Below are 57118 nucleotides of genomic sequence, written 5' to 3'. Positions count from 1 at the left end.
AATCCTCTCTGGCGTCCCGATAGAAGGGGAGGCCGGAGTGGGCTATTTGATGGGGAAAGGCGCCACGCTACCGCCTTTGATGTTCACGCTGGATGAACTCGAAACCCTGATACTTGGCGCGCGCATGGTAAAAGCCTTTGGTGGCGAAACGCAGGAGCGTGCGGCCGAATCCGCGCTTGAAAAAGTGCACGCCGTTTTGCCGGATAAATACCAGTACCATCAAGAGTGGGAATCCCCGTGGTGGATTGTGCCGCCCTCGATCAGTCCTGTGCAAAAGTCCCCACACTCGGATGCGCTTCGAACCGCAATCAAGGGTTTTCAAAAGGTCGAAATCGGTTACACCACCCCCGATGCGAATAAAACCACACGGGTGATCTGGCCGCTGGGCTTAGTCTTTTTAGGTAATGTGTGGATGTTGGTGAGCTGGTGCGAACTGCGAAGGGAGTACCGCTGCTTCCGGTTGGATCGGATCAACCACCTTACTCCGACCACCGATACCTTTGCTGTGACTCCGACCATCAACCTACAGACGTATCTGGATACGGTTTGCTAAACTAAGTGCATAACTGTGAGGTGATGTATGCAAGACAAACCAACGCCACCGGGTGAATACGACTGCTGCGAAAGTGCCTGCGAGCCCTGCGTGTGGGATACCTACTACGAAGAGATGAACCAATGGCGCGAGGCGCAAAAAGCCGCCGAGGCCAAAGAGGCGGAATCTTCCGATAAGGCTTAGCCGCGACCACCGCGTTGCGGCTTAAAGCCGGTTACGGCAAAGCAAGAGAACACCAAGGTTGTTGCGGCGGTGATCAGCAATGATTCGGTATCCAGCTTTAGGTACAGCGCATGGCGCACCAGCTCAACAGCATGGGAAAAGGGGTTCACCGAGCAGATCCAATATAGCCACTCGCTTGCCTCTTGCATCTTCCATAGCGGATACAGAGCCGACGATAAGAAAAACATCGGGAAGATCACAAAGTTCATGACCCCGGCAAAATTCTCCAATTGTTTGATCTTAGAGGAGATAAATAAGCCAATAGCCCCCAGCATTAAGGCCACGAGCACCAAAGCAGGGAGTACCGCCAGATACCCCATTAAGGGCGGCTCTACCTCCACCAGCAGCGCGATCGCTAAAAAAGCGTATACCTGCAGTAAAGATACAATGGCGATCGAAAAGAGCTTACACAGCAACAGGTACCAGCGCGGTAATGGACTCATCAACAGCACGCGCATGCTGCCCATCTCCCGGTCGTAGACCATCGACAATGAGCTTTGCATCCCGTTAAAGAGCAAAATCATGCAACACAGCCCAGGGGCGATGTAGACCTCGTAAGTGATGTAGGTTTCGTAGGGCTCTATGATCGCAATGCCTAAGGCGGCCCGAAACCCTGCGGCAAACACCACCAGCCACAACAGCGGGCGGATCAGTGCACTGAAAAAGCGGGTACGCTGCTGGATAAAGCGCAAGTACTCTCGGCTTAACACTCCAAAGAAGCAGTGAGCGTAGGCACTAAGCCCTAAAGGTTTAAGAGGCTGAGTCATGCGGCCTCCGGTGGGCGAGTGCGGGTTAAGGCTTTAAATGCATCAGCCAGTGTTGTTTGTTGGCTTAGGGAGAGGAGATCCTCCCCTGTGCCTTTTGAGAGCAGCTTGCCTTGGTTCAGTAATAGCACACGGTCTTGGGGTTGGATCTCTTCGATCAGATGTGTGGCCCAAAGGACCGTAAGATTGTCGCTTTCGCACAATGAGCGCACATGTTCATTTAACGAGGCGCGCGAGTGCGGGTCTAAGCCGGTGGATGGCTCATCGAGCAGCAGTACATCGGGTGTGTGTAACAGGGCTCGGGCGATCTCCACTCGGCGGCGGTGTCCGCCATTAAGCGCACGGACTTTATCTTTTGCGCGCTCGGTCAGGCTCATTCGTTCTAATTCACGCTCGATGGCCGGCTGCGCTTCGCGGCGAGAATAACCGTGCAAGGCGGCGTGGTAATAAAGGTTTTGAGCGACGGTCAGATCCAAATCCAAAGTGCTTTGCTGAAACACAACCCCCAAGCGTTGCATGACGCTTGCTGGTGCCCGTTTAAGATCATCCCCTTGGATCGAAATCTCACCGCTCTGCAGCGAGTACAAACGGGTCAATAATGAGAAGAGCGTGGTTTTACCCGCGCCATTAGGGCCTAATAGCGCGCAAAACTGAGCATCGGGTAGATCAAACGAGATACCCTCCAGCGCTTTTTTCGGTACGCCTGGATAGTGAAAATCAACCTGATCAACCCGTATGCTCATAGCTCTCCTTTCGGTGTTTACGCCAACTTATTTGTACTTAACCGCGATGCCCCAAGGGTAGCGACCGACCTTAATGGTTTTAATCGCTTTCATCTTATCGACATCCACGACAGTCACATCACCACTGATGCCGTTGGTGGTCAGCAGGAGCGATTCGTCCGAGTTAAAGTCCATGTGCCACACACGACGGCCAACAAGGATGTAATCGATCACCTCGTAGGTTTTCGCATCAATCACCGCCAAGTGGTTGGATGGCCCCAATGCGACAAACGCGTATTTGCCATCATCGGTCAGCTTAACACCAACGGGTTGGACTTTATCCGGGTGCACGCCTTTGATCTCAAAGCTGATCTTTTGGATGATCTTGCGGGTGCTGACATCGATGACCGATACCGTACCACCGATCTCGGAGCTGGCCCAAAGAATCGAATCATCTTTGTTAAACTCAACGTGGCGCGGACGCTGATCCACCAAAGTGTTGTCGAACAACTCCATGGTTTCAGTATTGATCCAGTGCACCATGTTGGTGGTTTCACTGGTGTTCACCGCGATTTTACCGTTATGGCTCACGGCCATCCCTTCAGGCTCGACGCCTACCTCGATTTGAGCCAGTACCTCATCGGTTTCGGTATCAACAATGGTCGCGATCGCATCGTCTTCGTTGGCGATGTACAGGTGGCGATCGTTCGGGTGCAGGGCAAACTGCTCCGGGTCTTCACCCGATGGCAGGTTTTTGATGATCTTATGCGTGGCTGCATCCATCACCTGCACGGTGTCGGAGTCGGAGGCGCAGATGTAGATCTTGGATTGATCGTGCGAGAGGATCAGTCCGCGTGGTCGCTCGCCCACCTCGATGGTGTCGGTCACCTCAAAGGTGTCCAAGTCGATCACCGATAAGGTGTTGTCCTTTTCGTTGGAGACGTAAGCCACTTCGGCAAACGCCATGGATGAGCTCAGTAAGAGCGCCTGAGCGAGGGCATGTTTTACAAAACGGTGTTTCATCACAGCATCCTGTTTGTGTGTCAGAGCACTGACGTTTTTATTATTGATCAGTTTAGAAACTTTCTAGGATCTTGCATTGGCTTTCGGGTGCGTCAAAGCCGAGCGTATCGAGTTCCGATTTAGGGTGTAGGAAACCCTCTTGCGGCGATTGCGATACGAGAGAGCGTGGGTGCACCAACGGAACAGGCTGGCGCATCTGGCCGCTCCAAGCGCGGTAATCCAGCTTGCGCCCTTTGAATCCGGCCAACTCAAACTCATCGCTTGCGATAAAGTGTTTCAGGGTTTTAATGTCATCGCTGTTGGTACGAGAGACCGCTTCCGATACAGTGCGTACACCTGCCCACGCCGCGTAATCTTCATCGTTCATCCAGCGTCCTGAAAGCTTCTCGAAACGGCTTTGTAACTGCGCGGCGCCCCACTGCTCGACAACACGGTGCCAGGTCACAGGGGTTAAGCCTTGTGTGCCGACCACTGGGCGTGGGTACCAGGTGTTGTACAAAACGTATTCGCCAAAGTCGCCACGCTCATCAGCGACCACGACCACATCGTACTCATCGGTCTGGGTAAAGAGCGGCATCTCGCTTTGGGCTGTGCGGCGCAGGTCCGTATCAAACGACCAATCTTTTTCTGCAACGATTTTGTGGCCGTAGCGTTTGGCGGCGCGCTTAAGTGCGCTGGCGTAGGCTTTATCATCGTTTGTTGGGCCGGTGATCAAAAGCCAACGGGTTAAGCGGCGGTATTTCAGCCACTGACCTAAAGCATCGGTCAACATGGCGCGGCTAGGTAAGGTATGCAGTGTGTTGGCCGGGCACAGTTCGGTACGAAGCGCATCGTCCTTACTGCCTGCATTTAGGATCAACACATCCTCGGGCAGCGCTTGGCTGATCGACATCAGGGTGCTGGCCGGTGCGTTGACGACAAACGCGCGGATCGATTGATCAGCGTATAAGGCCTTGGCGTGCTCGATAAGTGCAGCGCCATCTTCGTCGATCACTTCGGTTAATTGGTACTTTTGCTTTAAGAAGCGCCCGGTTGTGTTGCTGTCCTTAATCCCAAGCTCTGCACCTCTAAGCCCCGCATCTTCAGGTGTCGGCAGTATGTTGGATAACACCGGGCCTTGATCAACCGGCTGCCCTAGGTAGGCAATGTTGATGTTTAATTCGGCCATGGCTTGGCTTGCGAAACCGCTAGCCGTGATGGCAAGGACGGTAGCGGCCGTGGTAAGCCAAGTGCGTGCATGGCGCAGGTTTATCTGATTCATAAGGCAGCGTACTCAGTTTTATTGTTATTGCGTGGTTTCAGCTTAATGGAGCAAGCCTAGCGCATGAAATATGAAGAAAGTAGAAAAGGATTAATACCGAAGTAGCATTTTTTAAAAACCACCGCGCTTTAGCATGGAGATAAGAATAATTCTAATTAACACAGGACAATCCCCATGCGTTTGACACGTCTTTTTGCACTTTCTGCTCTTACCGGTTCAATGTTGTTCGGCACGACTCAAGCGATTGCCGAAGGTGACCTGACCACCCGCCCAGAAAAACTACCGGATCTTGTGCTCGGTACTGAAGATAACTTCTTCTCGATGTCTCAAAAGCAATACGACCTTGAGACAGGTAAGGCTTACAAATTAAAGATCATCTCCAGCGGTATGACCGAGTACGCGTGGGTTGCGCCAGAGTTTTTCCAAACCATTTACCTGCGTAAAGTCGAAGCGGGTGATATGGAGATCAAAGCCATCTCGTTGACGGAGCTTGAGTTTGAACAAGAGGGCGAAGCGGAAATCTACTTTGTTCCGGTCAAACCAGGCGAGTACGAGTTTTACGCAGAAGGCCTAGAAGAGAAGGGCATGCTAGGTACGTTTAACGTTAAGTAAGTTAAACGCGAGCCTTCGCTGTGAATGCCATTTGGCGCTTAAACCTACTGGTGGCAGGCGTCTTTATTATGGCGCTGTGCATCACCGTGCTGTCGCTGGTGAAGCAGGCCGGTAAGGACATTGAGCGTGAAGTCACCGCCGGGGTGAGCTTTACGCTCAATATGTTACCTGTGATTGAGCACACGCCAAACTTGCTTGAGCCATTCCTAAATGGCCATACTCGGCACGTGTCCCTGACGGTGAACGAGTCGTGGGCACCCGAGCATTTAGAGGCACAACCGCAAAGCCACGAGGGCGATGAAGACGCCCCGCCGCGCTGGTTCTTAGATTGGATTCCAGAAGTGGCCGCACTGGAAGATCAATTCCAGATTCGCTTTCTGCCCGATGGGCGCGAGCTAAGAGTGCAAGCCGACCCCACCGATGAAGCCTCCGAAATTTGGGAAACAGTTCAACTGGTGGTTGCGCTGTTTGTGTTGGCCATGTTGCTGACCATGAGCGCGATTTGGTTAGGGGTACGACAAGGCTTAAAACCGGTCGCCGAGTGCTTACAGGCGATGAAAGCGGTTGGGCAAGGGCACTTGGATGCGCGATTAAAAGATTACTCATTGCCCGAATTAAACGCGGTTTCACATGAGTTTAATGCCATGGCGATGGCGCTTGAAAACGCTGAACACAGTAACCAAGCCCTAACCCGTAAGATCATGACGGTCCAAGAGGGCGAGCGGGCCCACTTGGCCCGGGAGCTGCACGACGATGTTGGGCAGTACGCGACCGGCATTCGTGCCCAAGCCTATTTAATGTCGCAGTTGGCAAGTGTACCAGGCCAAGGGGCAACACTGGCCTCGACGGCGCACACCATTGTTCAACATTGCGAGTCCATGCAGCAGAGCTTTCGCAGGCTGATCGAAAATCTACATCCTGTTATTTTGGATCAGCTACCGGTTGAAGCGGCCATCAAAACCCTGATCGAGCAGTGGCAAAAGAGCCACGGCATAGACGTGGCTTTTCACAGCAGTGATGCGTTGCCGCGCTTATCCGATGATGCTAATCGTCAGTTGTATCGCTGCGCGCAAGAGGCCCTAACCAATGTGGCTAAACACTCTGGTGCCACCCAAGTGGGAGTGTCTTTGTGTTTGGATTCGGCCAAGCGGCAATTGATTCTGACGGTGCAAGACAATGGTCTTGGATTGGAAGCCAAGCATCATTTGGGGCTGGGTATGTACTCCCTTAAAGAGCGTGCACGGTTGTTAGGCGGTGAGTGCGACATCGAATCGACACCTAAGGTGGGCGTCAACATCACTATCCGTGTGCCCATACAGCCCAATACAGAGCTCATAGAATTAACCCGTTAAGGAGCAAACGATGAACGTTGTCGTAGTGGATGATCATGCGGTGGTTCGTCAAGGCACCACCAGTTTAATCTCGGCGTTACTGAAACCGAAAAAAGTCGTCGAGGCCAGCAGCGGTGAGCAGGCGTTCAGCGTGTGCAGCGAGCATCAGCCTGACTTGGTGATTATGGACATCAACCTTCCCGGCATCAGCGGTATCGAAACACTGCGCCGGGTGCTGCAGCGCTTACCTCACACCCGCGTGCTGATGTTCAGCATGTACACCGAAACCGCCTTGGTTAAGCAGGCGCTCGATGCCGGCGCTTTGGGGTATATCAGTAAAAACGCCTCCCCCGATGTACTGCTGGATGCTGCCAAGCGGGTGGCCCAAGGTCAGATGTACGTTGAGCACGATTTAGCGATGCAGCTGGTGGCGAACCGTCCGGATCAAGCCTCGCACCGATTCCAAGAGATGACCCAGCGCGAGTTTGAAGTGTTCCTGATGCTGGCGCGTGGCCTAAGCACCGCGGCCATCGCCGACACCTTGTGCATCAGCAACAAAACCGTATCCAACTACACCGCCAATTTAAAAAGCAAGCTGGGCATCCAATCCACCGCCGAGCTTGTGCATCTGGCCATTGAGTCGGGTGTGGTGAAAGTGGGGGTGTAGCCCTTATCAAGCTGCTTCAGTATGCAAGCGTTGCTGCCACCAGCGAAGCACTTGATAAGCATCGCGGCGAATGCTCTCTTTAGGGGTTATACCAAACCATTCCAGCGCAAAATCTTTTTCCATTAAGCTTGGGTGACGATCGGCTAAGTAATTGAAAAAATGCTGATAATTAAAAGCGCCCTCAAACAGCGGTGTCATCGCATCCCTTTGACCGCTTGCGGAAAACACATTGGCTGGATCAAAGACGGAGAGCTCATCGTGCGAGCGCACATTCTTCAAATGAAAATGCTCAATGTGCTCATGTAACTGATCGACACTCTGCTCTGGCGCATCGAACGCTTCCCATACGTGCAGCACATCGAAGTTAATGCGAACACCGCCTTGGGTCGCTTCAAGGAGCCATTTGGTGTGTTTCGTTGAGTCAGCTAAGGTGTTGGGGTGGATCTCAACTAAGAGCTGAATCCCTTCGCGTGCCAGCCAATCACTGGCCAAGATCAGGTGTTTTACAATCCGCGTTTTTTGCACCGCATTGGCCCGAGCAAAGGCGATATTACCTGCAAAGGTGCGAATTTTTCGGGCGTTAAAGTGATGCGCACACTGGATTAAGCCTTTCACATGTTCGTACAAGGCGTGTTCATCGGCTTCAAGGGGTAAATAATCACTGATCATAGGCACCGATAAAGCCGAGCTGTTGGAGTCACCCGATGGGCTTTGCAGTAAGGCTTTGGCGTGTGGCCCCCACAATTCGATACCGCTTAAATGACAGCTTTGGGCCCAACGCATTAAATCGCTTAGGGAGTTAAGCTCATGACGAAACGACACCGAGCAGCTATAGAGTTTCATGGGGGCGTACCTCGGATTCGTTCGTGTTTGGGGATAAAATCGCTACGCTTTGCCACGTGTGATAAGCGTGATGCAGAGCCTGTTTGACTCGTTGCTCTTTGGCGATTAAGTCTGAAATCAGTAGGCGAATCTCATCGATTGCTTGATATTCACCGTGGGTGTCGGCTTGTTTCATCGCTAGGTAATGAATCCGTTTGTAGCCACTCACCAGCGCTTCTATTTCGGTGCACCAATGCTCGAAACTCGATTCCATCCAACATAAGTGATGCCAGAAAAACGCAAAGGCGTGTTCATAAGCGTATTTACGAATCGCAACCACCGGTAAATGGCGTAATGCATGGTAAAGCGCGCTGGCATCGCAGCTGTGTGTGTATCGATTCGTAACGTCTTGAACAGCATCGCTCATCGGCGTTATACCGTCTTTACACAGGTGCACAAAGTGATCTGCGATGGCGTTAGCGCTGGGGGCACGAAGCGCACGAGCATCAAACAAGTAACCCCCAGCGACAGCCTCGCTTTCGAGTGCGTTCACCACGTCATCGATTGGCTGAAGTCCTTCCCAGCGAAAATCCGGATCGTTCATAAATAGATGCCCTTCCGTGTTCGAGGGCTCTAACAACACATAGTGGGGGAAGGGGTTCTGACTAAACGCGTTTTCCCGCGTTGGTAACCGATACATGTCCAGCATCACCATCAATTGCGTCGTTGGGGCTTTTTGATGAAGATGATCGAACAGGGTCATGATGTTGCTGGTTTTGTCCGCCTTGGGATCAAACCATGACCGGGCTTTAACCCCGTAAAGACGCTCGTACCCATCAAAGAAAGCATCGTGATTCACCTCCTCTATGTGGTAGTTCAGATGCCCTTGTTCATCCACATAGACAGGCGCATCCCAAACGCCAAAATACATAGGCCGATGATCAAAATCGGTAAAGGTTTTCACGGCATGACACAAGCAACTAACGACACAGTGAACCTTAATGTCCAAAGGTTCACCGGCCTCTAGGTTGGGGCCGATGTCGTAGCTGAACACACGATCATATTCCTCAAGCGTATCCTCTTGTGCTCTCTGATTCAGCAAGTGGGCGGCCAGTTTTTCGACGGTGGACACATGCGCAACGGAGAGGGACTCATCTGGAACCTCAATTCCGCACTGAAGCTCCAATTGGATCAGCAGTTGAAGCAGAGCAATGGAGTCGATCATCAAATCTTCGTTCAGGCGTGCGCTGGCTGAAAATCGCTCCAGATGCGGGTGATTTAATGTGTCGTTTAATATGGCGTAAATCCGTTCAATCAAACGATCGTGCGTTAATGCAGGAGCGTTCATTAGGCACTCCTTGGCATGGTTAGGCTATCGGGAAAGCGATCTGGACTTTCCGCAATCTGCTTACGGTTGACTTTGCCGTTGGCTAACCGCGGAATATGACGTACTCGGATTACCTCATAAGGGCATTGGAAAGTGGCAAGGTGCTGCTGACACCAAGAGAGCAGTTCCGATTTTGGAATCTCCACTTGGCTTACGTACTGAAAGCAAACGCGTTGTCCGGAGAACGCATCCTCTTTTTTGTACACAACCGCATCGTCGATCAAACTGTGTTCGCGGATGATCTGTTCGATCTCGTCTGGGTATACGTTGAGCCCTGCCACAATGATGGTGTCATCCATGCGCGCAATGAAACGGACGCGCTGCTCATCGTCCAAGTAGCCAAAATCTTGGGTATGGATGGTTTCCAGCGCATCGTTATCACATCGATGCACCACGATTTCGCTGGGTGCGCTGTCTTGATCGGAGCATTGGATGGAGATATGTGGCAAGGCCGATCCCATATCATTGGGGGCTGTCATGGGATCGGCGATGCTCACACAACCGGCTTCGGAACACCCATACTGCTGATACAGATGAGTGACCTTGGTTTTTAGAAGATCGAAGGTTTGATCTGGCATGACGGAGCCTGAGGTCATAACCGCGTGAATAGGCTCGCTGGAGCGCCACAAGAGCCCAATCGCGTGCAGCATCGGAGGCGAGCTGTACAAAATGGAATGCGGGTAGCGGGTCAGCAACTTCATCAGGTATTTAGGGTTTACGTGGGTAACAATGACGGGTGTCACGCCGCGTGCCTGCGCAACCATCACACCACAAATCAAACCATAAGAGTGCGTGACGGGGCAGGCGATGATCGGGATCAGCCCCTCGGTCGCGGTAAAGTGGGTGACGTACTGATCCACCTCGTAGCGGATGCTTGCCCAGGTTCGGAAAATGCTTTTGGGCTCTCCGGTAGTGCCGGAACTCATCTGAATCAACCCGCCTTCGGAATAGTCGGTGTTCAAATGGCTTTGGGTCAAAAATACTTGAGTTACATGTCCGTGCAACAGTACTTGGCATCCGGCACGCTCTGCTTTGGCAAACGCGGTCTTTTCCGGCAGGTCTGCATGCAGCGGCATCAGAGTGAGGTTCGTTTTTTCTGCAATTTGGCAGAGGATCAACCAATCCAGCGCATCAGGAATGCAGACGGCGAGCGATTGAACGCGCAATGATTGAAGTAAGGTTTCGAGTTCGGCAAAGCGCGCTTGGAACAGCTCATGGCTGATGGCTTCATCGTTAATGATCATCATGAAATCACCTGAGGGATCGATAAAGGGGAGGATGTGGCCTCGGATAAGGCGTTTGGTACGGTGTGGCTGTGCGGGCCAGATTGAGGCAGCAGTTTTTGGGTTAACAGCGATTCCGCGCTGAAGTGATCGCTCAAAAGATCGATCTGTGCGAGTCTTTCTGACGGCGTAAAGCCGCGAGCTTGGTATTCTTTCAACGCATCATGAACACCTCCCCAAAATAAGGGTTCAGGGTATTGATAATGCTGTTCTAACAGGGATGAGATCTCTGTTAAGTTGAACACAAAGAGCGTATCCGTAAAGAGCTCACGTAACCCATCTACGCTGCTCATCCAGTAATACTCATCCAAAGGGCCATCCTTGAGCATGGGTTCTGAATGTGCCCAATCGGGGATCAGCGAAGGCTCATTGATGAAGGATTCGACGTACTCAAGGCTTTCGTGGAAGTCCCTTGCGATCAGCAGTTCAGGCCAACCATAACTTACACCCAAGATTGAATTCTGTCCGTGCGCTTCAATCCCGATGCCGTGATGGACCAATAAGTGCCACACGGGCCAGACGACCGTTTTAATCAATTGCTGCGCCCATGGATGCACCCCAAATTGCTGAATCCAAGGATCAATGAACGGTTTACCATCGTGCTCAATTAAGCTCAAGGCCGTCATGGGGATTAGACGATGATTTGGGTAGGCTTTAGCGGTCGCCGCTTGCGGACTTTGCCGAGCGATAAAGCAGATCTGTTCCGCTAAACCTTCTAACCATACAGCCTCTGGGCACTCTTGCGATGTTTTAAGACGCTCTGCTGCAAACTCGTTCAGTGCCATAAAAGGGCTTTCAAAAGTGAAGAATCGATCGTTTTCGATCAACTTACTGAGCCATTCAGAGATCACTGGCGCTACTCGAAGGGTATGCGCAGGAATGACTCGTTTTGAGGAGGTGATCTCGATATTGATCGGCAGTTTGATGTGCGGACGCTTGGCATCTTCGGCACTGATCAAGGTACGAAGCGAGGCGCTGGCTTGATATCGCCCACCGCCTTTACCCAAAGGCACAATCCATTTGTGCTCGATGGCCGAAGCCAGTTCGCTTTCCAGATGATGCCACTGCCAAGGGTGCAGGGGTATTAAGCGGTATTCGCTTTCATTCAGGCCTTTTTGTTCGAACCGCGAGAGCAACTCCAATGTGTGCGTCAGCCCGATCATCGTTTGCCAATACGCCAGCAGTGACGGTGAATGTGGCGTTTCTGCGATCCAGCGTCTTTGGATGGCAATCCACTCCAACTCGAAACTGTTTCGACACTCTGGGCTGTAAAGCCGGTGATCCTGCTCTGTAAACCCCGTGCGTGATTTGTAACAGGGGTGATACAAGTGCCCCTCAATGATGGTGGACTCAAGTCCTTCGTAGTGCAGGGCTCGACGCGGGTAACGGAGCAGGTTCTCGCTGTTCCATTGGCTTAATTCGCGGGTTTTGATCAGTGCCTCGTGTACGCGACGCTTTGCCACAGGTTCACCGGTTAATGTCAGCATAATCTGGGCAAGACGTCGTGAAAAATCCGCCTCTGTTAGCCATTTTTGAACCGAAGCGGGTTTAAGCCGAACGCGTCCAAACGCACCGATATGCCCCGTAAAGTGACAGGGCTGCTCATCCACCTGCGCTTCCAGTCGGTTGTGGACTAAGCGGTATGGGATTAACTCTTCATAGAAGGCTGCTTCAAGTAACTGGCGGATGACCCGAACGGAGACATCCAGCTTTTGAACCGGCTGCGGCACCCGAGTACTGATAGCTGTTTTCATCTGGCTAGGCGATCTCACGATACAGGTCCTGTGCTGAGTGGGTTTGTGATCGGGACTCAGAAACAGAATGAGATCGGTAAGGGTTACGTACCTCGGTATACACCGCTTGCTCAAGATCGGATTCCAGCTCATCCACATCCTGGACACGGGTTAACAGGTTGGCTTTGCAGGGCAGTGTGTTTTGCTCGATCAACTGGGTAAGCATCGGGCGGGCAAAGCCTGTGCTCGTCTCTTTAAGGCGTACCAATTGGGCTTTGATCCAGCTGACCAGAAGGGCCTCTTCACAGATCTGATCCAGCCCTAAGCGATTAATCACGGCACTCAGCTGGTTGAACATCAAGTAGTAACTAAAGCGCTGGCAGATCAGCTCATCGTCGTAAAAAAGATTCGGTGTTTGGGCAAGCGATGGGTAGCGCGCTTGGATCGCCTCTTTGCGCTGCTTTGAAAGATAAAATCCTTGGTTGTCGCGATAATAAAGCTGTTTGGGCAGACCCTCTTTTAAGGCTAAAAGGCTGTTCTGCTGGTGAGCTTCCAGTGCAATGCCTTCACGATCGTATAAACGAATTAAGGGCTCGATCGCTACGGACCAGTACTGCTTAAACCAGCGGAAACCCATCTCCTGCTCGGATAAGTTCAGGGTACTTGCCTGGGTGTGTATGAGCTGAGCCAGCAACGAAGGCGTTATGGGTTCTAGGCTGTCTTGAACGAGAGCCGCGATTGAAATGGCATCGGATGAAGAGTGACCCTCTTTAAAAGGGTTCTCCCGAAAGATGACTTCAAACCCAGATTCGAGCTGGTCAGGTAGGGACAGCGTGATGTAAGCCGGATCACAGATAAAGCGCAGTGTCGGAAACTGCATCTGGATGCGGGGCTCATTAAGAAGCTTTCCGACCAATAACCCCGCGTCCAGCTCATGGTGTTTATTCAGGCGCATGGAGTTTGTGATCTTGACCGGCATTGAGACCTTGACCATGTAATCCAAAGAGGCGTTGTACAGCGTTCGTACGGACGAGGTCGGGGTAAACGAAACGCCGCGTTGGCCTAAATCGATCAACCTCTTTTCGGTGATAAGTGCTTTAAACCAATCTTGATGGCGAAGGTAATCGGCTTGCAGCGGATGAATCGGCAAGTACCCAAAGTGATCCGGCACATGATCTATCCGTTCACCTTGTAACAGGGTGTGGATAATCTCGTTGGCTGATTGCGCGCCAGATTGCCCACGGCTAATCAAGTCGGGATGCGCGGCAAAAAAATGCAGCTGAAACTGGCCAGCAAGCTCCGGGCTGTAATGCTCATCCTGCCAAGCGTGCATCCCTTGGCGGGATTTGGGAGTTGGGTGTAACCAATGACCAAAGGTCAGTGATTGTTCTGATTCAATAAAGCGTGGGAGCGAGTTGCTGCTGCGGGATAACGGTTTGTTACGATGCGCTTCGATCGTCTGAGCCATACGATGCTGGCTATCGAGCATGCGTTGCAGTAATTCGTGCTGAGCGCTGGAGGTTGAAAGCGGGTCATCGTATAGGGCCTGCACCAGCAAAAACGAGCTTTGCAGCAGAGAGATCGGCTGCCATTTGGCGCCATAGTACGGTTGGTGTAACACTTGATCGGTAAAGCGATGACGCCCGACCAGTGATCGATACTCTGCACTGATACAGAGTCGCCCTAGGGCATGGGGCAGCAGTAACTCTAACAGCCAAGGTGTGTTGTTGAACTCCGGTAGGTCAGGGTTGGTCTGTCTTGCGTTGGGTTGATGCCAGAGCCCAGCATCCACCTCGAAGAGATACGCGTTCAGAAAAGCCTGAAAAGAAGCCAGTTGGGCTTGCTGAGTTGCCGAACGAAAGGACATAAAATCAACCTAAAAAGCCGTGATGTAGGTTTGATAAGTTAATAATAATGATTTGCATTATCAAGCGCGTTTACAATTGTTACGCCTAATTAATGTGTCCTTCTCAATCCTTCAGCAAAGCGTACGCTTTGCTGGGTTTAACATCGTCTCATGTCGCGCGTTTTGATGCACCTTTGACGGGCGGTATTGATAAAACAGCCAAGCCCCCGTCAATAACGTTAACCATTCAGCTAAGGGCAGCGCTGCCATAAAGGGCACGTCACTTTGCCAATGACTAAGGCTCAAGAGTAAGGCGGCAGGGAAGATCAATGACCGGCACGCCGACAACAAGGCCGATTGCGCAGGCTGATGAATCGCCGTTAGATAGCAGCCGAGCGTGATATTCAGCGGCTGCACCAAAAACAGCGGCCAGATAATGAGGGTGATCTCTTGGGCGCTTTGTAGCGCGGCGGCATTTTTCTCATCGATAAAAATGCTGGCCCATCCACCCCCAAACGTCAGTAAAAATAGGCTGATGGTACCGCCGAGCACCAGAGCGCAAAGCACGGCGGACTCGGTGTAACCGCGAATCGCCTCGGTCGCACCTTCACCAAAGCTTCGACTGACGCTCGGATGTAAGGCATCGGCTAATCCGTAGCTCATCATTAAACTCATGAAGATCAGGTAGTTCACGGCCGCATAGGCCGCGACCCCCTCCACACCGAGGTAACGAAGCGTTAAAAAGTTGATCAAGCCAATCAATAAACCGGCACAGCACTCGTTCATGCACTCAGAAAATCCATTCCACAGTGATTGCCGCATCAGCTTAATGGGAGCACAGGGGAGCAGGGTTCGAAATGATTTTCGCTTGCACAAAAAGTAGCTCAGTAAAAAGGCGCTTTGAATCACCATGGCCGCTAACGTAGCCAACGCCGCGCCTCTCACGCCCATCGAAAAATGCCCAATGAAGAGTGCATCCAAGAGGATATTGCTGAAAGCTCCTGCCAACAGGGCTTTTGAGGCGAGTGCGTAAAACTCATCAACCCGAATGAAGTAGTACAAAATCATGGTCATCAACTGAAGCACGAGGGACCAGCGGATAATGGAAAAGTATTCTTGGGCGATCGGTTGGACTTCAGGTGGAATGGAGAGCAAGGAAAACAGTGAGGATTCAAACCAAAAGGAGAGACTCGCGGTTAATGTAAAAACGACAAGACCTGTGATCAAGGTCCAAAAGAACAGGTTGGAGGCAACCGAGACTTTACCTTTGCCCAACAGTGAGGAAGCCGTAACAGCGCCGCCAATCGACATCATTAGGGCAATGGCAAAGTGAAAGGTGAGATAGGGCACCAGCATCAAAGTCATGGCCAGCGCTTCTGGACCTACCCATTGGCCGATAAAGAGGCCGTCAACTAAGGAAGCTGAGGTCAATGCCAGAAGACCCAACATGGATGGGATCATCCGTGAAACAAAGGTGGGTAAATATGAAAAGCGTACCATGTAGAAACGGAAACCTCGCCTTAGAAAAGTGAATGCGCAGTCTATATCTGATTAAAGACAATGCAAATGATTTGAATTATCATTCCTTAAAAGGGGGGAGGATGACGTGACGCGTATTTTGATCATTGATGATGACACCACGTTTTCAAGTCAGATCGCAGGCTTGCTCAATCAACAAGGCTTTGCCACCGAGCAGTGCTACGACGGTGAGCAGGGGCTAGTGAAAGCGCTGGCCGAACAGTTTGATTTAATCTTGCTGGATGTCCTACTACCAAGCTTAAACGGCTTTTCGATTTTGAAGCAGCTTCGCCGGGTAAAAGAAACCCCTGTGATGATGCTGACCGCCTGTGGCAATGAAGATGAACGAATTGAAGGGTACCAACGCGGTGCCGATGATTACATGCCAAAGCCGTGTAACTTCATCGAGATGCTGCTGCGCGTTGAAGCCCTACTGCGCCGCTCCTTGGGACTTAAAGAAAAGAGCGACAAGCGTCAACTGTCAGTGGATGCGTTGAAACTCAATCGAACCGAACTCAGCGTCCAATACGATGGGCATGAAATTGAGCTAACCCCTATTCAATTCAGGCTTCTGTGGCTTTTGGTGGAAAACCAACGGGACACGCTCAGTAAGCCATTTTTGTATCAAGCGGTATTAGAGCGCACCTTTAGTCGCTACGATCGCAGTTTGGATATGCACATCAGCCGAATTCGTAAAAAACTGGTCAATGCGGGTATGGCCGCAGATCGATTAACGACGCAACATGGAAAAGGCTACTGCTTTTTGTGAAAAAACAGCTTCTTTGGATTTTATGCACCGTTTTTGTGGTGGGGGCGCTGTTGCTGTTTTGGTGTATCAACGTGATCACCTATCAAACAGAGCAGGCGATGAGTTTTATATCGGATGAAAACCAAGCGTTGTTATCCGAATACGGCAAGAGAGCCGAGCAACTTTACGTTAACGGCGGCACTGATGCGTTAACGGCATGGCTTAAAGAGCTGGAGCAAACAGAAGAGACGTGGGCCGCGGTTGTTTCCTCCGTTCCGACGTTGGAAGCGGGTTCCTCCATTAGCCCTGTCTTTTTAGATGGGCACCGACTTGGACGTAACATTGAGTGGAAGATACATCTGTATTTCAAAGAGAATCCGATCATGGATCTTCCCTTTGCCGATGGTAAAACCCACCTCCTCATTCAATTGCCGGCCCGCATGCGCCCCGGTAATTGGTATCCCTATGCGCAAATTGTGCTTCAAGTAGGCATTCCGCTGGTGTTGCTCTCGGTACTAGCGGTGTTTATGTATGGCTATTTGATGTCGCCGCTTAAACAGTTACAACGCGCCACTCGTGCGTTTAGCCAAGGGGAGCTGGATGCTCGCACCCGACCTTATGGCGGTTTTATCGGGCGCCGAAACGATGAAATCACAGAGCTTGGCGCAACCTTCAACGAGATGGCGGCAAAAACCGAACGGCTGATTTGTCATCAACGAGAGCTCTTATCGGATCTCTCCCATGAGTTAAGAACTCCGCTGGCCCGTATGAGTCTGGCATTGACCTATCTGGAGCAAGGCAAAGGGGATGCCACCACCCTTGCAAGGCTGCGCTGGGAAGTACAAGGGATGGGGGAGCTGGTGGAGGATACCTTAACGTTGGCGTGGCTGGATAATGAGCAACCAAGCCTGCGCATGGAAGAGGTTGAGCTAGATACGCTCTTGGAAGTGATCGCTCAAGACGCAGCGTTTGAATACCCTGATCGACACATCAAAACCGATCTGATCAGTGAGTGCCATATTCGCAACAGCAATCAGCATGCACTCAGTCATGCGTTTGAAAATTTAATCCGCAACGCTTTAAAGCACACGCCCGAACAAAGTGGCGTCGCCATCAACATGTTTCAGACCCAAACCTCCGTGATGGTGGACGTTGAGGACGAAGGCCCCGGGGTGCCGGAGCATCTTTTGGGCGCCATTTTTCGGCCTTTCTATCAAGTGGATGAAGCGCGAAGCGATCAGGCCGAACATGAAACCAAAGGCTATGGCTTAGGCCTTGCGCTGGCAAAACGTCAAATTGATGCGGTGGGTGGCACCATTCAGGCGCATAACCGCGATGGTGTACAAGGCTGCCGACAAGGCTTAGTAATGCGCGTTGAATTGCCAAAAGCCTGAGCCTTAGCGATCTAAATGTGTAACAAATGTAAAAAGGGTGGGAAAGCGTGAGCCAATAAGAATAATTGAATGCAAATTATTCTCATTTGTATTGGTGGTAGTATGTCTTCTAAACGGGTTTTGATGGGACGCACACATGGACTTCCCTTTCAGAAAACGATGCTTTACGTCGCGTGTTCATCGCTAATGGGGTTATCCACAGCCGCTTTTGCTGACAACAACACAATCAACATGGATGCGTTGATCATTGTGGATCAGATCACCAGTGATGTGGATGGTCAGATTACCGACGACCAGATGTCGGCGACGCAAGCGAACGATATGTCCGATATCTTTAGCCAAGATGCGGCGGTCAGCGCTGGTGGCTCAGTACAGATGTCGCAAAAGATTTATGTGCGCAACATCGGCGAAGATAACCTCAATATCACCATCGACGGGGCCGAGCAGCCGGGGGCGGTGTTCCACCATTCTGGGCGTATCTCCATTGAGCCGGATCTTCTCAAGCGCGTGGATGTAGAAACCGGCGCGGGTGAGGCGACCTCGGGGTTTGGTGCCTTAGGCGGCTCTGTACATTTTGTCACCAAAGACCCAAGCGATCTTCTAAAAGAAGGTGAACGTGCTGGTGCACTGCTTAAGAGTACCTACTTTGATAACGGAGACGGCTTTAAAAACAGTGCAACCGTGTTTGGCCAAACCGAAAGCGGCAACCTAGGCGGAATGTTCAGCGTCAGCCGCTCAGACCTTGATGATCTTAAAGACGGCAATGGCGATTCGATTGAAGGCACAGAGGATCAGAAGACCCTCGCTTACGCTAAAATCGTCGGGCTTATCAACGATGATCAATACGCCTCGCTCAGTTACGAGTCCGTCGATGAGGAGGGCGATGTGCTTTACAAGCCCGATGTCATCGCATCGGCGCGTAACGTACCTGAACCGACCAAAGCGCAGCGCGATACCCTAATTTTCAATTACGATTACACACCGGCTTATAACGATGCACTTGATCTCAGTGTTAACGTCTATCACACCAAAAATAAGCAAGCCCGCGAATACCGCAGCACCGAGTATTCAGGCTACGTGCGTACCTTTGGTGCGACGATCGAAAATACCAGTCTGTTGGGCGATCACGCGCTAACCTACGGCGTTAACTACCGCAACGACAAATCCTATCTGCACGATGTGGATGTCGCGCCAACCCACTTTGATGAAACCGGCAAGGTGTGGGGGCTGTACCTGCAAGATCATTACACACTCAATGACGAATGGTCGCTCAGTGGCGGTGTACGGTTTGATGATTACGAGCTGACCGATGTCGCCAATCAAAAACTCAGTGATGATGGCTTTTCGTTTAACGCAGGTGCGCGTTACCAGTTCTCGCCTGAGTGGGCCGTCAGTTTAGGGTATGCAGAGGCATTACGTGGGCCAGAAGTAAAAGATGCCTTTAAGCTTAGCAGCAGCGCCAATGCTTCGGATCTGAAAGCGGAAACCTCGAAAAACATTGAGCTTGGGTTTGATTATCAAACACAGGGCTTTAGCTTCGCCTCCGGTGTCTTTTATTCCCGTATATATGATCCGGTGGGAGGAACGGTTCCTTGGTCGAGCGTCTCTGAAAACCTCGATGACGCCATTAAGTCCACCGGTTTTTATGCGCGTGCGGGGTTGCAATGGGATGCACTATCGATGTCGGCCAGCTTGATCAGTGCCGATACCAAAGCCGATGGCGAACCGGTGACGCGATACGTTTACAGCTCTGGGGCTAACAGCATCGGGGATACGCTCACCTTCGATACACGTTACCAGATCTCTCGCGATTGGATGGTCGGCTGGAGCGCAGAATTTGTGCGCGGTATTCACAACATCGATCTGGATGTCGGCGGGGATCGACTCGAGCTGGATAAACCCGGTTACGGGATTCACGATCTGTACGTGCATTGGAAACCGATGGGTGATGATCAGCTCAAAGTGGCGTTATCTGTGAATAACCTGTTCGATAAGCGCTACCTAAGCCATGCGAGTGTAGAGGACTTTACGGGCAATGCCGGTTGGGAAGGTATTGTTGGGTCGCCTGAAAGTGGTCGTGATGTTCGCTTGAGCGTTACAGCACGGTTCTGATGATGGGAACACACTTATCGTTTGATAATGATATTTATTATCAATAGTATAGGGCGCTTAATACAAGAGCCCATCAGGATGAATCATGGATACGCCAGCAGAGCACGTCGCAATAGCGGAACTTTCAACGGACAAAGGCGCGAAGGCATTTCGCCGTTTGTGCATTCACTTTAGCCAAAAAGTGCCGGCTACCTTTGATGATAAAGCCGGTCGGGTGGAGTTTCCCAAGCGCGGTGAGTGCCTATTTGAAGCCGACGAGCAGACCTTACGGGCCGAGTGCCGTGCCATCAGCCCCGAGATGCTGGACGAGCTGTGCGAGGTTGTCTCAACCCACTATGAAAAGTACTTTCACGAACCCCTCGCGTTTGTGAAAGCGTAAGCGTTACTCCCCTAATGCGCCGCGGTACAAGGCCGCTTGTCCGTGGCGCATCTCCATCCCTTGGCGTGTGGCTTTCTTAAGCCCTTTAACCACCAAGTAGTAGGAGTGGTCGATCAATCGTTCGATCTCGCCTTGGGGCAAAGACCCATCCAAGATCACCGTATTCCAATGACGTTTGTTCATGTGATAGCCCGCAGTCACTGCGGGGAAGAGATCGCGCAGCATCAAGGCATGCTCAGGGTCGCATTTTAGGTTGATCCGCTCGATACCCTCTTTACGGGTCAAGAGGGCAAACATCTTATCCTGCACCTTATAAACGGGGGTTACATTATCGAACGGGTAGTCTTCGCGCGCTTCGGGTTTTGATAGGAGATAATCCCGCACATCCTGTTGCATTTTTAATCACCTGTAATGACTCGTATGACATTTTAACGACGACCATTGCATATTCTGAACAGATCGTTAAGCATAAGCTGTATTCATTTTCAGACTAAGGACAGGCTCTCGTCTATGGCTATTCACCCTGATGCAGGAAAGATCGCTCATCACGCCTCATTGACTAATATTCCCGCGTTGGTATCGGCGTATTACCGCCAACAACCGGACGTGGATGCCCACCCAGAGCAGAAAGTCAGCTTTGGTACATCGGGTCACCGCGGCAGTGCGTTTTCAACCACATTCAATGAGCACCATATCATCGCGATCTGCCAAGCGATTGCTGAGTACCGCACTCAAGAGGGCATCACAGGCCCTCTGTACTTGGGTAAAGATACCCACGCGTTGTCCGAGGCGGCGTTCGGTTCGGCCCTGGAAGTCTTAGTGGCGAACGGTGTGCGCGTTCGTGTGCAAGAGGGTAACGGCTATACACCTACGCCTGTGATCTCCCACGCGATTTTGACCCACAACGCCAAAGGTGAAGACCAAGCGGATGGCATCGTGATCACGCCGTCGCACAACCCACCCGAAGATGGCGGCATCAAGTACAACTCGATCAAGGGTGGCCCTGCTGATCAGGACATCACCAACTGGATTGCCAAACGTGCCAATGAGCTGCTCTCTGAAGAGTTAGAAAGCGCCGAGTGGATGCCGGCCGAGGAACTGGCAGGGCATGATCTGATCGAAGAGTTCGATTACATCTCGCACTACGTGAATGATCTCGACAGTGTGATTGATTTTGAAGCGATCGCTAAAGCGGGCATCAAGATCGGTGTCGACCCGATGGGCGGTTCCGGTTTGCACTACTGGAAGCCAATTGCTGAAAAATACAACCTGAACATCGAGGTTGTGAACGATAAGATCGATTTTGCCTTTGGCTTTATGCCGCTGGATAAAGACGGTCGCATCCGTATGGATTGTTCATCCAGCTATGCGATGCAAAACCTGCTGGCGTTGAAAGATCAGTTCGATATCTCAATCGGTAACGACCCTGATTACGACCGTCACGGCATTGTGTGTGCCGGTACCGGCTTGATGAATCCGAACGCTTACCTTGCGGTGGCGATCGAGTATCTTGCGACGCATCGTCCAGAGTGGGCGGATGACATTCAGTTTGGTAAAACGCTGGTCTCCAGCGCCATGATCGACCGTGTTGTGGCAGGTTTGGGTAAGAAGCTGTGTGAAGTGCCGGTTGGTTTTAAATGGTACGTAGATGGCCTTTTCTCAGGTGAGATGGCGTTTGGCGGGGAAGAGAGTGCAGGGGCGTCTTTCTTGCGTAAAGATGGTAGCGTTTGGACAACCGATAAAGATGGCATCATCTTAGGCTTGTTGGCCGCGGAAATTTTGGCCGTGACTGGCAAAGACCCGCAGCGTCTGTACGAAGAGCAAGTCGCGCGCTACGGCCGTCCTATCTACAAGCGCATTGATGTGCCGTGCACGGCGGATCAGAAAAAAGTGCTTTCAAGCCTTAGCGCAGATGCGGTCGAAGGCGATACGCTGGCAGGCGATGCGATTACCGCAACCCTTACAGAGGCACCGGGCAATGGTGCGTCGATTGGTGGCTTAAAAGTTGAAACGGCCAACGGCTGGTTCGCAGCGCGCCCATCGGGTACAGAAAACGTCTATAAGATCTACCTAGAGAGCTTTGTTTCTGAAGATCACCTGGGCAAGCTTGAGAGCGATGCCAAAGCGTTGGTGGATCGCGTGTTAGGTTAATTCTGTAAGTGGGAGTTGCTTGCGAGTTGTACAGCTCTCACTCTAAAAGTACAAATTTGATTTATTATGGGATCTCTTTTACTCTGTCGCGTCCTCAGTCACGGTAATGGAGTATTGTGATCAATGAAGCGCACATTTAATATCCTTTTAGTTGTGTTTTCCCTTCTTACGCTATCTGCATGCGATACGGATGACTTTAACAGTGTTTTTAGAAGTCCATATATCGTCGATATAGGTTCCATTGAAAGTATGGAACCGAATAAGTGGTATGAGTTTTCTAAAGATTTTGAAGCGCTTAATAGTCGGCAGCAGGTAAGATTTTCTTTTCTTGGTAGCGATCCTCAATCACTCGATATAAAAGTAAAAAACGATCCTACGCATAGGCTTGGTCAGCGATCTGAATTTGAATCTAGCCTTTATCCAAATAAAAAAATAGAAATTAATGTTTTTATTTATGATGAAGATGGTAAGGAATATGAGTTTGAAGCATTAGGTAAATCAAGTGCTGTGCTGTTATACAGTGCGTCTGGTGAAAGCCTAAAGGGAAAAGAGTTTAAAACAGTTAAGGTGAGAAGTAATTTAAATCTTAAAGATATAAAAATTAAATGGATATCTACGACAGGGAAGTAAAATATGGCTGGTACTGAAAATAAAAGCGTGTCGAGTAATGAAAACCCTAAAGCTTTATCGAATTTTATATCTGTTGCGAGTTTGCAAGTAGGGGATATATTACTGTCTACGACAGAAGGGTTTGTATCCGACTCTGTGAAGGTGACGACACGGTCTAAGTTTAGTCATGCTAGACTTTATATTGGAGGGAACGAGATCATTGAGGCAATAGATCCAGAAGTGGTTCGAAAACCTGTAAATCTAGCGATTGAACATGACACTTACACGCATGTTTATCGGTACCCTAATCTTAGTGAAGTTCAGCAAGCAGCAATAGCTAATTATGCAAAAGCGCAAGACGGTAAGGAGTATGACCTATCTGGTGCATTGGCAGCCCCCGCTGTATCTTTTCTGTGGACCCCCATGCTTCTAACAAAGTTAGATAATCTTAATGATTCCGAGTTTGATTTCTACTGTTCGGAGTTAGTTGCATTCTCGTATAAAAGTGCGGGTATTAAATTAGAGTTTGCGGCAAGTCAAACGACGCCGGAAGATCTGGCGGTTAATAAAAAACTCAAATATATCGGTCGTTTGAAATAAAGGTTAGAAATCTAAAAGGGTGGCAGGAGCCACCCTTTTTTGTGGGTAAAATACGCCAGATGCAGTGCAATCAGTATTTTTGCCAATCAAACGGGCAATCGGTACAGCCATCCATCACCGCATTTTGGAAAGTGGCGTAATGGATGCGGGTTCCGGTTAGGGTCGCTTCGCTTAAGTTGGCGTCGTTGAGTTTGGCCTCTTGCAGTGTGGCATCGCTTAAGTTGGCCTGAAACAGATCCACTTTCGGGAACCAGACCATCTCCATGTTCGCAGCCGTTAAATTGGTGCGATGCATGTGCGCTTTACTGAAACGGGCAAACTCTAGGTTAGCGCCGGTCAGATTCGCATCATCCCAGTGACTGCCTTGAGCAAACATCGCCCATGCGTTGATGGCGATTGCTTTAGCGTTGTGCAGTTTGGCCCCCCTCAGGTCGGCGTGGCGAAGGTCGGCACGCGACAGGTTCGCGCCTTTAAGGTTAGCCCCCTTTAGATCGGCATTGGTTAGGGTTGCGTGGCGCAGGTCCGCCCCCTCAAGGTTAGCCCCTTTTAACACGGCATTGGACAGATCCAGATGACGTAGGTCGGCGTTGGATAGGTCCGCCCCGTTACACTGCATACGTGCTTTAATCTCGCAGCCATTGATGATCATTGGGGCTGGGTCGTTAAAGCTCATGTCTGCTTGGGCAAAAGGGGCGCTTAACCCTAAGCCGATGAGCAACATCCATCGCTGTTCCATAGGTCGTTTCTTAAGTCGTTCCATAAGGAGTTTCATAAGTATTCTCCACCTAAACACCCGTAGGTAAAAAAGAGCCTGCAGGGCAGGCTCAATGTGAAGGACGTTGAAGGTCAATCGATGAAAGGCTTACCACTTAGGCAGTTTGAATGCCCAGAATGAGCCGCCTTGAGAGACCGGTTTGGTCAATACGGCCATGTCACCACCCCACAATGGCACCGCGCCACCGTAACCGGATGCTATGCCGATGTATTGATCACCGTCCATCTCCCACGTAATCGGTGAGGAGATAATCCCGGAGCCGGTCTGGAATTTCCAAAGCTCTTCGCCGGTTTCAGCGTCAAAGGCTTTCAGGTAACCGTCGCCCGTTCCGGTGAAGACTAAGCCGCCTTTGGTGGCCAGTACGCCCGCCCACAGAGGCAGAGCTTCTTTGTGTTCCCACTTTTTATCACCTGTTAATGGGTCGAATGCGCGCAGGATACCGACGTGATCATCAAACATGCGCTTGATGCGGAAACCTTGGCCAAGATAGGCGTTACCCTTGGAGTAGGTGACCTCTTCAGTCCAGTAATCCTCTTTCCAGTGGTTACCTGGCACATAAAAGAGGCCCGTGTCTTGGCTGTACGCCATAGGGTTCCAGTTTTTGCCGCCTAAGAAAGGCGGTGATACCTCAATCGCTTCACCTTTGGATTCACCTGGCTTCGGTTGCGGTGGACGTTGTCCCTCGTTTTCAACCGGACGGCCGGTTTTTGGGTCGATGTGCGAGGCCCACGTGATGTTATCCACAAATGGGAAGGCACGGATGAAGTCGCCGTTTTCACGGTTAACCACATAAAAGAAACCGTTACGGTCCGCGTGTGCCGTTGCTTTCACGGTTTTGCCGTTGTCATCGTATTCAAACAGCACTAACTCGTTATTACCCGAGAAGTCCCACGCATCGTTAGGTGTGTGCTGATAGAACCAATCCACTTCACCGGTGGTTGGGTCGACCGCAACCTGACCAGAGGTATATAGGTTATCCCAGTTACGTGGGTCATCGCCTTCGGCGGTTCGCTTCCAGGTGTTCCAAGGGGCTGGGTTACCGGCACCCACGATAATGCGATTGTTTTCGACATCAAAGCTGGCACTTTGCCATGGCGCACCGCCACCGTGGTGCCAGGCTTCAACCAAGTTGCCGTCTTTATCACGTGGCCAGGTTGGCGCTTCTGGGTCACCCGTTGGCGTGCTGTCTTCGCCGTTCAAACGACCCATATGGCCCTCAACGAACGGACGCATCCAGATCTCTTCACCGGTTTCTACATCACGTGCATAGAGTTTACCCACCACACCAAACTCGTCGCCGGATGATCCGTGAATCAGCATAACGCGACCGGTTTTCTGATCTTTGATGATGGTCGGTGCACCAGTCATGGTGTAACCGGCTTGGTGATCTTCAAATTTCTTTTTCCACTTTACCTTACCGGTTTTGCGGTCCAGTGCGACCACGGCGGCATCCAACGTACCGAAGAAAACTTTATCCCCATAGATGGCGGCACCGCGGTTAACTACGTCACAGCAAGGACGGATGTCTTCAGGCAGACGGTGTGAGTAAGACCAAAGTTTTTTACCCGTATGGGCATCCACCGCAAACAAGCGCGAGTAAGAGCCTGTGATGTACAGAATGTCATCGTGAATCAGTGCTTGGGTTTCTTGGCCACGCTGTTTTTCATCACCAAACGAGAACGACCAAGCCGGGGTTAGGCGTTTGACGTTTTCTTTATTGATCTCATCCATGGCGCTGTAGCGTTGCGCTTTTGGCCCAATGCCGTAACCCAAAACGTCTTTTGGGGTGTTTGCATCATTGGCGATGTCTTCCCAAGTGACCGGTTGTGTATCTGGAGCGGCAGCGTGTGCCGGAAGAGTCGTCAGTCCCAGAGCGCAGGCGCTGCTCAGTAATAGGGCTCGGCTGACGGCGCTGGAGATTAGACGGCGTTGCATCTTACGTTTCATAGTGACCTCTTAACATTCTTGTTATCGGTTTGAGGAGGATTCCTATCTATTTTGAAAACACAGGCTCTTTGGGCGCTATGGAGAAACTCCCGACAATGAAACGTGAAATGCCTGCTTTGCATGGGAAGGCTTCCCTATGGATGTAAGGCATTGTCCATTAAGGCATCTACGACCCTGTACCTAAGGTGTAAGAGGGGATTTACGACCGAAAGCGGGTGCATAAAAGTGACTCTGTGTGGCTACTACCTTATGCGAAAAGCGTCTAATACCAAGGAACTAAGCCCGAGCCGCCAAAGTACAATTCTGTGAAAAAGACGCCTCGTTCATTATTTAATCAAGTCCGAGCTTAGGCTCTGGGCTCGACGTTCTATGTCGAGATAACAATAATTATTGCGGGTGAATCTAATGTCTTATAAGAAACTTATCGTTCAATCTACGGCGACTCTTATGTTGTGCACAGGCCTCACTGGCTTGGCATGGGCTCATGGTGATGTTGTTCCTCAAGCGGTTGATACAACCGGTCTGGAATCCCTGGGTGAAGAGTGGTTGGAAGAAAACCCATATCGCGAGCCAAACGAAAACCATGATGCGGCCGTAAAAATCGGTGCGTCTGCTTACAACCAAAACTGTGCACGTTGCCACGGCCTAGAGGGTATCTCTGGCGGTATCGCTCCTGACTTACGTATGTTGGAGCCAGGTCTTGACGGTGACGAGTGGTACCAATACCGTGTGGTAAATGGTGCGGTACGTGACGGTAAAGTGTATATGCCTAAAATGGCTGATTACATGAGCCAAGAGTCCCTTTGGGCGATTCGTACCTGGTTGGAGACGTTACCAGTTGATGAATAAAATCACCCAGTACGCTGTTCTTGGTTTGGCGCTGACAATGTCAGGGTCAGCCATGGCGCGTGCTTATGACGATGTGATCGCCGCGGGTGAACTGATCGTTGGTGTGTACAAAGATTTTCCACCCTACTCGTTCCAGTCTGAAGACGGAAAGCCCACTGGGCTGGATGTTGAAATCGGTCAGGCGATCGCAGACGGACTGGGCGTGCAAATGCGTGTTCATTGGGTGACTCCGGATGAAAATCTGGAGGATGATCTGCGCAATAATGTCTGGAAAGGGCATTATCTCGACAAGGATGAAGAAAATCCGATGGCTTTGAAAAAGCTGGCGGATGTCATGATGCGTATACCCTACGACCGAGAATACGCCTATCGTCAGGATGTTCAGACCGGGGAACTGGTGAATGAGCAGGTAGTGATGTTTGGGCCGTATCATCGGGAATCATGGCGGGTGGCCTATGATGGCAAAAAGCTGGAGTCCGTCCAAACCATGGCGGTCTTCCAGTACCACCCCATCGGTGTTGAGATCGACAGCTTGCCTGATTTTTATCTGACTTCGGCCTTTGGTGGTCGTATGCGAAAAAATGTTCGTCACTACTCGACGCCACGTTTGGCGTTTTCAGCGATGGAAGAAGGTAAAGTGGATGCGGTGATGGCGATGCGATCCGAAGTGGATTACATGCTCCACACAGCAAACAACTCGCAGTACAGCGTTGCTGAAAACGGTTTTCCCTCTATGGGCAAACAGAAGTGGGATGTCGGTATGGCGGTCAAAAGTACCTACCGTCAGCTAGGCTATGCCATCGAAGATGTCGTGGATCAAATGGTGCGTAATGGCCAAATGGCCGAGCTGTTTGGTCGCTACGGCGTCACTTATGAGCTTCCAGGCTTATACCAAGACGTTCAGTAACCTGAACCCTTTACACCTTTAGAAGGGTTAATGCGGGGCGCAAAGTAGCATAGACATGCCTTTCGCCCTCGCGCTATGTTCTTACACACTGTTCATTCGTTACCCAAAACTGACAATAAATACAAAAAAGTGAGGGGGACACTATGCCAAGCGCATTAATGCGATGGTTGGTGGTTTGTGTATCGTGGTTGTGCCTTGGCATGGCCGGGATCAGCTACGCCGCCATGACATCCAGTGATGGTCCAGAGCCCTCGGACCCACTGAATTCCCCTATGTGGTCCTACACCAAGAAGATGTTTTTAGGTGATGCGTCGTATCGATTTGATGACCGCGTTCGTGTCACGGTGCCCGCTTTTGCTGAAGACCCAACCCAAGTGCCGCTGCAGGTGGACGTTAGTGCCTTGGATGAACCGATCAAAACCATGATCGTCTGGGCCGACCTTAACCCGATTCAACACATCTACACGCTGCACGCGAATGAGGGAAAGATCCCAACGGTTTCGCTGCGTTTTAAAGTGCAACAAGGTACCGCTGTTCGCGCTGCCGTCCAGACGCAAGCAGGGGAGTGGCTGGTGGGTGGCCAATACCTAGATGCGTCTGGCGGCGGCTGCACAGCAGCGAGTGTGGCGGCTGGCAATGCTTATTGGGAATCCCACCTTGGCGAGATGCAGTTTAAGCGCTTTGAACGAAGCGAGGTGGATCGACTGAAAATGCGGGTTATCCATCCGATGGATACGGGTTTGGTGGATGCCATCCCTGAGTTTTACATTGAGCAGCTGGTGCTGAGTCGTCAAACACCCCAAAGTGAGTCGGTTGTGCTTAGGATGGAGCTGTCCCAACCTGTGAGCGAAAACCCTGTGATTCAGTGGGATGTCGCGACAGGCCAAGGTATGCAACGCGATTACCGACTATGGATGCGAGATAACAATGGCAATGAATTTGAACAGCCACTTTAGCCGTATCCTTGTTGGGTTGGTGTTCGCCTGCCTATCGGCGCTAGTGCCGGTCGGTGCGGCGCCGTTGGAATACACCTTGACGCCTCAGAAAGTCGCGGATAATACCTATCTTGTGCAAGGCAAACGCGAGAGCTTCTCCCGGTTAAACGGCGGCAATATCGTTAACACCGCATTTGTGATCACCAAGGAGGGCGTGGTTGTCATCGACTCTGGCCCATCCAAACGCTATGGCGAGGCGCTGCGTGCGGCCATTCAACGCGTAACCGATGTGCCGATAACGGACCTTTTCCTGACGCATCATCATCCCGATCACTTTTTGGGTAATCAGGCGTTTACGGATGTGCGTATTTGGGCGCTCCCTAAAACCGGTCAGCTCATTGCGGAACAGGGCAATGACCTTGCCACCAATCTGTACGGTTTGGTTGGGGATTGGATGCGCGGCACCGAAGTCGCCATGCCCAACAAGCCCATCGAGCAGGCTGAGTTTAGCCTTGGTGGTCATACGTTTCAGTTAATCCCGTTAAAGGGGCATACCGGCGCGGATCTGGCGCTCTTTGACACCCGTACTAAGATGCTTTTCGCGGGGGATCTGATCTTCTATCAGCGTGCGCTTGCTACGCCGAACACGCCAGGGCTCAAAACCTGGATCGAGGAAATGAGCGTTTTAGAAAGGCTAAATGCCCGACAAGTTATCCCAGGTCACGGCCCTGTGGTCGAGCCAGAACCGGCGTTGACTCAGATGCGTGAGTATCTGGCGTGGTTGGATCAGCTCTTGACGGAATCCGCGGAGGCGGGCTTGACCATGAACGAGGTGATCAATCAGCCAATTCCTCAACAATTTCAAGAGATTGCATTAACACAATATGAGTTAATGCGTACCGTATTTCACCTGTACGCCGATTACGAATCGGCGGCATTTTAACCTGCAACACTGGCAGTCTCGGCGCCTTCGGGCGCCTTTTTTTTTGCGCAAAATAACCCTACCAGCAAACAGAGAATTAGTACTAAGTGAGTAGGAAAGTTAGCCTCGCGATTAATTGTTGGATTTGCCCAAAACTTCAAAATGTCGATAAGGGTCTGGGAACTTTTCCCGGATCACTCCTGAACGCCCCTCACAATAATAAATGATTCCGTAAAGGAGCTAGTGATGAAACAATCGACTCTGGGCAAAGGTTTTGCAGTAAGCGTGCTTGCGGCGGCCGTTTCTTTCTCAACCGCAGTTTCTGCCGGTGTGACAGACCAGGACATCCTGAACGACCAAGCTACAACGGGTGATGTTGTCTCCAATGGTATGGGCCTGCGTGGCCAACGTTTCAGCCCGCTGAAGGCTGTAAACGGCGATACTATTAAAGATCTGCGTCCAGTTTGGGCTTTCTCTTTTGGTGGTGAAAAGCAACGTGGTCAAGAATCACAACCGGTTGTTAAAGACGGTGTGATGTACGTGACAGCCTCTTACTCTCGTGTGTTTGCGATCGACGTAAAAACCGGTGATGAGCTTTGGCAATACGATGCGCGTCTGCCGGATGCGATCATGCCTTGCTGTGACGTAATTAACCGTGGTGTTGCGCTGTACGATGACCTGGTGATCTTCGGTACACTGGATGCCAAGCTGGTTGCACTGAACAAAGACACGGGTAAAACCGTGTGGAAAAAGAAAGTCGACGACTACAAAGCCGGTTACTCCCTGACCGCTGCACCGATCGTTGTTAAAGGTAAAGTCATCACGGGTGTCTCCGGTGGTGAGTTTGGTGTTGTTGGTAAAGTTGAAGCGTACGACGCTAAAACCGGTGACCTGGTATGGACACGTCCAACTGTTGAAGGTCACATGGGTTACATCTGGAAAGATGGCAAGAAAGTTGAAAACGGCATCTCTGGCGGTGAAGCGGGCAAAACATGGCCTGGCGATCTGTGGAAAACCGGTGGTGCAGCAACGTGGCTTGGCGGTACCTACGACCCTGACGTAGACCTGTTGTTCTTCGGTACGGGTAACCCTGCGCCTTGGAACTCACACTTGCGCCCTGGCGATAACCTGTTCTCCTCTTCTCGTTTGGCGATTGATCCTGATACCGGCAAAATCGTTTGGCACTTCCAAACCACACCACACGATGGTTGGGACTTTGACGGTGTAAACGAGCTGATCTCCTTTGACTACAAAGAGAACGGTAAAACGGTTAAAGCGGCCGGTACCGCTGACCGTAACGGTTTTTTCTACGTCTTGAACCGTGAAAACGGTGACTTCATCCGTGGCTTCCCGTTCGTTGATAAGATCACATGGGCGAAAGGTCTGGATGAGAACGGCCGTCCAATCTACGACGATGCGAACCGTCCTGGTAACCCAGCGAATGCAACAGAAGGTAAGCAAGGTGAAACGGTTCTGGCTGCACCATCTTTCCTTGGTGGTAAAAACTGGATGCCAATGTCTTACTCGCAAGAGACCGGTCTTTTCTACGTACCGTCTAACGAGTGGGAAATGGACATCTGGAACGAGCCAGTATCGTACAAAAAAGGTGCGGCTTACCTAGGTGCGGGCTTCACGATCAGAGCGATCAACGAAGACTACATCGGTGTTCTGCGTGCGGTTGATCCGAAAACCGGCAAAATCGTATGGTCTTACAAAAACTACGCGCCTCTGTGGGGCGGTACCATGGTTACAGCGGGTAACTTGGTCTTCATGGGTAACCCAGAAGGATACTTGATGGCGTTCGATGCGAAAACAGGTGAAGAGAAGTACCGCTTCAACACCGGTTCCGGCATCGTGGGTACCCCAATTACTTGGGATATGGACGGTGAGCAGTACGTCTCTGTTGTATCCGGTTGGGGTGGTGCTGTACCTCTTTGGGGCGGTGAAGTTGCGAAACGCGTAAAAGACTTCAACCAAGGTGGTATGGTTTGGACATTCAAACTGCCTAAGTAATCCTAGCGACCCTAATAATCGCTGATAAAACCCGACATTTGTCGGGTTTTTTTATAAGTAAATCAAAGTGGTTTGACGCGGTTTGATACGGTTCGAAGGGATTAGTGGCGGCACCTAAAAATGCCCCTCGAAAGAGAGCGACAAGTGGCAAATTTTGTTCAGTACTAAAGTAGTAGTTTTTCGCATCCAACGTGCGATTTCTGCAACCTTTCGAGAATCCTAATATCAAACAGTGACTAATGAATTGCGCCTGAGTCTCGGATGGCAGGCGTATAACAATAAAGAGGTCGAGAAAATGATTTATGCACAGCCAGGAGCTGAAGGCTCAGTTGTAACATTTAAAGAGCGTTACGGTAACTTCATCGGTGGCGAATGGGTTGCACCTGTTAAAGGTCAATACTTCAAAAACATCTCCCCAGTAAACGGTGAAGCGTTCTGCGAAATCCCTCGCTCTACTGAAGAAGACATCAATCTGGCTCTGGATGCGGCTCACAAAGTGAAAGCGTCTTGGGGAACAACATCGGTTATCGAGCGTTCTAACATCCTGCTGAAAATTGCAGATCGCATCGAAGCGAACCTCGAGAAACTGGCTGTAGCAGAAACGTGGGATAACGGTAAAGCCGTTCGTGAAACTCTGGCGGCCGACGTACCTCTGTCCGCTGACCACTTCCGTTACTTCGCCGGTTGCGTACGTGCTCAGGAAGGTTCTATCGGTGAAATCGACCACAACACAGTGGCGTACCATTTCCATGAGCCACTGGGTGTGGTAGGTCAGATCATCCCTTGGAACTTCCCACTGTTGATGGCTGCGTGGAAAATCGCACCAGCACTGGCTGCAGGTAACTGCATCGTGCTGAAGCCTGCTGAGCAAACACCAGCGTCTATCTTGGTTCTGATGGAAGTGATCGGTGATCTGTTGCCAGCGGGTGTTCTGAACATCGTTAACGGTTTCGGTGCAGAAGCCGGTCAAGCGCTGGCGACCAGCACTCGCATCGCGAAAATCGCCTTCACAGGTTCGACTCCAGTTGGTTCGCACATCATGAAGTGCGCGGCTGAAAACATCATCCCATCAACGGTAGAGCTGGGCGGTAAGTCACCAAACATCTACTTCTCTGATGTGATGCAAGCGGAAGATGAGTTCATCAGCAAGTGTGTTGAAGGTACGGTTCTGGCCTTCTTCAACCAAGGTGAAGTATGTACTTGCCCATCTCGTCTGCTGGTTCAAGAAGACATCTACGATGAGTTCATCGCTAAGGTGATCGAGCGTATCGGTCAGATCAAGCGTGGTAACCCGCTGGATACTGAAACCATGGTTGGTGCTCAAGCGTCTCAAGAGCAGTTCGATAAGATCCTGAGCTACTTGGATATCGGTCGCCAAGAAGGTGCACAAGTCCTAACCGGTGGTGCAGCTGAGAATATCGACGGCTTCAATGGCGGTTTCTACATCCAGCCAACTCTGATGAAAGGCGACAACAGCATGCGCGTCTTCCAAGAAGAGATCTTCGGACCAGTTGTTGCAGTAACTACGTTTAAAGACGAAGCTGAAGCACTGGCCATCGCTAACGACACTGAGTTCGGTCTGGGCGCAGGTGTTTGGACGCGTGATACTAACCGTGCATACCGCATGGGTCGTGGTATCGAAGCGGGTCGCGTATGGATGAACTGCTACCACCAGTACCCAGCGCACGCTGCGTTCGGCGGTTACAAGAAGTCGGGTGTAGGCCGTGAAACACACAAAATGATGTTGGATCACTACCAGCAAACCAAGAACATGCTGGTAAGCTACGACATCAACCCACTGGGCTTCTTCTAAGCCGTTAAGTGAGTCCTCTCCATGAAAAATCCCGCCAATAGGCGGGATTTTTTTATGCATAAAAACGAGATCTGCGTGGTTTAAGACTCATCGTTATCGGCGTAGCCAGAGCCGATGGCTCTAAAGGGAAGCTTGGCATCAAACCCATCCACATGGTCAATTACCCACTGCGGAAAGGTATTGCTGTTGGGGCCTAGAAAGACGCTGTACTCGTTTTTCCAAGGATAGCGCTCAACAACATCAGCAATCTGGGGGATAAGCGCGTTGGCCTTATCGCCTCGCCAACTCCAAGCATCGGCCGCGTAAACCTGCACGACCGCCTCAGGGGTGCTGTCTGGCTCAGGTGCAATCCCTGCAGGCTCACGGCTGGCGCTTTGCCACCCGTCGGTCGAACATCCCAAGAGCGGTATGGATAGGGCACAAATTAGCGCCGCTCTTTTAGTGAATGTTGATATAATCATCGCCGCTCCGTGAGTCATTACTTACATACATTGAGAGCTGAATGTCGAAAGGAAGTTCCTTTGACTAACATGACTAGGGCTTTTGATGGATGGAGCCATCAGGGTTTTTTGGTACACTAACACCATGTATGGTTGACCGCTTTGGTCGCTAAATAGGGATAAATATTTTCTAATGACGATATATCGCCGAACACAATCGGTAGTAACAAGCGTTTTGATGATGCTTGTGTGTTTTTGGTCGTTGATGGCTTGGTCGGATGATCAGCCCTCGTCGGAAGATAGCGATATCCACCACTTGGAGCTGTACCTTAATTGGCAGCACCAATTTGAATTTGCTGGCTATTACGCGGCCCTTCATAAAGGGTATTACCGCGATGCAGGCTTAGATGTGAGCATTAAGCCTTACCGCATGGAGGTTTCTGCCCGGGATGCCGTCCTAGAAAGTACTGGGCGTTACGGCGTCTCCGATAACCGAGTGATTTTGGATTATCTGCGGGCCAAGCCTCTGGTTCTATTAGCGAACTTCTTTAAAGTATCCCCGCACATCATCATCACCCAAGCCGACATCCAAACGCCGTCTCAGCTGAAAGGCGCACGCATCATGGCGGTGCCTCATGAGCTGGAATCGGCGGGTATGCTGACCATGCTCCGTCAGTTTTACGTCACCGATGAGGATTATCAGCGCGTCCCCTACGAGGATGCGATAGAGCGCTTTGCCCGTGGCGAAATCGATGCGATGACCGCCTATCGAAGTAATCAGCCTTACGCGCTAGAGCAACGCGGTATTCCGTACAATGTGTTAGATCCGACGCGGTACTCGGGTGAGTTATACGCTGGGAATCTGATCACCTCTGAAGCAGAGATCACTCAATACCCCAAACGAGCACAACGCTTCCTAGATGCGACGTTAATGGGGTGGCAGTATGCGCTGGATCACCCCAAAGAGATCATCGAACTGATCCACACAAACTACAACCCGGATAAATCGGCCGAAGAGTTAACGTTTGAGGCTGATCGTATTCGGGAGTCGATAAAGCCGACGGTTCACCCCATCGGCAGCATCGATAAAGAGCGCCTACGTCAGATCGCTTCAATCTATATCGAATACGACTACGATGTGTCGCGCACTCAGGTTGAAGGCTTGTTGATGATGCCTGATCAAGCTCGACTGGCGTCGATAGGACTTACGGTCGCCGAGCAGGAGTACCTGCAAACGCACCCGGTACTGAATGTTCACAACGAGATGAACTGGCCGCCGATCAACTTTGTTGAAAACGGTAAGCCGACCGGCTTCTCAGTGGATTATATGAATCAGTTGGCTCAGAAGCTTGGCATTCGTATCAATTATGTATCTGGCAATGACTTCCCGGCCTTTATGCAGATGCTTAAAGACCGAGACTTGGATGTCATGTTAAACATCGTAGAGACGCCCGAGCGTCGAGAGCACTTCCTGTTTACCATGCCTTATCTGGCGGCATCATCGGGTATTTATACCAAGTCGGGCTCATCACTTGGCATAAAAAGCTTAGATGACCTAGCAGGCCACACGGTTGCTGTACCTACGGGGTTCTTCTTGAACGAGCAGATCCAGCGCTATTACCCCGATATAGTGATTAAAAATTACCCCGACTCGGTTAAATCATTGGCCGCGGTTGCCTCTGGGGATGCCGATGCCATGATAGGTCGCACGGGGGTGCTGAACTACCTGATCGATAAGCATCTGCTGACGAATGTGGTCCTCAGCGCATCGGTTGAAGACCCGCGCTTTACAAGCCAAATGCAGATGGCGGTTAATCAATCGGAGCCTGTACTTCGCGATATATTGAACAAAACGATGGGGCGTTTGACCGAGAGTGAGCTTTCGGCGCTGCGCCGTAAGTGGGGACAAAACGCGAATACAGACACGGCGTTAACGCTGGAAGAGCAAGAGTATTTAGCTCAGCGTGAGCCGATCCGCGTGTGTGTTGACCCAAATTGGATGCCATTTGAAGGGTTTGACGAGCAAAACCAATACATGGGTATGGCGTCGGATTACTTCACCTTATTCGAACGCTTTTTGCACATCCCGTTTGAGATCGTCAAAACACCGTCTTGGCCGGAGGCTCTAAGGTCGGCTAAGCAGCGTCATTGTGATTTAGTTTCCTTGGTGATGGAAACGCGAGAGACGGCGTCGTATTTGAATTTCACGAAGCCTTTTATGAACTACCCCTATGTTGTGGCGACACGTCAAGAGGAGTTGTTTGTTGAAAGCCTCGATCAGATCTTAGAAGAGCGCATCGCGATGGTCGAAGACTATGCGCTGTTTGAACGCTTCAAAAAAGAGTACCCAGATACCGAGTGGGTTCCTGTTAAGAACATTGAAGATGGCTTACTGAAAGTCCAATCCGGTGACGTGTATGGCTTTATCGATTCGGTACCGAGCATTGGCTACACCATCCGCGAGCTAGGCCTTACGGACATTCGTATCACGGGTAAGCTCGATATCGATCGCCCTCTACGTACCGGGGTGCGAAACGATGATCCTATACTCTTTAGTGTGATGCAAAAAGCGGTTGAACATCTGGATCAGGACGATCACCAAGACATTCGTCGACGCTGGGCACCTGCTGAAATTGAGCGTGAAGAGGATTACACCCTCGCGTTAGCGGTATTGGGGGTCAGTATTCTTGCGATGAGCTTTTTGGTGTATCGCCAGTTTACGCTCAAGCGCTATAACGACCGAATCCGTCAGGCGTACCAAGAAAAAGACGAGATCTACAAAGCCTTGGTTGAGAAAAACCGTTTGCTAGAGCAGATCTCGACAACGGACCCTCTGACGCAGGTGTACAACCGCTTGAAGATGAACACCATGCTGCACACCGAAATCCAACGTGTGAAGCGGTATGGCGGACTGTTCTCGGTGCTTATGTTGGATTTGGATCACTTTAAGAAGGTGAACGATACCCACGGCCACCCAGTAGGTGACCAAGTGCTGTTGCAGTTTGTGGATCGGGTACGTGAGTGCTTGCGAAGCACTGATGCGCTCGGCCGCTGGGGTGGAGAAGAGTTTATCGTTTTGTGTCCTGAAACCAATCTTCGAAGTGCCCTGTTGGTGGCGGATAACCTGCGTCGTCAAATTGAAACGGCCGCCTTTGAGACGATTGGGCATCAAACGGTCAGTGTGGGTGTAACGGCTTATCAGCCAGGTGATACGCAAGAGAGCATCGTCTCCCGTGCCGACCAAGCGCTGTACTTTGCTAAGGAGAACGGCCGTAACCGCGTCGCTTCTGAGCCAAAACTCATATAATCCTAACGGTTAAATGAAAAAGCCCGCCTATCGAGAGATAGGCGGGCTTTTTGTTGAGACCGTGGGCGGGTTACTGGCCTTTCTGAGCCTCGTTTGCGACGTCGGAAATGATCTCTTCATTGAGCTTCTCCAATTCCGATTGGGCTTTGCGCGTAAGCGGTAGCGGGCGGCACAGACGAATCGCTTGACGACCCGAGCGCGCCGTAAAGAGGCTGGCTCCAATGCCTTGACCTGCACGAGCGGACAACGTCTGCGTAATCGAGGCCCCTAACAGGTGGCTGCCTGCATGAATGGTTACCTCGCTTAACCCGGCAAACGCGATGTTGTGCAATACCTGTTTCAGCAACTGCCACTGCGTGACAGCCCCTGGGGCGATGCCATAAATCTCGGCCAATTCGCGCAGCATTTTCAAGTTACGCCAGCCCACCAGGTACATATCAAAGGTCGCGTAGGGGCTTAAGGCGACCATTAAGCCGGCTTGAACACTGTGGCGACGCACACACGCGAGTGCCGCTTGGTCTTGCTCTTTTAAGGCGTGGTCAGACACATAGCGGATGATCTCGCCATCGTTATAGGCGGTGTCCACTTGCCGAATCGCTTGCTTAAAGGTCTGGTTAATCTCGGTGTCTTCGTACAGATGATCCAGCTCTTTTAGAAGCGGCAGTGCCTCACCGTGCGTCTTCTGACCTTGCAGCAATCGGGCACGACTGTGTAGGGCCTCGGCCTTACGCAACTGTCGAAGCCCTTTAAAGTTACCGTGCAGCCAGATCGCGCCCGATAAAAACGCAAGGCCCGTGATGCCGCTGCAAGCGACGCCCACAATCGGATTCAGCTCAAACCCCCATTGGATAAAGCGGTAGACCTCGTTAACGACCACACCGGTTAATAAAAGGCCGGTGGTCGCTGCAAAGGCTTTGGTCCAAAAGCGGCGTTTTTTCTTCTGCTCAAAGACGGGCTGATTCGAAACCGTGACCGGATGATCTTCAACCTCCTGAACGTCTTCGACTTTAAAGGTATGCGCTTCTTGATGGTGCTCATCAAAGGGGCGAGTGTCTTTGACCAGATCCGGGTCCAGTGTGATCGGTTTTTTCCACGACTCACTCATGAAAGGTGATCTCCTATCAGGTACTCAAGTGCTTGATCCAAACGGATATGGTGTTCTGGCTTGAGCTGCGTAGTGAGGAGGCGTTTAGGGGCGAAATCCAAAAACTGGAATCGACTGCTGTTCCAGTCGGCCTCGGTGGGTAGCTCGGTAGGGACTTCACCCGGGAAGATCGCCGTCGGTTTGCCATCGGCTTTACTGAAGCCTTTTAAGCATGAGATCTGCTGGCCGTGCAACTGACCAACCGCCGCGTCGGTCGAGCGGATGGAGGCCAGCGCCATGCAGCTGGTGTCGATCTCTTCAAAGCGCATTTCACGTTGCGCATCTTGGATGATCAGCTCCAGAAACTTATCGAGGTTATGATGCTGGTTCGCGGTGACGTGGTCGGCCTTGGAGGACGCGAACAGCACTTTATCGATACGCGGGCTGAAAATGCGGCGTAAAAAGCCAGATGACCCGTAGTTAAAGCTTTGTAGAATCTCGGTCAAGGCCAGCTTCATATCATCAAAACAGGGCTTACCGTTATTCAGTGCTTTTAAGCAATCAACCAGCACCACTTGTCGATCAAATCGGGAGAAATGCTCTTCATAGAAGCGTTTAACCACCTTCTCCTTGTAGGCGTTAAAGCGCTTTTTCATCACATTGTAGCCGGAGGCTGGGTCGCTATTCGCGGAAATGCCCGGCAGTGGGAAAAGCTCAAGCAGTGGGTCGCCAGCCAGATCGCCCGGTAAAATGCAGCGCCCCGGTTGCAGTACGCTTTGCGCATGCGGTTGTTCACGCAGTTGGTTAAGCAGCGCGGTGTAAGCTTGGCTAATGGCCGTGAGTGTGGCTGGCTCCACCTCGATGCTCCAATCGGTCTGTTGGATTGTGTGATACCACTCTTGGCCTAAGCTGCTGCGCGGTGCTTTATCAAACAAGGCTTGTTGCTGCTCGCACCAGGTTTCAAAGTCCATGCGTAGCAAAGGCAGGTCGAGTAGCCATTCGCCCGGGTAATCGACAATGTCTAAATTCAGTGTGGCCGAATCCGTCACAAGACGTTTTAGCCGACTGCCAGGTTTGTATTTGATGGCAAGGTTTACCTCGGCCAAGCCCGTTGTTGAAGGCGGCCATTGTGGTGGCTCCTGCCCTAGGGCGTTGACCGCCGCATCCAAGGGAAACGGCTCGGACATTCGTGCTGGACGGCGCTTGATACTGATGATGCGATGTTCGGCCGCCGCGGATAAAAAGGGGAGTGATTTGCCCTGATGTGCGTTCATCAAATGGTGCACAAGGGCCGTAATAAACACTGTTTTACCGCTTCGGCTAAGGCCGGTAACGGCAATACGAAGGTGACGGTCTAGTCCTTGATCGACCGTTTCTTTGATCTGATGTTGTAGATCATCGATCCACTCGGGGCCGAGTGCTCGTTTAAGGCGAGAGCCTATGCCCATTCCGATCTCCTTGTTATGAATTCTCTAATATAGACCGTAAAGTGGGCTGGGAGTTGCCAAACTTAATCTGACGGACGTATGGCAATCTTACGGCGTATCCATCGGATAGCCCAGCCAATCACCGGCAGGTGCTGATAGAAATGCTGACCTGAGTCCCAGTGGTCGTAGTGCATTTTTACTTTGGCGTGATCATCAAAGAGGATTTCGGTTGTCCCAGGAAAGGCCCATGGCTTGCCGCTGCGTTTAAATGTGCCGGTGAAATGCCATTGAATCAAAACGGTGTTGCCATCCCAACCGCGATGGCGAACCTCAAAGCGAGGGTTTTGTACTTCCTTGATAAAGTCTTTCATGGCTTGATGAAAACCCGCCTGACCGGTCAAGTCGTTAAAGGGGTCAACAAAGCGTACATCCGGTGTGGTAAGTTGCTCAATTTGCGATAGTGCATCGGGTTGCTCGAGGGTATTCATAAACGCGATGTACTGCTCAAGCGCGGTCTCTAAAGCCGGTGTACTCATTGATCTTTACTCTTAGCAATGAGGGATGGCGTTTCGGGTGCGATACACTGGATGCACTCAAACTCGATCCAAGCACCCGAAGGGTCCGAGAAAGCCAGTTTTACCCATTGACCTTCGGGCGTGTACCACACCTCGGTGTCGTTAAGATCCCCTTGATACAGAAAATGCTGTGCTGATATCGCACCTTGTTGGGTCTGTATCTGTGCCTTAGTGGGCTTGGTTGGGGCAATGGCCGAGAGCTTTCCGGTTAGGGTGTTAAGAAGCTCAGATTGGCTAAGTGCCTTGATGTTGTAGTGATGCGTGGTCAGAACCTGACTGGGTAACGGCGATGCTTTTGACTGTGTGGTCGGGATCAGTTGGCCGTTTTGTAGCAGCCAGTGCGCGCGTTGGGTTTTGTCGTTCTTGGTGATGGTGTTACTGAAGCCGATTAATGCGCCATCTTGCCAGCGCTCCTGTGCACGGTACACGTAATGATAGGGCAGCAGCTTAAACACTTTGAACGATAGCTCCATTGAGACATCGACCTGCCATTCGGTAGCGGAAATATCGCGAAATTCCGTCAGATAATAGCCCACCGGTTGGCCGTTTCTTAGAACGGTAAACTCGATGCGATCACCGTAAAGCTCACTGAAAGGGTGGGCTGCGGCGCTTGAGCTTACGAGCGCTAAGATCAGGGCACATCCTATTGAACCAAGGTATCTCATCTTAACGCCTTTCAGTCCTATTATTGAGGGTGTTTCGAGAAGAAGAGGATCACCTCGCCGACTCTAAAGCCCCACTTTGAAACCGTCGCTTTGTTGATCATCACGCCATTTTGCTGCAAAAACATCCAATCATCAAAAGCGACCTTGTAGGATGTATCGCCCACCGCTAAGTCCATGGTGTAGCGCCAGTTAAGCGCGTTGCCACGGACATACCCTTCGGCTTGACCGACAACATCGCCCGCGGTGCCGGTGTAATAGCCATCGTTGCCTGGGGTGATGTTCCAGATGCGTTGATCGGTTTCGCCATCGTTATAGACAAAGTCCTCAACTAGGGTGAGGGTGCCCTCCTGATACGTGCCTTCAATGTTCACCGTAAACTGACGTTTCACATTGCCAAAGCGATCTTGAAATAGGCCATGGGCGTAGGTTGTCCCTTGAAAGTACTCTTCCAGTACCAGTTTGGGACCTTGTCCTTTGAAATCATCCACATTCATACTGCTGCAACCTTGTAGGAAGAGTGTGAAGACACCGAGCATAACCATCCATAAGCGTTTCATGCGGTTTTCCTAAGTTTGAAGAATCGGACATCAATCGAGCCGTAACGGAAACCGCTCTCGCAGTAGCACAGGTAGTACTCCCACATGCGCTTGAAGCGCTCGTCGTACCCCATTGGGTGGATGGATTCCCAATCCGCCATAAACTGCTCACGCCATTGGCGCAGGGTCTCGGCGTAATCCAAGCCAAACTCTTCATCGACTTCTACCTCGAAGCCGTGTTGGGCGGCGAGTTGATGCATGATTTGTGCAGTCGGTAGCATGCCACCCGGGAAGATGTAGCGCTGAATAAAATCGGCGTGGCTGCGGTAGTAATCAAAGCGCTCGGGCGCAATACAGATCACCTGTAAAACGGCCGTGCCCCCTTCGTTAAGGGAGCGGTTCAGTGTCTCGAAGTAGGTGCGCCAGTGTGGCTCGCCGACCGCTTCGAACATCTCGATCGAGACGATGCGATCAAAGGTGATTTGTACATCTCGGTAGTCTTGATAACTCAACGTGACGCGTTGATCGGCCTCTAGGGCGCTGATGCGTGCTTTTGCGTATTCAAGCTGCTCTTTGGACAGCGTGACACCGTACAGGTGGGTGTGCTCATCATGGCGTGCAACGGTTTCGGCAAAGCCGCCCCAGCCGCAGCCGATCTCTAGAATACGATCCCCCGGTTGGGCTTCGCTTAGCTCTAAAATACGCTGGTATTTGGCCTCTTGCGCTTCTTTTAGCGTGCGCGATTGCCCTGCAAAGTAAGCGGACGAATAGGTCATCGTCTCATCTAACCAGCGCTTGTAAAACGCATTCCCCAAGTCGTAATGATAGGCGATGTTTTTACGGCTGCCTTCGCGGGTGTTATCGCGCTTTTTATGCCACAGGTTGATCAGAAAACGCGCTAACGATTGCTCTTGAAAGGCCTCTTTTAACGCTGGCTCGTTGTGCATGGCCCAGTCGGTGAGGGCTACAAGGTTATCGCAGCTCCAATCCCCATCCATAAAGCTCTCGGCCCAGCCCATCATGCCAGAGAAGGCGCTTTTAACCACAACGCGGCGGCGGTGAAGGCGTACAAGCGGTATCTGAACATCGCTTTGTGCGTGACCCACCGTGAAGCGTTGGCCGTTTGGCAAGATCAATGAAATGGCACTGACACGCGCATCGGTTAAGCGTTTTAACAGGGGTCTGAGCAAGAGTGGGCTTTTCTTTAAGACGTGATCCGACGCCTTACCGGGAATCAGCGTCGTAGAAGGACTGCGAGTAGACATTCGATTCATGATGAGCTCACTTTGCTGTGTGGATTCGCTAAACGATGCGTGGAGACCACGCGTGTATTGTCCTGCCCTCTGGACACCGGATGTTCAGGTGGTGAGGGGCGTTTGACCAAACGAAGCCCTTTAAGCCAAAGCCTCAATGCCTCGTAGTGGATCGCACTTAATACCTTTACGGTGTTAAGCGGGAATTGGATGGCCTGTTTGATCAGGTTTGTTTGGGTCAAGGCTTGTCGCTCACCTTGCCAGCGGGCCGTCAGGATGGTTTTCTCCTGATGCGATTGCTGAATGATGAAATCGAGCGCTTGCTCAGGTGGCTTAAAATGAAAACCGTACTCACAGTCCATCGGCATAAAGGGGGACACATAGAAAGCCTTCGAGGCGCTGTGATGAATTTTGCGGTTTGACGACGTGGGTTCGGTGACCGGCACTAAGTAATGATGCCGCTGCTTAAAGGTGTTTCGTACCTCATACACCACCGCCGTAAGGGCTTTTTGAGCGTCATAACAAAACCACACCGAGAGCGGGTTAAACGCATGTCCGTAGGCACGGACTTGGCACAAAAGCTCCACGGTTTCGGGTCTGGGTAATCCGTGATCGGCCATCAGGGTATCGATGAACACACGGGCGGGGCGACCATCACCCAACCCGTAATCACGGTCGTGAAAAGCAAATACGGCGCTTCGATTAACGCCAAACCCGGTTAAGGATTGATCCAACACCGGCAGCTCATCGATGTCGATCAACCAGGTAGTGAGTCGATAGACAAACCGATGGTCCTTCGGGAAGCGCCGATGGTGCATGACCTCCCCGTGGTAAAGTGCGGATTGAAACTTCATGCTGCTGAGCCTAAAGGCGCATCGCTTTTAATCACCCGCTCGGCCCAATCAGCGGGAATCGGAATGCGCGCATTCATGTTCTCAACTTGCCAAGGACGCGGCACGCCACTGAGTTTTTCGGCCACCAAAAGGCCAGATTGAATGCCATCTTCATGGAATCCAAAGCCGCACCAAGCTCCGCAGAACCAAGTATTGTTTTGACCTTGCAGCTGCCACAGTGCTTTTTTGGCTTTGTCGGTTTCAAGGTCAAACACGGGGTGATCGTACAAAAAGCTGGCGTGAATCTGGCCTTTAGCGGGTTCATCAAATGGGTTTAGTGTCACCAGCATCGGCGTATCGGTGTTAAGCGATTGTAAGCGGTTCATCCAGTAGGTAACACACAGCGCGCGTGGCCCTAACCGGTAGTCGGTAAGGTAGTTCCAGCTTGACCAAGCGGCTTTGCGGCGGGGCATCAATTTGGTATCACTGTGCAGCACGGCGCGGTTTCGCTCGAAACGGAATTTATCCAGACATGCTTGTTCTTGATCGCGTGGGTCAGCCAACATGCGCAACGCTTGGTCGGCATGACACGCAAACACGACGTGATCAAACTGCCAATGATCGCCATGCCAGTCGGTCATTAAGACCTTACCCCCGATACGCTTCACTTCACGAAGCGAGCGATTCGTTAAAATCGTGCCTTTAAAGTCGGCACTTAAACGCGATACGTATTCACGGCTGCCGCCCTTAACCGTATGCCACTGTGGACGATCCTTTACCTGCAAGAGCCCGTGGTTTTCACAAAAATCCAAAAACGGCTTAGCTGGGTAATCCAGCATCTTATCCATCGGCGTTGACCAGATGGCGGCCCCCATCGGCAAAAGGTGCTCATCTCGAAAGGCATCACCAAAGTTGTGCTGCGCTAACAAGTCACGCAATGTCATAGAGGGGGAGGGGACAAAATCCTCATTTTTGGAATCTTTGTAAAAACGTAAGATGTCCCGCACCATGCCTAGAAAGCGTGGGTTAACCAAGTTGCGCTTTTGGGCAAACAAACCACTTAGCCCCGAACCGCTGTATTCGACCCGACCCTGATCCACCGACACCGCGAACGACATATCCGTTGGCATAACGGGTACATCCAGATGTTTAAATAAAGAAACAAGGTTTGGATAATTAGGCGGGTTGTAAACGATGAAGCCTGTGTCGACCGGTGTTTTTCCCTGCTTGGTATCAACATCCACGGTGTTGCTGTGCCCGCCCAAGCGATCATCCTTTTCAAACAGGGTGACTTCGCAGTTGGGTTGGTTTGCCAAGTGCCATGCGCAACTTAAGCCAGCAATACCGCTGCCGATCACGGCAATCTTTTGTGCTCTTGGTGTGGATGTTGGGCTCATAAAAAGGTCCTCGAACCGGTCGTAAAGGGTGTTTTTGATCGTTACGTGGGCTGTAAAGGTTTAGATCAATCAATCCCGCATTGAAATAGATGATCCAATCGTTAATCGGTATCGTACTAAGATCTATGAAACAGGACATCCGAATGCACAATAACTCCGATTCCAAGGCACAGATCAATCACTGGAACCAGTGTTTGGAATCCATCGCAAAAACGCGCGATAAGCAGCAGTACATGCTGTTTTACGACCATTTTGCGCCCAGGCTAAAGTCCTGGCTTTTGGGGGTGACGAAAGATGACACCCTTGCCGAGGAGATCGCACAGGAAACCATGATGACGGTGTGGCGTAAATCGCACCAATACGACAGTCGCAAAGCAGCTGCCAGTACGTGGATTTTCCGAATTGCGCGTAACTTGCACGTTGACCACCTACGCCGTCAACAAGTGCGTGATCGCGCTAACTGGGTGTTCGAAGACACCGAAACGGTTGATTACGATGTGCAATCGGATGGCCGAAAAATACGAGACGAGATTAAGAAGTTACCGGTTCAACAAGCCCAGGTGATCTTTAAGTCGTTTTTTGAAGGGAAAAGCCATCAAGAGATTGCGGACGAGATGTCGATCCCCCTTGGTAGTGTGAAATCGAGTCTTCGACTCGCGTTTCAGAAACTCAGCAAAGCAGTGAGACCTGAGCTATGACGGTAATCCATCATCCCGATGATTCAACATTAATCAGCTATGCGGCGGGTACCTTACCTGAGTCGTTCAGCGTGCTGGTGTCGTGTCATCTTTCATTTTGCCAAACCTGCAAGGATCGCATCAAAGACGCGGAAACCCTGGGTGCAGCAATGATGCTGGACGAACCCGAAGCGGATGTTTCAGTATCCCGCGATGCGTTTTTTGAGCGCTTAATGGCCGAACCCGACATCGAGCCGATTGATGAAGCATCTACCGACCCTTCGTTGACCACGCATCATTTGCCAAAACCGTTGGCAATGATGCTGGAACAAGGCGAAGAAGGTCTGCCATGGCGTCGCTTAGTGCCGGGTATTCAACACATTAAAATGGACACCCACGATGGCGAGCTTCGGTTGCTGAAAATTCAGCCGGGCGTGTCGATCCCGATTCATACTCACAACGGTAGTGAGATGACGTTGATTTTGAAGGGGTCTTACTCGGATGAGTTAGGTCGCTTTAAGGCGGGCGATGTGGCGGATCTTGACCCGACCATCGAACATCAGCCGATCACCGATGGCGCCGAACCGTGCATCTGTCTGATCGCAACGGATGCGCCGATGAAATTCCAAGGCTTGCTGCCCAAGCTCTTACAGCCGTTTGTCGGATTGTAAGTTTGGTTTGTCATTAAAGACTGAACGAAAAAACGCCCGCGATTGCGGGCGTTTTTTGTATTTACGGCAAACGCTTAAGGCGTTGGGGAGATCTCGCGATCATACGACAGACGTTTAGCTGCATCTAACGTCAGCATCTGCATAAAGGCTTTGGTTTCGCCATCGGAGCCGACTGGCGCACCGCCGTCACCAGAACCAAAGACGTTAGTGGGTACCGAGCGCTTAGCAAAGGCTTCGGCCCACAGTTTTTGGATTTCGATCTCAGCTTGGAGCTTATCCGCCAACGCGTTATCCGCTTCCAGAATGACGCGTTTCTCGTACGCTTGGGCATCCGCGAGCGTGCGTTGTGTTTCAGCTTCGATGGTCGCTTTCTGCAAGTTGATCTCGGCGGTCTCTTTCTCGATCTGCGCTTGTGCGCGAAGCTTCTCGGCTTGTGTTAACGCCAGTTGCTTGTCGGTTTCCGCTTCCGTGGTTTTTTGGATCTGTTCCACTTTCGCTTTGGCCTGACGCTCTGCCACTTCACGCTCACCACGGGCGATCGCAAGTAAGCGTTGCTCTTCTTCTTGAATGCGCTGCTCACGGGCAATTGCACGGTCGGCTGAAGCTTTCTGTTTTAACTGCATGCGCTCTACAAATCGCTGGTTTGGTTGCATATTGGTCACACGCGCATCGACCACATGGATACCAAACTCGTTAAAGCGCTGCAGCTTACGGATCGGCGTGCCGTCGCTGCCCATTACCTTTCGGACACGAAACTCCGTTTTGTTCTCATCGCCGTACTCTTGTTGATTGGTACCTAAAGAGGCGTTGGCGCTGGCCTTGGTGCGGCCGGTCGAGATCACGACCTCTTCACGGCGAACACTGTAGATACCATCTTTCATTTGGCGCTCAAACTCGGTGTTAAACTCGGTACGCCCACCTGAGTAGTACTCCTCGGCGCTCATCAGCGAGCCCGTTGCCTGTAGCGTCTCTTTAAAGGCGGGGATCAAGGCGGTGCGCAGCAAGTTTTCGGGTGAGCGGTACTCGTGTGCCAGCTTTAAAAAGCCCTCTTCATCGGTCGGGATCGAGAAGCGCACCGTCGCTTCAGAGTTGGCATCAACCTGATCCAAAAACATGATGTTTAACGGCGGTAAGCTTGCGCTGGCATCGTTGGATTCTGTCTCGGTGTAGTTGAGTTCTTCAGTACCACCGCGCACCGCTTGAACCGTTAAAGCTCGCTTCCATGAGTTCCAGCGACCAAAAAAGAACAGCTGGTAGCCCACATCGGATACGACACGCTCATCACCGGTCAGCGTACGTACGTGGTACACATAACCCGGCTCTGCATAAAAGACGGATTTGGACAGCACATAAATAAGGGCTAGAAAACCGAAAAAGGCCAAGGCCACACCGCTGAACAGCAGTTTGAGTTTAGGAAACAACGAACGTCCTGATTCTTCCATTTTAATTCCACAGTTGATCTAAGGTTTAGGCGAGGTAATCATACGGTTTTTTCTGCAGGGGTCTAGCATACACTTCGTATTTTTGTTGAATAAAATTTATACATTCCCCACAAAATAGGAACTATTCCCATAGAAAGCGGCTCAGAGATTTTTTAAAATAGTCCTATGGATGAGCAATGATCTCTAACACGAAGGCGGGCTGTGGTATTCAGTAGTGCCCAATTTCCAGAGATTAATGTCGAGGTATGCAGCGCCCGCCCTGAACGGATGACTGCGTGAACTGTTCGCTTAGACAGGACAAGGATGTATATGGCTGTTTTCTCCCAGCAGAGCCGACTATTAGCGATTGACACCCCGTTAGGTGACGATCAGCTTCTGATGACCCGCCTAGATGGCGAGGAATCGATCTCCTCCCTTTTTGAATTTACTGTCGAGATGTACTCGTTGGATAAGGCCGTTGCGGCAGAATCCTTAGTGGGGCAAAACGTGACGCTTAAAATTGCCAGCGTCGATGAAGACTCGCTGTACATGGATGGCAGCTACCGCTACATCAATGGATACGTCAAAAGCTTTCGCCAAGAAGGCCGACGCCTGCAGGATTTGCGCTGCTATTCGGCGGTGATCGTGCCGTGGTTCTGGTTTTTAACGCAAACCAGCGACTGCAAGATCTATCAAAACAAAACGGTAGAGCAGATTGCCGAGTCCATCTTCCGTGAAAACGGCTTTTCCGATTATCAGTTTAAGTTGATCGGTCAGCATCCCGTACGTGAATACTGCGTTCAGTATCAGGAAAGTGACTTTACCTTCCTGTCTCGCCTCTTTGAGGAGGAGGGGATCTACTACTACTTCGAGCACAGCGATGGTCAGCACACCTTAGTGATCAGTGATCATATTGGCGGCTACGGCCAGTGCGACGAGAGCGATCTGACCTACAGCGCAGGCTCCGTCACTCAAAGTACGATCCACACCTGGCATCGTACCTATCAGTTTATGACCGGCCAACACACCCAGCGCGATTTTGACTTTAAAAAGCCGAGCCATCGACTGCAATCGAGCGCGGTTGCCAAAATGAGCATTCCAGGCACCGGTAAGTTTGAACAATACCACTACCCTGGGCATTACCACGATAAAGGTGTGGGGTCTTATTGGGCACGTGTGCGCGTTGAATCCGATGAAGCGGCGTATAACACCGTACAAGGTGAAAGTGGTTGCCGTTCATTAACCGGTGGTCATCGTTTTACATTGGAACGCCACGATGATGCCCCCGAAGAGCGCGCCGACTACCTGCTGCTGAGTGTCACGCACACCGCGCAAGACTACTCCTTTACCAGCAACGAAGATCAGGAAAAAGAGTACAGCAATCGCTTCCGTTGCATTCATGCCGATACCATTTATCGTCCACCGCGGTTAACCGAATGGCCGCGCATGCAAGGCCCGCAAAGCGCGATTGTGGTCGGCCCCTCCGGCGAAGAGATCTACACCGATAACTTTGGTCGCGTAAAAGTGCAATTCCACTGGGACCGTTACGGACAAAACAACGAGAACAGCTCGTGCTGGGTACGTATCAGCCAAAACTGGGCAGGGCGTAATTACGGCAGCTTAGTACTGCCACGCATCGGCCAAGAGGTGATCGTCGACTTTTATGATGGCGACCCGGACCGCCCGATCATTACTGGCCGCGTCTATAACGCTGAGCAGATGCCGCCAAACCAGCTGCCCGACAACAAAGCGCGGATGACCATTAAGTCACAAACCCACAAAGGCTCCGGCTTTAACGAGCTGACCTTTGAGGACGAGGCCGACGAAGAGTTTATCTACATGCACGCCCAGAAAAACATGGAAACGCATGTCAAAAACTCCCGCCAGTCCCGCGTGGAATTTGATGACACGACCACCATCGGTAATAACTCCAATTTAGCCGTTGCGAAAAACCGCCTCGAAACCATCGATGGCAACCGCGATGTCACGGTAAAGGGCAAACAGCTTGAGAAAATCGACGGCGATTTAGGCATGACCATCGGCGGCGATTGGAAAAACAAAGTCGGCGGGGATTTAACCTTTAAAACGGGCGGCAACCTCATTCTAGATGCCTCCAAAATCACCCTTGTGTCCGGTGGTGCCGCGGTCGTGATCTCTGGTGGCAGCGTTAAAGCGATACCCAAGCTCAGTGTGGGCCCAGGCGGTGCGGGTGGCGCATCGGTGCCGACGGTCCCAACCGTAATGAAGGCAGCGGCCGGAACCGGCTCACCGTTTGTATCGCACTGCCCGAAAGAAGCGCAAGGCGAAGAAGCGTAATCATGATAAGCCGTAAGATCAGATGAGCACAGCATCCAACAACGAACCGCAAGCGTGGATCGGCGCGTGCCAGGTGGTTATCCAGCCTGGCCGTTTGCGTTTTTGGGAGACACAAGCGCTGGAAGCGATCGCCTACGTGGTGATCCACACCGACGGTGTCGAACCCTTCAAGCAGCTTTTATACACCGCGCTGAAACACAACGGCCTCGACCTAGTGCGCGTGGGCTCCATCCAACCCTTGTTGCATCACTTTCGCACCAAGGGAATGGCGCAGGACTTAGTCCAACTGGCCCGCCAAGCCACGCCCGAAGCGCCGGTGGTGTTTGGTCGCTTTCAACCCTTGGAAGAGAGCATCCCCAAAGCACCCGAACCCCAAACCAACGAAGCGGCCACCGCAGAGAACCTGCGAAGCGACCTGCAACTGGAACCCGAAGCGCCAAAAGCGCCCGCAGAGCCTGCAAAACCCGAGTGGCCAGCGCCAAAAGTGGAGCAGCTTACATGGGAGTCGTTATTGGAAACCGAAACCGCGCCGCTCTGGGCCATTGTGGATGGTGCCAACTGGCCGGAAATTGAATCCCTACTGGAAGCCTACGACCCACCGCACAGCTGCTTATACACCACGCTTGACCCCGAAAACCGAGCCGCTGCCCCGTGGCTTGTGAAATTGGAACGCGGCGAGCCAATGTTAGAGTTGATGCGCGAGCGCGACCAGATCCAACACAGCGGTATCCTCTTTACCAGTTACGAAACGGTCAAAGCCTTGCGGGATCACTTCCGGTTATTCACCATGCTGTGGACACCGGCGGATGACAAATCGCCCATCTACTTCCGCTTCTACGACCCGCGGGTATTGATGGACTCCCTATACATCCTAGATGGCTGGAAAACCGGCCGCCTGCTACAGCCTGTGGAAAAACTCTTTCTTCCGCTATCGCCGTTAATGGTCTTCGAAGAAGGCAGTGAACAAGATCAAGAAGTCGACCCCTTTTACGACTATATGCACTACCAGCAAGAGCTGCTTCACATCACTCCAGACAGTGAACTGCCGGAGGGTGTGGTCAGCAGCCGCAAAGCCTTCAAGATCTCCCAGCGGGAGTTTGAGAAATATGGGCTGATGCATGAGAAGAGGGCAGAGCGGCAGTTGGCGAGAAGCCTAAAAGAGACTTTCAATAAAGAGTTTAGTAATGACAGTTATTGGATGGCAGCTGTGCTTGCTTGTACAAGAGGTCAAGAGTGGGATTTTATTTCCCAAAAACAAGTACGAACTCTCTCCGAATGTTATCTCCAGTTTGGAGAAGACTTTCCAAAAGCGTACCCCGATATAAAAGCGCTATTAGAAGATCAATCACTCCTTAATTGGCAACGAAGACAAGCCATAGAGGAGTGGATGCCAAAAGGCATCGCGCGACGCAATATACGTAAATTGCCAAAGATGGCATAGAAGTACGATAAGGACTATCAGATGACTATAAGAGCTTCAGATCAACCAGTGACACTTGTTGACTCTGTGTCAGGACAGACCGTAACAACGTCATTAGCTGAGCTAGATGAACTGGCTTTTGCAATGAGTGAGCAAAATATTTTATCCAACACCTCCCCAAGCATGCTTAGCAAGAGCTATGAAGCGGTCGAGAACAGTCTAAGTGTCGCTGCCGAATGGACAGGAGATTTGCTTAGCGATGGGGTAGAGGGAGCGACAGGTCTAGCAAAAAGTGCAGGGAGCGCAATAGGTGAGGCTTATTCTGGCTCTGCTTTAGAATATGGGGTAGATAGTACCCGAGAGTGGAGCTCTGAGCTGGCTACGAAGGTCGAAGCTGGTGTAGTTGAAAAAATTCAACAAGCTAAAGTTGAGCTCCAAGAATGGAAAGATGACCCTAGAGCTAAATTGGAAGAAACAGCAAGCAACGCAGGGCAATCAATTGAAAGCGCTAGGGAGGCGGTTGGCGAAGGTATAAGTAAGACAAAAGATGGAGTAGTTCATCATTACAATGAGCTATTTGGTAATAAAGGGATTGATTTTGGTAACCTTTCGGATGGAGCATCTGAAGATAGGAAACTAGGAAAGCCTATTTGTGTATGTCAAAGCATAGAACCATGTTGTGTTATTTCTGGTGAAATTAAGGATGCCGATAGAGATAAAATTGCTGGCGAAAGAAAAATAGAATGGCCTCTATGTCCTGGTCAACCATCAAAACTATTGATGATAATGAAAGATGTAAAAGGTTCTCATTTGGGAGCAGATATAGAGGTGATGGTAGCTGGTAAGAATAATAGTAATTGTACAAATAAATATGATTACCACCCATCGGTTCTAGAAAGCTCAGGATTAGGAGGGGAAGAGTACCTAATAGAGCAAAAATCAGAGAGAACTGTCTACTTTGATAAGCCTGACTTGGGACTTTTTTTGTCATCAACCCTTTTTCCGGCTGAGGTAATTGGATGCTTTATTGTTTTAAAGAAAGTTGTCGAGTACGTACATGGAGATCATCTTAAAAATGGATATTCCTACAAAGTAATTCAATGCTCGCAAGATGAGACAATGGGAAGGGCCCTCCAAGTGATACCCCTTCCGTACATCAAGTTGGCAGGTAATCTGACTATCGAAGTCGAAATGGCTTTAACTACGGCAGGTGTGAAAATAAGTCCTTTAAATGAGTGGTTTAGTGGAAGTCTTGAAGCTCAATATGGTGATGTGGAGTTTAGTTCTACTGTAACTAAAAAGGCAGCAGGGAGAGATCAAGAAACAAAACTACCTTTTCCATTATATGTTGTAGAAAAAATAAAGCAGATATTTGACTTCCTATCATCTAAAAGTGGTGTTAGCGGAGAAACCATAAATAAAATAAAGCAAGCTGGTGCAGATGTGGCAGAAGGCACTGGTGTTACAGTGACTCCAAAGATACAGTTTACAGCTGAAGGTGTAGAAACCAAAAAGGTGATGGGCTCGCCTAACGTAAAACTAGATCTTGCTGCTTTAAAAATGACTTTTGGTGGAGAGATTAAGGGTCAAATTGACATACTTGAAATCGCAGTGACTCTTTTATCGGGTGGCGCTGCTAAAGTGTTAAAAAAGGCGAAAGAAAAGGCGGAAAGAATCGGGGATGGATTGAACTCCTCTTTAGGTGGCGAAAACACTAAATTAAATTGTGAGTTAGTCGCTATGTTAGAGTTTGGGGGGAGTTTTGATTTGATAATAGACTACGGTTCTGCTGGTGAAGTTATACTTCAGTGGGATGGTAAAAAGGTCATAAGTGGATCTAAGTACGAGAAAGAAATTAAACAAGAGATAAAGTTTTTTGCGTCAGCGAAAATTTCTTTTGTTGTTGAAGCTGAAGTGATTTTGCTTGAAGCCGAGGCTGGAATTAACGGAGTATTGAATACGGCATGGAATTTTCAGTTTAAGCAAAAAGAAGAAGATGGCGAAGTTAATGAGTATAAGCGTTATTTCTTTGAGGGTCTTAAACTTAAAGGAGGAATTTATTATGGTGTTTCAATGAAAACAAATAATAAAGAATCGGAATCAGATAATAAATATGAAGAAAGGGAAAGCGAAACTAGTCAGGCATTAGTGGAAAAGGAGTACGATTTGCTTGAGCCAACAGTTAAAGAGGTGACAGATGATATACCAGCATGGATTAAGACTTCTTAAAGTAATTTTTTTTATATTTTTTATTCAAGGTGTAGCGATGGCAAGTGATAAAATTTCGGTAAGTATAGAGTCAACTGATGTGGTTTATGATGTCAGAGTTAATGGGTTACCTTTAATTAAAAGCAAGAAGTTAGCTCCAAGAAGTTTGCAGATACCTGCATATCATATGTTTAAATCCGGTAAGAACTCTCTAGAAGTAAATGTGGCTGGAGTCTATAAGAATAACGATGGTGATATTGTAGAAAATTTTAGCGATAGATCATCTCTATATGTCTCTATTATTAGAGATGGGAATAAAGTTGATGCTTTTAACTTACGTTATGATTCAGAAAAAAAATCTTTGATTGATGGTGATAGAACATACACTGGGAGAAAAGCTGGATTTATTAGTGAAGGTATGGAAGTTAGTAAAGATTACAGGTTTGATGAAAGCACAATTTTATTAGGTAGATACAAAGAAAACTCGATATCGAAAAAGAAAGATATTTTAGTAAAGGATTATCATTCTTTAAAGGAGTTTTGGAGCTGGAGAGAGGGAGAAGATATTGATGCCAGTGATTATGATCTTTTAAAAAAGGCTTATGAGGATCATTATCGTAAAATAAAATCAAACGATGTTGAGGGTGCGGCTAAACCACTCTATCCTTTATATGAGCTAGTCGCGAAAAAGTACAGTGATATTAGTTTACAGGATTATTTGGTAGATAATAGTGTTCTCGAAACTTTTCAGGCTGAAAGAGTTAGTGATGGAAATGTATATAAAATATCACCACCTGATTTCTCAAGAACAACCTTTGATATATTAGATGGTGGTAAGTTAGCTAGAATTTTTCCTGATCCCTTAGTATGGAAGTTTGGTGATAGGAAAATAGATTCAGGGTTGCTGTTTTATAAAAAAGATGGGGTTTTTATTCCGTTTTTCATCTCAAATGATACAGATTTCTAATATGGCTATGAAACCCATAGCCCGTTTAGGAGATCTTCACTCCTGCCCAAAAAAAGGACATGGCACATCCGCCATCGTATCAGTCGCGGCGGATTCTGATGCAGGCGGTCGACCCATTGCAACTGTTGGTGATCGCACGGGTTGCGGCGCGATCATCATCGAAGGCTCATCAAAAATGTCGATTGATGGCCGTCCCGTTGCCTATGTGGGTTGTAAAACAAGCCATGGTGGAACGATCATCACAGGTGATGAAACATTGTTGGTAGAGCCTTAAATCCATCAAGCCTAAGAAGCCCAAAGTGTTCAAAGTACTTTGGGCTTTTTTATATCTACTCCAACCGCTCTTTAACAATTTGGCTTAAGTTGAAAGGGGGGTGTTTATTTTGGTGTTAAAATTTCTGGATCAGATGCTACATCGAAAGATGATGAAGTATTTAATGAGTCTGAGAGCTCAGTAGATCAAACTATAATTGAGAAATAGATATATTTGTTAGAGTCAACTGTTAAGGAAGTTACTGATGATATACCAAGGTGGATTAAGACTGGTTAGTTTTATTTTGTTTTTTTTTAGTATAGGGAGTTTTGCTATGGCAAATGAAAAAATATCAGTATCTGTAGAGTCAACGAATATTGTTTATGATATTAGAATTAATGGTATTCCTTTGATCAAGAGCAAAGATGTTAAGCCTAGAAGTTTACAGATACCGGCTTATGAGTTTTTTAAAACTGGAAATAATAAGATTGAAGTTAATTTTGTCGGTATAACAAGAGATGATAATAATCAAGTTGTACCTGAGCTTGATAAGAAGACTTCGATATATATATCTTTGGTGAGAGATGGTACTAAGATTGGTGTTCTAAGTATTTATTATGATGCCGAAGATGAACGTCTTAAGTTTAGCGATAAAACCTACACAGGACAAGTTAGGGTAGAGGAAGGATCGGGTATTGAACTAATAGAGGATGACATGGAGTTTGATCAAGGGGAAATATTATTAGGTAGAAAATCTTTTAAATCTTATTTAACTTCAGCGAAAGTTTCTATTGCAAATGTTGCTACTTTGAATGAATACTGGGATTGGGAAAAGGGCGAGCAAATTAAATCTGAAGATGCAGGTTTGTTAAAGGGGGCATATCAAAAGTTTTATGAGTCAGTGATTGCTGGCCCTGAAGTGGCAATTGAACCATTTATAAATTCTTATAAACTAGTAGCAATGAAATACTACAGTGGTACGTTTGAGGATTACCTGGAAGAATATAATTTGCTTGATACTTTTTCTGAAGTCCGGGTAAATGATGGGGACTTTTATAGAATATCTAAGCCAGATTTTAATAAGTCAAGAATGGAAATTCTTGGTGGCGGGAAACTTGCAAGGTTTTATCCAGATCCATTGAAATGGTACTGGAATGATAGGAAAATTGATTCTGGGATTATTTTTTATAAATCTGGAAACAAATTTATCCCTTTTACTATAGTTACAGATTTAAGCTTTTAGCATGAAACCTATTGCCCGTTTAGGAGACCTTCACTCCTGCCCAAAAAAAGGGCATGGCACATCCGCTATCGTATCAGTCGCGGCTGATTCTGATGCAGGCGGTCGACCCATTGCCACTGTGGGTGATCGCACTGGTTGCGGCGCGATCATCATTGAAGGCTCATCAAAAATGTCGATTGATGGCCGCCCCGTTGCCTATGTAGGTTGTAAAACAAGTCATGGTGGAACGATCATCACCGGTGATGAAACATTGTTGGTAGAGCCTTAAACCTATCTAGTCTAAGAAGCCCAAAGTGTTCAAAAGCACTTTGGGCTTTTTTATATCTACTACAACCGCTCTTTAGTCGCCCCTGAAAAATACGTAACCGTATGATTTATAGTGGTTTATAATGCGGTTCGAATATGGAAAACCCGCTTTTTTTGCCCTTCAGGGCCTAAATAGTTGCAGAATCGTTGATTTATGAAACCGAAGAAGAAGCTTTCAGAACCGCAAAACGATATGTTCCGACCTAGGCTGGAGGATATCG

General features: G+C 50.1%; 51 protein-coding genes (1 of these 51 cut by a window edge). 28 read left to right on the top strand and 23 right to left on the bottom strand.

Annotated elements, in window-relative coordinates; translation table 11 throughout:
* Both ACXAF9_RS14885 and ACXAF9_RS14880 read left to right on the top strand, forming a co-directional pair.
* Positions 1-553, top strand: the 3' portion of a protein-coding gene (locus tag ACXAF9_RS14885; protein WP_475075481.1) for a helix-turn-helix transcriptional regulator. 131 nt of this gene lie to the left of the window's left edge; 553 of the gene's 684 nt are visible here — the last part of the coding sequence; its start codon lies off the left edge, out of view; it ends in the stop codon at positions 551-553.
* 27 nt (positions 554-580) lie between these two features.
* Complete coding sequence (locus tag ACXAF9_RS14880; RefSeq protein WP_475075480.1) at positions 581-736, top strand: oxidoreductase-like domain-containing protein; 156 nt, start codon at positions 581-583, stop codon at positions 734-736.
* Here ACXAF9_RS14880 and ACXAF9_RS14875 read toward each other — a convergent pair.
* The 4 genes from ACXAF9_RS14875 to ACXAF9_RS14860 are packed head-to-tail and all read right to left on the bottom strand — an operon-like array spanning position 733 to position 4545.
* Positions 733-1542: an ABC transporter permease gene (locus ACXAF9_RS14875; protein WP_475075479.1), complete on the bottom strand. Its 810-nt coding sequence runs from the start codon at positions 1540-1542 to the stop codon at positions 733-735. The two genes, ACXAF9_RS14880 and ACXAF9_RS14875, sit on opposite strands and share 4 nt — an antisense overlap.
* Positions 1539-2282, bottom strand: coding sequence for an ABC transporter ATP-binding protein (locus ACXAF9_RS14870; RefSeq protein WP_475075478.1), 744 nt, complete (start codon positions 2280-2282; stop codon positions 1539-1541). Before ACXAF9_RS14870 ends, ACXAF9_RS14875 begins: the two co-directional genes overlap by 4 nt.
* Positions 2283-2309: 27 nt before the next feature.
* Complete coding sequence (locus ACXAF9_RS14865) at positions 2310-3284, bottom strand: YVTN family beta-propeller repeat protein (protein WP_475075477.1); 975 nt, start codon at positions 3282-3284, stop codon at positions 2310-2312.
* Between the two features lie 52 nt (positions 3285-3336).
* Positions 3337-4545 carry an ABC transporter substrate-binding protein gene (locus ACXAF9_RS14860; RefSeq protein WP_475075476.1) on the bottom strand — a complete coding sequence of 403 codons (1209 nt, stop codon included), beginning with the start codon at positions 4543-4545 and terminating at the stop codon, positions 3337-3339.
* A gap of 174 nt (positions 4546-4719) precedes the next feature.
* On the opposite strand from ACXAF9_RS14860, the gene ACXAF9_RS14855 reads away from it, so the two are divergent.
* Genes ACXAF9_RS14855 through ACXAF9_RS14845 form a run of 3 tightly spaced genes read left to right on the top strand, consistent with a single transcriptional unit; the run spans position 4720 to position 7155 of the window.
* A complete protein-coding gene (locus ACXAF9_RS14855) occupies positions 4720-5157 on the top strand; it encodes a cupredoxin domain-containing protein (protein WP_475075475.1) in 438 nt (145 codons plus the stop codon).
* Between the two features lie 20 nt (positions 5158-5177).
* Entirely contained in the window at positions 5178-6509 is a 1332-nt protein-coding gene (locus tag ACXAF9_RS14850) for a histidine kinase (RefSeq protein ID WP_475075474.1), read from the top strand.
* A gap of 10 nt (positions 6510-6519) precedes the next feature.
* The gene (locus tag ACXAF9_RS14845) at positions 6520-7155 is read left to right on the top strand and encodes a response regulator (protein ID WP_475075473.1); all 636 of its coding nucleotides are present in this window, start codon (positions 6520-6522) and stop codon (positions 7153-7155) included.
* A gap of 6 nt (positions 7156-7161) precedes the next feature.
* Here ACXAF9_RS14845 and ACXAF9_RS14840 read toward each other — a convergent pair whose 3' ends face one another.
* The 6 genes from ACXAF9_RS14840 to ACXAF9_RS14815 form a co-directional block, all read right to left on the bottom strand.
* Entirely contained in the window at positions 7162-7998 is an 837-nt protein-coding gene (locus ACXAF9_RS14840; RefSeq protein ID WP_475075472.1) for a sugar phosphate isomerase/epimerase family protein, read from the bottom strand.
* On the bottom strand, positions 7985-9325 hold the full coding sequence (locus ACXAF9_RS14835) for a DUF6005 family protein (protein WP_475075471.1): 1341 nt from the start codon (positions 9323-9325) through the stop codon (positions 7985-7987). Before ACXAF9_RS14835 ends, ACXAF9_RS14840 begins: the two co-directional genes overlap by 14 nt.
* Positions 9325-10611: an AMP-binding protein gene (locus tag ACXAF9_RS14830; protein ID WP_475075470.1), complete on the bottom strand. Its 1287-nt coding sequence runs from the start codon at positions 10609-10611 to the stop codon at positions 9325-9327. Before ACXAF9_RS14830 ends, ACXAF9_RS14835 begins: the two co-directional genes overlap by 1 nt.
* Positions 10608-12419 (bottom strand): IucA/IucC family protein, encoded by a 1812-nt coding sequence (locus tag ACXAF9_RS14825; RefSeq protein ID WP_475075469.1) that lies wholly within the window; start codon positions 12417-12419, stop codon positions 10608-10610. The genes ACXAF9_RS14830 and ACXAF9_RS14825 overlap by 4 nt, the downstream gene beginning before the upstream one ends.
* Positions 12406-14247 (bottom strand): IucA/IucC family protein, encoded by a 1842-nt coding sequence (locus ACXAF9_RS14820; RefSeq protein WP_475075468.1) that lies wholly within the window; start codon positions 14245-14247, stop codon positions 12406-12408. The genes ACXAF9_RS14825 and ACXAF9_RS14820 overlap by 14 nt, the downstream gene beginning before the upstream one ends.
* A 111-nt stretch (positions 14248-14358) precedes the next feature.
* Positions 14359-15726: an MATE family efflux transporter gene (locus tag ACXAF9_RS14815; protein ID WP_475075467.1), complete on the bottom strand. Its 1368-nt coding sequence runs from the start codon at positions 15724-15726 to the stop codon at positions 14359-14361.
* Between the two features lie 106 nt (positions 15727-15832).
* On the opposite strand from ACXAF9_RS14815, the gene ACXAF9_RS14810 reads away from it, so the two are divergent.
* From ACXAF9_RS14810 to ACXAF9_RS14795, 4 genes are all read left to right on the top strand, one after another.
* A complete protein-coding gene (locus ACXAF9_RS14810) occupies positions 15833-16513 on the top strand; it encodes a response regulator transcription factor (protein WP_475075466.1) in 681 nt (226 codons plus the stop codon).
* A complete protein-coding gene (locus ACXAF9_RS14805) occupies positions 16510-17886 on the top strand; it encodes a histidine kinase sensor domain-containing protein (RefSeq protein WP_475075465.1) in 1377 nt (458 codons plus the stop codon). The genes ACXAF9_RS14810 and ACXAF9_RS14805 overlap by 4 nt, the downstream gene beginning before the upstream one ends.
* A gap of 69 nt (positions 17887-17955) precedes the next feature.
* A complete protein-coding gene (locus tag ACXAF9_RS14800; RefSeq protein WP_475075464.1) occupies positions 17956-19998 on the top strand; it encodes a TonB-dependent receptor domain-containing protein in 2043 nt (680 codons plus the stop codon).
* 85 nt (positions 19999-20083) lie between these two features.
* Entirely contained in the window at positions 20084-20377 is a 294-nt protein-coding gene (locus tag ACXAF9_RS14795) for a DUF2218 domain-containing protein (RefSeq protein WP_475075463.1), read from the top strand.
* Between the two features lie 3 nt (positions 20378-20380).
* Here the strand turns inward: ACXAF9_RS14795 and ACXAF9_RS14790 are convergent, their stop codons facing one another.
* Positions 20381-20773, bottom strand: coding sequence for an MmcQ/YjbR family DNA-binding protein (locus ACXAF9_RS14790; protein ID WP_475075462.1), 393 nt, complete (start codon positions 20771-20773; stop codon positions 20381-20383).
* Positions 20774-20887: 114 nt separating this feature from the next.
* Between ACXAF9_RS14790 and pgm the strand changes: the two genes are divergently transcribed.
* From pgm to ACXAF9_RS14775, 3 genes are all read left to right on the top strand, one after another.
* Positions 20888-22528: a phosphoglucomutase (alpha-D-glucose-1,6-bisphosphate-dependent) gene (gene pgm / locus ACXAF9_RS14785; RefSeq protein WP_475075461.1), complete on the top strand. Its 1641-nt coding sequence runs from the start codon at positions 20888-20890 to the stop codon at positions 22526-22528.
* Between the two features lie 123 nt (positions 22529-22651).
* A complete protein-coding gene (locus ACXAF9_RS14780) occupies positions 22652-23158 on the top strand; it encodes a hypothetical protein (protein ID WP_475075460.1) in 507 nt (168 codons plus the stop codon).
* A gap of 3 nt (positions 23159-23161) precedes the next feature.
* Positions 23162-23737 (top strand): YiiX/YebB-like N1pC/P60 family cysteine hydrolase, encoded by a 576-nt coding sequence (locus ACXAF9_RS14775; RefSeq protein ID WP_475075459.1) that lies wholly within the window; start codon positions 23162-23164, stop codon positions 23735-23737.
* A 70-nt stretch (positions 23738-23807) separates the two neighbouring features.
* On the opposite strand, the gene ACXAF9_RS14770 is transcribed toward ACXAF9_RS14775, so the two are convergent.
* Positions 23808-24509, bottom strand: a complete 702-nt coding sequence (locus tag ACXAF9_RS14770) for a pentapeptide repeat-containing protein (RefSeq protein ID WP_475075458.1) — start codon at positions 24507-24509, stop codon at positions 23808-23810.
* A gap of 90 nt (positions 24510-24599) precedes the next feature.
* Positions 24600-26459 carry a methanol/ethanol family PQQ-dependent dehydrogenase gene (locus ACXAF9_RS14765; protein WP_475075457.1) on the bottom strand — a complete coding sequence of 620 codons (1860 nt, stop codon included), beginning with the start codon at positions 26457-26459 and terminating at the stop codon, positions 24600-24602.
* A gap of 447 nt (positions 26460-26906) precedes the next feature.
* On the opposite strand from ACXAF9_RS14765, the gene pedF reads away from it, so the two are divergent.
* From pedF to exaC, 6 genes are all read left to right on the top strand, one after another.
* Positions 26907-27308, top strand: a complete 402-nt coding sequence (gene pedF / locus ACXAF9_RS14760) for a cytochrome c-550 PedF (protein ID WP_475075496.1) — start codon at positions 26907-26909, stop codon at positions 27306-27308.
* The gene (locus tag ACXAF9_RS14755; protein WP_475075456.1) at positions 27301-28215 is read left to right on the top strand and encodes a substrate-binding periplasmic protein; all 915 of its coding nucleotides are present in this window, start codon (positions 27301-27303) and stop codon (positions 28213-28215) included. Before pedF ends, ACXAF9_RS14755 begins: the two co-directional genes overlap by 8 nt.
* A 143-nt stretch (positions 28216-28358) precedes the next feature.
* On the top strand, positions 28359-29171 hold the full coding sequence (locus tag ACXAF9_RS14750; protein WP_475075455.1) for a quinoprotein dehydrogenase-associated SoxYZ-like carrier: 813 nt from the start codon (positions 28359-28361) through the stop codon (positions 29169-29171).
* Positions 29143-30093, top strand: coding sequence for a quinoprotein relay system zinc metallohydrolase 1 (locus ACXAF9_RS14745; RefSeq protein ID WP_475075454.1), 951 nt, complete (start codon positions 29143-29145; stop codon positions 30091-30093). Before ACXAF9_RS14750 ends, ACXAF9_RS14745 begins: the two co-directional genes overlap by 29 nt.
* A 225-nt stretch (positions 30094-30318) precedes the next feature.
* A complete protein-coding gene (locus ACXAF9_RS14740) occupies positions 30319-32085 on the top strand; it encodes a PQQ-dependent methanol/ethanol family dehydrogenase (RefSeq protein ID WP_475075453.1) in 1767 nt (588 codons plus the stop codon).
* 295 nt (positions 32086-32380) lie between these two features.
* Positions 32381-33898: an acetaldehyde dehydrogenase ExaC gene (gene exaC / locus ACXAF9_RS14735; protein WP_475075452.1), complete on the top strand. Its 1518-nt coding sequence runs from the start codon at positions 32381-32383 to the stop codon at positions 33896-33898.
* An 80-nt stretch (positions 33899-33978) separates the two neighbouring features.
* Here the strand turns inward: exaC and ACXAF9_RS14730 are convergent, their stop codons facing one another.
* Positions 33979-34359 (bottom strand): DUF3750 domain-containing protein, encoded by a 381-nt coding sequence (locus ACXAF9_RS14730; protein ID WP_475075451.1) that lies wholly within the window; start codon positions 34357-34359, stop codon positions 33979-33981.
* Positions 34360-34576: 217 nt separating this feature from the next.
* Here ACXAF9_RS14730 and ACXAF9_RS14725 point away from each other — a divergent pair, with 217 nt between their 5' ends.
* Positions 34577-37645 carry a diguanylate cyclase gene (locus tag ACXAF9_RS14725; RefSeq protein ID WP_475075450.1) on the top strand — a complete coding sequence of 1023 codons (3069 nt, stop codon included), beginning with the start codon at positions 34577-34579 and terminating at the stop codon, positions 37643-37645.
* A gap of 70 nt (positions 37646-37715) precedes the next feature.
* Here ACXAF9_RS14725 and ACXAF9_RS14720 read toward each other — a convergent pair whose 3' ends face one another.
* The 8 genes from ACXAF9_RS14720 to ACXAF9_RS14685 all read right to left on the bottom strand — a co-directional run bounded on the left by ACXAF9_RS14720 (position 37716) and on the right by ACXAF9_RS14685 (position 45415).
* On the bottom strand, positions 37716-38750 hold the full coding sequence (locus tag ACXAF9_RS14720; protein ID WP_475075449.1) for a TIGR01620 family protein: 1035 nt from the start codon (positions 38748-38750) through the stop codon (positions 37716-37718).
* Complete coding sequence (locus tag ACXAF9_RS14715) at positions 38747-40177, bottom strand: YcjX family GTP-binding protein (protein ID WP_475075448.1); 1431 nt, start codon at positions 40175-40177, stop codon at positions 38747-38749. Before ACXAF9_RS14715 ends, ACXAF9_RS14720 begins: the two co-directional genes overlap by 4 nt.
* 62 nt (positions 40178-40239) lie before the next feature.
* Positions 40240-40692, bottom strand: coding sequence for a nuclear transport factor 2 family protein (locus ACXAF9_RS14710; protein ID WP_475075447.1), 453 nt, complete (start codon positions 40690-40692; stop codon positions 40240-40242).
* Complete coding sequence (locus ACXAF9_RS14705; RefSeq protein ID WP_475075446.1) at positions 40689-41396, bottom strand: DUF6134 family protein; 708 nt, start codon at positions 41394-41396, stop codon at positions 40689-40691. The genes ACXAF9_RS14710 and ACXAF9_RS14705 overlap by 4 nt, the downstream gene beginning before the upstream one ends.
* A 20-nt stretch (positions 41397-41416) precedes the next feature.
* On the bottom strand, positions 41417-41953 hold the full coding sequence (locus ACXAF9_RS14700) for a DUF3833 domain-containing protein (protein WP_475075445.1): 537 nt from the start codon (positions 41951-41953) through the stop codon (positions 41417-41419).
* The gene (locus ACXAF9_RS14695) at positions 41950-43206 is read right to left on the bottom strand and encodes a class I SAM-dependent methyltransferase (protein WP_475075444.1); all 1257 of its coding nucleotides are present in this window, start codon (positions 43204-43206) and stop codon (positions 41950-41952) included. The genes ACXAF9_RS14700 and ACXAF9_RS14695 overlap by 4 nt, the downstream gene beginning before the upstream one ends.
* A complete protein-coding gene (locus ACXAF9_RS14690; RefSeq protein WP_475075443.1) occupies positions 43203-44039 on the bottom strand; it encodes a DUF1365 domain-containing protein in 837 nt (278 codons plus the stop codon). The genes ACXAF9_RS14695 and ACXAF9_RS14690 overlap by 4 nt, the downstream gene beginning before the upstream one ends.
* Complete coding sequence (locus ACXAF9_RS14685) at positions 44036-45415, bottom strand: NAD(P)/FAD-dependent oxidoreductase (protein ID WP_475075442.1); 1380 nt, start codon at positions 45413-45415, stop codon at positions 44036-44038. Before ACXAF9_RS14685 ends, ACXAF9_RS14690 begins: the two co-directional genes overlap by 4 nt.
* A gap of 143 nt (positions 45416-45558) precedes the next feature.
* On the opposite strand from ACXAF9_RS14685, the gene ACXAF9_RS14680 reads away from it, so the two are divergent.
* Positions 45559-46113: a sigma-70 family RNA polymerase sigma factor gene (locus ACXAF9_RS14680; protein WP_475075441.1), complete on the top strand. Its 555-nt coding sequence runs from the start codon at positions 45559-45561 to the stop codon at positions 46111-46113.
* Positions 46110-46763: a ChrR family anti-sigma-E factor gene (locus ACXAF9_RS14675; protein ID WP_475075440.1), complete on the top strand. Its 654-nt coding sequence runs from the start codon at positions 46110-46112 to the stop codon at positions 46761-46763. The genes ACXAF9_RS14680 and ACXAF9_RS14675 overlap by 4 nt, the downstream gene beginning before the upstream one ends.
* 74 nt (positions 46764-46837) lie before the next feature.
* Here ACXAF9_RS14675 and ACXAF9_RS14670 read toward each other — a convergent pair whose 3' ends face one another.
* Positions 46838-48205, bottom strand: coding sequence for an SPFH domain-containing protein (locus ACXAF9_RS14670; protein WP_475075439.1), 1368 nt, complete (start codon positions 48203-48205; stop codon positions 46838-46840).
* Between the two features lie 309 nt (positions 48206-48514).
* On the opposite strand from ACXAF9_RS14670, the gene ACXAF9_RS14665 reads away from it, so the two are divergent.
* The 7 genes from ACXAF9_RS14665 to ACXAF9_RS14635 all read left to right on the top strand — a co-directional run bounded on the left by ACXAF9_RS14665 (position 48515) and on the right by ACXAF9_RS14635 (position 56859).
* Complete coding sequence (locus ACXAF9_RS14665; protein WP_475075438.1) at positions 48515-50500, top strand: type VI secretion system Vgr family protein; 1986 nt, start codon at positions 48515-48517, stop codon at positions 50498-50500.
* Between the two features lie 22 nt (positions 50501-50522).
* Positions 50523-51941, top strand: a complete 1419-nt coding sequence (locus ACXAF9_RS14660; RefSeq protein WP_475075437.1) for a DUF4123 domain-containing protein — start codon at positions 50523-50525, stop codon at positions 51939-51941.
* Between the two features lie 21 nt (positions 51942-51962).
* Positions 51963-54149, top strand: coding sequence for a hypothetical protein (locus ACXAF9_RS14655; RefSeq protein WP_475075436.1), 2187 nt, complete (start codon positions 51963-51965; stop codon positions 54147-54149).
* A complete protein-coding gene (locus tag ACXAF9_RS14650; protein ID WP_475075435.1) occupies positions 54118-55095 on the top strand; it encodes a hypothetical protein in 978 nt (325 codons plus the stop codon). Before ACXAF9_RS14655 ends, ACXAF9_RS14650 begins: the two co-directional genes overlap by 32 nt.
* Position 55096: 1 nt before the next feature.
* A complete protein-coding gene (locus tag ACXAF9_RS14645; protein WP_475075434.1) occupies positions 55097-55369 on the top strand; it encodes a PAAR domain-containing protein in 273 nt (90 codons plus the stop codon).
* Between the two features lie 313 nt (positions 55370-55682).
* Entirely contained in the window at positions 55683-56591 is a 909-nt protein-coding gene (locus ACXAF9_RS14640; protein ID WP_475075433.1) for a hypothetical protein, read from the top strand.
* Between the two features lies 1 nt (position 56592).
* A complete protein-coding gene (locus ACXAF9_RS14635) occupies positions 56593-56859 on the top strand; it encodes a PAAR domain-containing protein (protein ID WP_475075432.1) in 267 nt (88 codons plus the stop codon).
* The last annotated feature ends 259 nt before the right edge of the window (positions 56860-57118 follow it).

Source organism: Neptunomonas sp. ABH4_499, assembly GCF_056160565.1.
This window is presented reverse-complemented; position numbering and strand designations above follow the sequence as displayed.

What these genes read in the sequence shown, in the direction of transcription:
- ACXAF9_RS14715 (WP_475075448.1), bottom strand. Translation starts at nt 40,177, where the DNA reads ATGGGCATAGGCTCTCGCCTTAAACGAGCACTCGGCCCCGAGTGGATC.
- pedF (WP_475075496.1), top strand. Translation starts at nt 26,907, where the DNA reads ATGTTGTGCACAGGCCTCACTGGCTTGGCATGGGCTCATGGTGATGTT.
- ACXAF9_RS14765 (WP_475075457.1), bottom strand. Translation starts at nt 26,459, where the DNA reads ATGAAACGTAAGATGCAACGCCGTCTAATCTCCAGCGCCGTCAGCCGA.
- ACXAF9_RS14770 (WP_475075458.1), bottom strand. Translation starts at nt 24,509, where the DNA reads ATGAAACTCCTTATGGAACGACTTAAGAAACGACCTATGGAACAGCGA.
- ACXAF9_RS14670 (WP_475075439.1), bottom strand. Translation starts at nt 48,205, where the DNA reads ATGGAAGAATCAGGACGTTCGTTGTTTCCTAAACTCAAACTGCTGTTC.
- ACXAF9_RS14840 (WP_475075472.1), bottom strand. Translation starts at nt 7,998, where the DNA reads ATGAAACTCTATAGCTGCTCGGTGTCGTTTCGTCATGAGCTTAACTCC.
- ACXAF9_RS14675 (WP_475075440.1), top strand. Translation starts at nt 46,110, where the DNA reads ATGACGGTAATCCATCATCCCGATGATTCAACATTAATCAGCTATGCG.
- ACXAF9_RS14855 (WP_475075475.1), top strand. Translation starts at nt 4,720, where the DNA reads ATGCGTTTGACACGTCTTTTTGCACTTTCTGCTCTTACCGGTTCAATG.
- ACXAF9_RS14720 (WP_475075449.1), bottom strand. Translation starts at nt 38,750, where the DNA reads ATGAGTGAGTCGTGGAAAAAACCGATCACACTGGACCCGGATCTGGTC.
- ACXAF9_RS14665 (WP_475075438.1), top strand. Translation starts at nt 48,515, where the DNA reads ATGGCTGTTTTCTCCCAGCAGAGCCGACTATTAGCGATTGACACCCCG.
- ACXAF9_RS14835 (WP_475075471.1), bottom strand. Translation starts at nt 9,325, where the DNA reads ATGAACGCTCCTGCATTAACGCACGATCGTTTGATTGAACGGATTTAC.
- ACXAF9_RS14730 (WP_475075451.1), bottom strand. Translation starts at nt 34,359, where the DNA reads ATGATTATATCAACATTCACTAAAAGAGCGGCGCTAATTTGTGCCCTA.
- ACXAF9_RS14705 (WP_475075446.1), bottom strand. Translation starts at nt 41,396, where the DNA reads ATGAGATACCTTGGTTCAATAGGATGTGCCCTGATCTTAGCGCTCGTA.
- ACXAF9_RS14695 (WP_475075444.1), bottom strand. Translation starts at nt 43,206, where the DNA reads ATGAATCGAATGTCTACTCGCAGTCCTTCTACGACGCTGATTCCCGGT.
- ACXAF9_RS14740 (WP_475075453.1), top strand. Translation starts at nt 30,319, where the DNA reads ATGAAACAATCGACTCTGGGCAAAGGTTTTGCAGTAAGCGTGCTTGCG.
- ACXAF9_RS14820 (WP_475075468.1), bottom strand. Translation starts at nt 14,247, where the DNA reads ATGTCCTTTCGTTCGGCAACTCAGCAAGCCCAACTGGCTTCTTTTCAG.
- ACXAF9_RS14655 (WP_475075436.1), top strand. Translation starts at nt 51,963, where the DNA reads ATGACTATAAGAGCTTCAGATCAACCAGTGACACTTGTTGACTCTGTG.
- ACXAF9_RS14710 (WP_475075447.1), bottom strand. Translation starts at nt 40,692, where the DNA reads ATGAGTACACCGGCTTTAGAGACCGCGCTTGAGCAGTACATCGCGTTT.
- ACXAF9_RS14870 (WP_475075478.1), bottom strand. Translation starts at nt 2,282, where the DNA reads ATGAGCATACGGGTTGATCAGGTTGATTTTCACTATCCAGGCGTACCG.
- ACXAF9_RS14690 (WP_475075443.1), bottom strand. Translation starts at nt 44,039, where the DNA reads ATGAAGTTTCAATCCGCACTTTACCACGGGGAGGTCATGCACCATCGG.
- ACXAF9_RS14650 (WP_475075435.1), top strand. Translation starts at nt 54,118, where the DNA reads ATGATATACCAGCATGGATTAAGACTTCTTAAAGTAATTTTTTTTATA.
- ACXAF9_RS14635 (WP_475075432.1), top strand. Translation starts at nt 56,593, where the DNA reads ATGAAACCTATTGCCCGTTTAGGAGACCTTCACTCCTGCCCAAAAAAA.
- ACXAF9_RS14845 (WP_475075473.1), top strand. Translation starts at nt 6,520, where the DNA reads ATGAACGTTGTCGTAGTGGATGATCATGCGGTGGTTCGTCAAGGCACC.
- ACXAF9_RS14800 (WP_475075464.1), top strand. Translation starts at nt 17,956, where the DNA reads ATGCAAATTATTCTCATTTGTATTGGTGGTAGTATGTCTTCTAAACGG.
- ACXAF9_RS14750 (WP_475075455.1), top strand. Translation starts at nt 28,359, where the DNA reads ATGCCAAGCGCATTAATGCGATGGTTGGTGGTTTGTGTATCGTGGTTG.
- ACXAF9_RS14865 (WP_475075477.1), bottom strand. Translation starts at nt 3,284, where the DNA reads ATGAAACACCGTTTTGTAAAACATGCCCTCGCTCAGGCGCTCTTACTG.
- ACXAF9_RS14860 (WP_475075476.1), bottom strand. Translation starts at nt 4,545, where the DNA reads ATGAATCAGATAAACCTGCGCCATGCACGCACTTGGCTTACCACGGCC.
- ACXAF9_RS14875 (WP_475075479.1), bottom strand. Translation starts at nt 1,542, where the DNA reads ATGACTCAGCCTCTTAAACCTTTAGGGCTTAGTGCCTACGCTCACTGC.
- ACXAF9_RS14660 (WP_475075437.1), top strand. Translation starts at nt 50,523, where the DNA reads ATGAGCACAGCATCCAACAACGAACCGCAAGCGTGGATCGGCGCGTGC.
- ACXAF9_RS14880 (WP_475075480.1), top strand. Translation starts at nt 581, where the DNA reads ATGCAAGACAAACCAACGCCACCGGGTGAATACGACTGCTGCGAAAGT.
- ACXAF9_RS14640 (WP_475075433.1), top strand. Translation starts at nt 55,683, where the DNA reads ATGGCAAATGAAAAAATATCAGTATCTGTAGAGTCAACGAATATTGTT.
- ACXAF9_RS14775 (WP_475075459.1), top strand. Translation starts at nt 23,162, where the DNA reads ATGGCTGGTACTGAAAATAAAAGCGTGTCGAGTAATGAAAACCCTAAA.
- ACXAF9_RS14790 (WP_475075462.1), bottom strand. Translation starts at nt 20,773, where the DNA reads ATGCAACAGGATGTGCGGGATTATCTCCTATCAAAACCCGAAGCGCGC.
- ACXAF9_RS14685 (WP_475075442.1), bottom strand. Translation starts at nt 45,415, where the DNA reads ATGAGCCCAACATCCACACCAAGAGCACAAAAGATTGCCGTGATCGGC.
- ACXAF9_RS14680 (WP_475075441.1), top strand. Translation starts at nt 45,559, where the DNA reads ATGCACAATAACTCCGATTCCAAGGCACAGATCAATCACTGGAACCAG.
- ACXAF9_RS14755 (WP_475075456.1), top strand. Translation starts at nt 27,301, where the DNA reads ATGAATAAAATCACCCAGTACGCTGTTCTTGGTTTGGCGCTGACAATG.
- pgm (WP_475075461.1), top strand. Translation starts at nt 20,888, where the DNA reads ATGGCTATTCACCCTGATGCAGGAAAGATCGCTCATCACGCCTCATTG.
- ACXAF9_RS14745 (WP_475075454.1), top strand. Translation starts at nt 29,143, where the DNA reads ATGGCAATGAATTTGAACAGCCACTTTAGCCGTATCCTTGTTGGGTTG.
- ACXAF9_RS14700 (WP_475075445.1), bottom strand. Translation starts at nt 41,953, where the DNA reads ATGAAACGCTTATGGATGGTTATGCTCGGTGTCTTCACACTCTTCCTA.
- exaC (WP_475075452.1), top strand. Translation starts at nt 32,381, where the DNA reads ATGATTTATGCACAGCCAGGAGCTGAAGGCTCAGTTGTAACATTTAAA.
- ACXAF9_RS14725 (WP_475075450.1), top strand. Translation starts at nt 34,577, where the DNA reads ATGATGCTTGTGTGTTTTTGGTCGTTGATGGCTTGGTCGGATGATCAG.
- ACXAF9_RS14815 (WP_475075467.1), bottom strand. Translation starts at nt 15,726, where the DNA reads ATGGTACGCTTTTCATATTTACCCACCTTTGTTTCACGGATGATCCCA.
- ACXAF9_RS14645 (WP_475075434.1), top strand. Translation starts at nt 55,097, where the DNA reads ATGGCTATGAAACCCATAGCCCGTTTAGGAGATCTTCACTCCTGCCCA.
- ACXAF9_RS14780 (WP_475075460.1), top strand. Translation starts at nt 22,652, where the DNA reads ATGAAGCGCACATTTAATATCCTTTTAGTTGTGTTTTCCCTTCTTACG.
- ACXAF9_RS14795 (WP_475075463.1), top strand. Translation starts at nt 20,084, where the DNA reads ATGGATACGCCAGCAGAGCACGTCGCAATAGCGGAACTTTCAACGGAC.
- ACXAF9_RS14830 (WP_475075470.1), bottom strand. Translation starts at nt 10,611, where the DNA reads ATGATGATCATTAACGATGAAGCCATCAGCCATGAGCTGTTCCAAGCG.